This window comes from Gemella haemolysans, assembly GCF_901873445.1.
Taxonomy (GTDB): Bacteria; Bacillota; Bacilli; order Staphylococcales; family Gemellaceae; genus Gemella; species Gemella haemolysans_C.
Genome location: NZ_CABFLN010000011.1, coordinates 1 through 48003 on the forward strand (window position 1 = coordinate 1; position 48003 = coordinate 48003).

Below are 48003 nucleotides of genomic sequence, written 5' to 3' on the forward strand. Positions count from 1 at the left end.
ATATTAGGTAAAATCACCTGACTATTGTTGAAAAAAAACGATAAATTTGGTATAATTAAATTATATAAAATATATTTATATACATATAGTTTCATTTTTTAATACTTAGGAGGTGTAAAATGAAAGAAGTTTTTATTAATAGTGAGTATATTACGTTAGCACAATTTTTAAAAGTAGAAGGATTCATAGGTTCAGGTGGAGAAGCCAAATATTTTTTACAAGAAGTTGAAGTTGAGTTAAACGGAGAACTAGAAAATAGACGAGGGAAAAAATTATATTCAAATGATATTATTAAATTAGAAGGAAATGAATTCATAATTATTAATGAGGATTAAGAGTTTAAAATTACTGTACTTTCGAAATTATTTATCAATGAATATAGATGTACATCCCTCGCTTAATGTTTTAGTAGGAAACAATGCGAATGGAAAAACTAATATAATAGAGTCTATTTTTTGCTTAGCACTTGGACGTAGTTATCGTACTAAGAGTGATAGTGAATGTATAATGTTTGGTGAAACTGCCACAGCGATGTCATGTGTAGTTAACAAAAATGATAAGAATTTAGATATTATGTTAGGTATTAACAATAAAGGAAAAAGTGCAAAAATAGCAGGAGTGAAAAAAACTAAACTAACAGACTTCGTAGGAGAGCTAAATGTAGTATTATTTTCTCCTGAAGATTTGCAACTAGTAAAAGGATCTCCGTCACTTCGTCGAGAGTTTATAAATAGAGAATTTTATCAGTTCTCACGTATTTATCATAAGTATTATTTAATGTACCAACATTTATTGAAACAGAGAAATTCTTATTTAAAAGATATGAGGAAAAATCCAAAGGATGAGATGTCTCTTGCATATTTAGAGACTCTCACTTCTCAATTAGCTAAAGTGGCTATATATATAACAAAAGAAAGAGTATCGTTTGTTCAAGATATTTCAGAATTGACTTATAAAAATATGATGAATATATCTAATGGTCAAGAATCACTAAAAATCAGATACAAGAGTTCAGTACTAGAAGCATTAAATATAAATGATATATCGGATGAAGTATTTAATGAGGAAAGCTTAACTAAAGTTATGATGAAAAAATCATATGACGATATAATGAGAGGAAGTACTAAAATTGGACCACATCAAGATGATTTAGAGTTTTATATAAATGATCTTGATGCGAAGATGTATGCTTCTCAAGGACAACAAAGAAGTATAGTATTATCGTTAAAGTTAGCTGAAATAAATTATTTAAAAACAAAAACTGGAACTTATCCAGTATTACTTTTAGATGATGTCTTAAGTGAATTAGATAAAAATAGACAATTAAAACTGTTAGATGCAATTAATGAAAATGTGCAAACATTCATTACAACACCTTCGATATCAGATATTAAAGAAGATTTATTAAAAAAAGCTAAAGTTTTTAAAATAGAAAATGGAAATATTAGTGAAATAATCTAGAAAATTTATTTATAAATTTACTAAAATGAAAGGAAAAATCATGGTAGAAAAAAAACAAATACAAGAATATAATGCCGATCAGATTCAGGTTCTTGAAGGACTTGAAGCTGTTAGGGTAAGACCAGGTATGTATATCGGTTCTACATCTAGTAAAGGTCTACACCACCTTGTTTGGGAAATTGTAGATAACTCTATAGATGAAGCCTTAGCCGGATATTGTGACACAATAACAGTTGCAATTGAAAAAGGAAATTGGATAAGAGTAGAAGATAATGGACGTGGTATTCCAGTAGATATTCAAGAACAAACAGGGAAACCAGCACTTGAAGTAATCCTTACAGTACTTCACGCCGGAGGTAAATTCGGTGGAGGCGGATATAAAGTATCAGGTGGTCTTCACGGAGTAGGTGCCAGTGTAGTAAATGCCTTATCTACGAATCTAGAAGCTTCTGTTCATCGTGATGGGAAAATCCATATGATGAAGTTTGAACGAGGAGATGTAGTTCAAGGAATTACAGTAGTAGGAGATACTGATAGAACTGGAACAACTATTCGTTTTAAAGCAGATCCAGAAATCTTCCAAGAAACAACAGTATATGAATACGATATTTTAAGAACACGTATTAGAGAACTTGCTTTCTTAAATAAAGGTATAACAATTATCCTTAAAGATGAGAGAGAAGGACAAGAAAAAGAAGAAACTTTCTGCTATGAAGGTGGATTATTAGAGTATGTGGAAATGTTAAATGAAAATAAAGATGCTTTACACGAAGCTATTTATGTGCATGGTGAGATGGATGGGAAAGAAGTTGAAATCTCAATGCAATATAACACAGGATATTCTAATAATGTATTAAGTTATGCTAATAACATTAATACACATGAAGGTGGAACTCATGAGAGTGGATTTAAAACTGCTCTTACAAGAATAATTAACTCTTATGGTAAAAAGAATAAACTTATTAAAGATAAAGAGTCATTAACAGGGGATGATGTTCGTGAAGGACTTGTTGCGATTATTTCAATCAAACACCCAAATCCACAATTTGAAGGACAAACAAAAACTAAATTAGGTAACTCAGAAATGAGTACAATTACTAATAAGTTATTCTCTGAAGAATTAGATAGATTCTTATTAGAAAATCCAAAAACAGCAAAAATAATTGTTGAAAAAGGTCTTCAAGCATCACGTGCAAGAATTGCAGCTAAAAAAGCTCGTGAATCTACACGTCGAAAAAATGCTTTAGAATTCACAAACCTACCAGGGAAATTAGCTGACTGTTCAAGTAAAGATGCAGCTGAATGTGAACTTTTCCTAGTCGAAGGGGACTCTGCGGGAGGAAGTGCAAAACTTGGACGTAATAGTAAATTCCAAGCTATTTTACCGCTTAAAGGTAAAATTCTGAACGTAGAGAAAGTAAGAATTGACAAAGTACTAGCTAATGATGAGGTTCGATCATTGATTACAGCTATTGGTATGGGAATTGGGGAAACATTAAATATTGATAAACTTCGTTATCATAAAATTGTTATCATGACCGATGCCGATGTCGATGGAAGTCACATTAGAACATTGTTATTAACATTCTTCTTCAGATATATGAGAGAACTTATCGACGCAGGATATGTATATATCGCTAGACCACCTCTATACGGTCTAAAAGTAGGTAAAAAAGAATTCTACTGCCATACAGAAGAAGAACTTAAACAAAATATTGAAGAACATGCTGGAGATAAAAAGTACACTGTTCAACGATACAAAGGTCTTGGAGAGATGAATGCGGAGGAATTATGGGATACTACAATGGATCCAGAACATCGTTTAATGTATCAAGTAAGTATTGATGATGCTCAAAGGGCGGATGCAGCATTTGATACGTTAATGGGTGAAAAAGTAGAACCAAGACGTAAATTCATCGAAGATAATGCTCTAAATGTTATAAACTTAGACATTTAGAAAGAAAGGATAGAACATGGAAGACAATAAAAATAATATTACCTTAAGAAACATAACGACTGAAATTGAAAATTCATTTTTAGATTATTCAATGAGTGTTATTGTATCACGTGCCTTACCAGATGTACGTGACGGGTTAAAACCAGTTCATAGAAGAATACTTTATGCTTTTAATGACTTAGGGTTAACATATGATAAACCTTACAAAAAAAGTGCCTTCGTTGTAGGGGAAGTAATGGCGAAGTATCACCCACACGGTGACTCTGCAACATACGGTACAATTGTACGTTTAGCGCAAGATTTCAACAGTAGATATCCTTTAGTAGATGGACAAGGAAACTTTGGTTCTATTGATGGAGATGGAGCTGCTGCGATGCGTTATACAGAAGCAAGAATGAGTAAAATTGCTTCTGAGTTACTTCGTGATATTAACAAAGATACAGTTGATATGCAAGATAACTATGATGGTACTAAACAAGAACCAAAAGTATTACCAGCAAGAATACCTAACTTATTAGTTAACGGAAGCAGTGGTATTGCAGTTGGTATGGCGACTAATATTCCGCCACACAACTTAGGGGAAGTTATCGATGGAGTAATCGCATTAGCAGATAACTCTGAAATAACTATTGCTGAACTTATGTCTAAGATAAAAGGACCAGATTTCCCGACAGGATCATTCTTACTAGGTCGTAGTGGAATAGTTAAAGCCTACACAACAGGACGTGGTTCTGTAATAATGCGTGGTAAAACTGAAATTGAACAGATGAAAAATGGTAAGGAAAGAATTGTTATTACAGAAATTCCTTATCAAGTAAACAAAGCAAAATTAGTTGAAAAAATAGCTGAATTAGCTCGTGATAAAAAAATTGAAGGCGTTACAGACCTTCGTGATGAAAGTAACTTAAAAGGTATTAGAATTGTAATTGAATTACGTCGCGATGTTAATAGTAACGTAATACTAAACAATTTATACAAATTAACACCATTACAAAGTTCGTTCGGTGTTAACATGATTGCTCTTGTAAATGGAGTACCTAAGTTATTAAATCTTAAAGAAGTGCTTTACTACTACTTAGAGCACCAAAAAGAAGTAGTAGTTAGAAGAACTAAATTTGATCTTAAAAAAGCGCAAGCTCGTGCACATATATTAGAGGGATTAAGAATTGCTTTAGATAATATTGATAGAATTATCAGCTTAATTCGTGGATCTCAAACTGCTGAGGAAGCAAAAGCCGGATTAATAGATCAATTCGGTTTAACTGAAATTCAAGCACAAGCTATCCTAGACATGCGTCTTCAAAGACTTACAGGTTTAGAACGCGATAAGATTGAAGAAGAATACAGTAAACTTATGGAACTTATCGCTGACTTAGAAGACATTCTAGCTAAACCGGAACGTGTAATTCAAATAGTTAAAGACGAGTTATTAGAAGTTAAAGAAAAATTTGGAGACAAACGTCGTAGTGTAATAATTGAAGGACAAGTAGATCAAATCGAAAACGAAGATTTAATCGAAAAAGAACAAATCATAATTACTCTATCTCATAACCAATACATTAAACGTCTTGCTGCAAGTACTTATAAATCACAAGGACGTGGTGGACGTGGAGTAAATGGTATGACTACAAACGATGAGGACAATGTAGCTTATATGCTAAGTTGCTCAACACACGATCATATCCTATTCTTTACAGATAAAGGTAAGGTTTATACTCTTAAAGGTTATGAAATTAACCAAATGAGTAGACAATCTAAAGGAATACCTATCATTAACTTATTAGAAATTGAAAAAGAAGAAAAAGTAAATTCTATTATTGCAATTTCTGATCTTCAAGAAGAGGGAACAAGCTTAATCTTCTCAACTAAATATGGTATCATTAAGAAATCTAAATTAGGAGATTACGCAAGTATTCTTAAGAAAGGTAAGATTGCTCTTAAACTTGATGAAGATGACTCACTAATTGATGTTCAAAGAATTACTGATGATCAAGATATTATGATTGTTACAGCAAATGGTCAAGCGATTAGAATTAATGCTGAAAAAGTCCGTACAATGGGACGTGTAAGTCGCGGAGTAAAAGGTATCACCCTTTCTCCAGATGACTATGTAGTAGGTATGGAAGTAGTTGATGAATCTAAGAAAATTTTAACAGTAACAGAAAATGGTATTGGTAAAATTTCTAAATCTATGGAATTCAATGTAATTAACCGTGGAGGAAAAGGTGTTAAAGTAGCTAAAGTTACTAAGAAAACAGGTAAAATTGTAGCGGTTAAATCTATCGCAGGAAATGAAGACTTAATGATAATGACTGATCAAGGAATTATTATTAGAATAGATGTTTCAACAATCAGTACATTAGGAAGAACTGCAACAGGTGTTAAAGTTATTAATCTTGTTGATGATCAAAAAGTAGCAACTGTTACATTAGCAGCAAAAGAAGAAAGCTACGAAGAAGAATAATAAAATATAAAGTCGAGGTTTTGAAAGTAAAACTACTATAGGTTCAACTTTCAAAAAGCCTCGACTTTTTAGGTTGATTCGTTGAAGATGAAAGTAATTTATGATATTTGCAAAATATTAAATAATGTAAAAATTTGGATTTTATAGATTGTTATTCGTATATTATAATATATTGTTCTATTAGGTAAAATAGGAACAATAATATTAAAAATTCAAAAAAAGTTAGCAAAATATCCAATATGATGAAAAAAATGTTAAAATTCATTGTGTTATTTCTAAAAAAGTTTTATAATGGAATATGTAGTTAAAACTGATAAAATAAACTTTATTAGTAAAAATCTTATCAAGGAGTAACTAGATGCAAAAAACAAGACTAGAAAGTAATGTAAATGAAAATATAATACAAGAGGAGATTCAAATTCTTACAGAAATGTTACTGAAAGCTACTCAAAAATTAATTTCTGAAGAAACTTTTCAAAAAATTGTAGAATTAAAAGCATTAGCTGACAAGAAAAATTATGAAAAATTAAATCTTATTATTAAAGATTTAACACAAGAAGAAATGGAAATTGTAGCGAATTTCTTCTCAGTATTACCACTACTTATTAATATAGCTGAAGATGTTGATTTAGCTTATGAGGTCAACTATAAAAACAACTCGGATGAAGCATATATAGGTAAGTTGTCTGAATCAATTAAGAATATTAAAGATAAAAATATTTTAGATAATATTAATGTAGTGCCAGTACTAACAGCACATCCTACGCAAGTGCAGAGAAAAACAATTCTTGATTTAACTGAGAAATTGCACTCTTTATTAAGAAAACACCGTGATGTGAAAAATGGATTGATTAATGAAAGAAAATGGAAAAATGCTATCCAAAAACATATTGAAATATTAATCCAAAGTGATATTATACGTGAGAAAAAACTAAAAGTTGCTAATGAAATTACGAACGTACTAGAATATTACAATTTATCATTTATAAAAGCTATTGGTAAATTAATGACTGAGTACAAATTGTTATTAGAAGAACATAATATAGAGCTTAGAAATGAGACACCAATAACTATGGGAATGTGGATTGGTGGAGACCGTGATGGTAACCCATTTGTAACAGCTGAAACACTGAATTTATCAGCGATGAAACAGTGTGAACTTATAACTAATTACTATTTAGATAAATTAGAAAGTTTATATAGAACGTTCTCAATGTCGACTCAATATATTCAAGAAAGTGAAGAATTAGAAGAATTAGCTAACCGTTCTAATGATTCATCTGTATACAGAGAAAAAGAACCGTATAGAAGAGCTATTTTTTATATTAAAGAGAAATTAGAAAATACTAAAGAATACTTACTTAATGACAAAGAAGTTGGAGAAAAATATTTAACATCATTAGATTTTATTAGTGATCTACAAATTATTGAAAAATCATTATTAGAGAATAAAGGTGAGATGCTAATTACTGGAGAATTTGAAGAATTATTAAATGTTGTGAAAATCTTCGGATTCTATTTAGCAAGTATTGATATGCGCCAAGACTCAAGTGTCTACGAGGCTTCGGTAGCTGAGTTACTAAGTAGTGCTAATATAGAAAAAAATTATAGTTCACTAACTGAAGATGAAAAATGTAAATTATTATTGAAACAATTGAAAGAAGATCCTCGTCCTTTAAGTATTAATGATGAAGAAAAACAATCAGAAGAGTTAAAAAAAGAAATAGCTATATTTAAAACAGCGAGAAAATTAAAAGATAAACTTGGAGATAATGTTATAAAACAAAACATAATTTCACACACAACAAGTGTTTCTGATTTACTAGAGCTTGCAATTATGCTTAAAGAAGTAGGGTTAGTTGGTAGTGATTTTGCCAGACTTCAACTTGTTCCATTATTTGAAACAATAGAAGACTTAGAGAATTCATATGAAGTAATGGATAAATACTTAAGCCTAGATATCGTGAAAAAATGGGTAAGTGATAATAGAAGTTATCAAGAAATTATGTTAGGATATTCAGATAGTAATAAAGATGGTGGATACCTATCATCTGGATGGTCGCTTTATAAAGCGCAACAGGATTTATCATCACTGGGAGAAAAACACAATATTAAGGTTACCTTCTTCCACGGACGTGGTGGTACTGTTGGTCGAGGTGGTGGACCGAGTTATGATGCGATTATTTCTCAACCTCTAGGAAGTGTACAAGATAGAATTCGTCTTACAGAACAAGGTGAAATTATCGCAGCCAAATATGGGAACAGTGATGCTGCATACTATAACTTAGAAGCCTTATTCTCTGCCGTAATTCAAAGAATGAATGCTGATAAAATCAATACAGATATCAGAGATATACCTGAAATCCAAGTTATTATGGATGAAATAGTAGAAGATAGTTACAACAAATATCGAGAACTAGTCTTTGAAAATCCAAACTTCTACAATTATTTCTTTGAAGCAACACCGATTAAAGAAATTTCAAGTTTAAATATCGGTTCTCGACCAGCTTCACGTAAAAAAATTACAGATATTGGTGGTTTAAGAGCTATTCCATGGGTATTCTCATGGTCACAAAGTAGAATTATGCTACCAGGTTGGTATGGAGTAGGAACAGCGTTCTCAAATTTCATCAATAAAGATAAAGATAATATTGAAAAATTACGTAGAATGTATAATCATTGGCCATTTTTCACATCATTACTATCAAATGTTGATATGGTCATGTCGAAGTCAGATATGGATATTGCTAAAGAATATGCTAATCTGTGTAAGGATGAAGAAACTAAAAAAGTATATGAAGAAATATTAAGAGAATGGGAATTAACAAAACAAGTAGTATTAGAAATCTCAGAACATAAAGAGTTCTTAGAGGATAATACTTATCTAACTCGAAGTTTAGAAAATAGGTTACAGTACTTCAATACTCTAAACTTACTACAAGTAGAGTTAATTAAACGTTCAAGAGAAGGTAAGTTACCAGAATCTCAATTAAATACTATTCATATAACAATTAATGGAGTTGCTACTGGACTTAGAAACTCAGGATAAAATAAAAAAGACACTAAAATTGATTTTATAAAATTCAATTTCAGTGTCTTCTTTTTGCAAATTAATACTAAATAAATAATAATTATAGGTTAATACTAAATATCGATAAAAAATGTATTAATATTAAAGTTAATGTAATATAAATATAATGATTTTAGTATCTATTAAAAAAATAGAAGTAACTCAATAAAAAAATTTTAAAATTGAGTTACTTCCATTTCTTTTATTTAATTTTTATAGCAACATAGCTATTAGGTGCTATAACTGTTCCAAATGGTGTTGAATAAATTTCATTGTTTCCAAATACTATTTCACCACAATAATTTTCAATAAAGTGAGCTTTAGAATCAAGATTTACAATACAAAGAATATTATTGCGTTTATAGGCAATACATTTTTCGTTACTGTAAATAAATTCGAAATTTGTGATGAAATTATTTTTGTTTTCATTTCTAAAATTAGATAATTTAATATAATGATTTAGTAAATCTTCATCTTTATTATTATGGGTAAATCCTAGACGATTGTATGGATCTCTAAAACCATACATTCCAATTTCATCACCATAGTAAATACAAGGTACACCAGGAAGAGTAAATTGAATGAAACTAGCAAATTTTAGAAGATTTTTAGCTTTATCATATTGTTCTTTAGACATTTTATAAGTAGGACGTTCATGAACTGGAACATCTTCAGGATTATCAAATGCTAACATCGTTAGGATACGTTCTGTATCATGACTACCAAGTAAGTTCATAACAGCATCAAGAGCTGGACGAGGATAATTTTCAACTAATTTTAAGATTTCAAGAGTAAAATTATCAGCATTTTTATTTTTTACAAAATTAATAATTGCATTTTTCCAAGGATAGTTCATAACACTATCAAGTTGATCCCCTAAGAAATAGCGTCGACGAGTATTGTAAGAAATTTTATTCGTTGCATCTTCCCAAACTTCTCCGATAATTAAAGCATCTTTGTCATAATATTTTGCACTTTCACGGATTCTATCTAAGAATTCATCGGGGAATTCATCAGCAACATCAAGACGCCAACCAGCAATTCCTAATTTTTGCCAGAAATTAACTACACCTGTATCTTTGTTATTGATGAAATCACTATATTCTTTGTTTTCCTTTATAACCGTAGGTAGGTTATCAAATCCCCACCAAGAGTGGTATTCATTAGGAAAATTTTTAAAGTCAAACCAAGGATAATAAGGTGAATTTTGCGAATTATAAGCACCAATACTATCGTAGTTGTTATATCTATTAAAATAAATACTATCTGAACCAGTATGACTAAAGACACCATCTAAAATAATTTTAATATTGTCATTTTTAAAATCTTTACAAAAGTTTTTGAATTGTTCATTTGTTCCAAAGTAAGGGTCGACATTAAAATAATCGGATGTTGAATATCTATGGTTTTCAGGACTCTCAACAATAGGATTTAAATAAATACTTTCAATATTTAATTTTTTAAAATACTCCTTCTCTTCCTCTATTCCAAGAAGATTACCCATTAAGAAATCTTTAGCTCCGTAGTTTTCATGTGTAATTGACGAGTGAGGAATACTATCCCAGTTTTCATGTCTAATTCTAACATTTTCATTTCTTGCAATTGTGGCAGTATATTTATCGCTTCGTTTAAATCTATCAGGGAAGATTTGATACATAATTGAACCTTTGTACCAATCAGGTGTTGTAAAGTTTGAATCATAAACTGTAAGCTGCCAATCAGGAAGTTCATCATTACTATTGACAAGTTTAGCATTTAATCTATCATTTTTTAAATATACGTAAAAACTATCAAAGTGAACTTCGAAATGATAGAAGTATAAACCAATATTAAAAGGTTCAAAAGCTACACAATATTTAGAATAGTTATTTTTAGTCTTCTCTTTGAATGTTAAACTTTTAGAAACTATTTCACCTGTGAATTCATTTTTTATAATAATTTTAAAATCATTAAAATAAAAATCGTCTTTAATTAGTACCTCAAAGTAGAATGATTCTTTATCATTTATCGCACCTTGAGGAAATTTATTTTTTATAGGATTAAATTTAATCATATTTTTCATCTCCGGAATATAAAATTTTCATTATCAATTTGTTTTACAAAACAACCAGTTATATTTTAATATAAAAGTTTTTAAATGTAAATGATTATATTTTAAAAAAACAGAAATTAATTAGTATTAAAGCGATATAATTGACATAATTTTTTATAGCAAAACAGTAAAGAAAACATTTACATAAAGCCTTCTATATGTTATACTATAGATATAAAAAATAAAGAAATAATTAGTAATAATTTTAACTATTTTTTGCTACATCTCTTTATGTTTAAAATTTTTTACTAGTAGAAGTAAGCGTTTACTTTTACTGAAAAGGGGGTTATTAAGTGAGTAATAATATGGCCGAATATTTATTCCATGAAGGAACTAATTACCATAGTCATAAATTTTTAGGATCGTTTTTAGAAGGGGATTCTTGTACTTTTAGAGTATGGGCTCCAAACGCAAAAAGAGTTTTTGTTACAGGTGAGTTTTGTTCTTGGTATCCACATACCTATGAGATGAGAAAAACAAATGATACAGGAATTTATGAAATTCAAATTCAGGGTGTTAGTCAGTTTGATGCTTATAAATATGTAATAGTTACTCAGAGTGGAGTTGAATTATGGAAAGCAGATCCATATGCTAAACATGCGGAGACGAGACCGTTAACGGCCTCTAAAGTATATTCTTTACCAGAATATGCATGGAAAGATAAAAAGTGGATGAAAAATAGAACAGTTCCTTATCATCAACCTATGAATGTTTATGAGGTGCATTTAGGATCTTGGAAACATGGTGAAGAAGGCAAAGAATTAAGTTACAGAGAACTTGCGCATAAATTAGTAGATTATGTAAAGGAAATGAATTATACTCACGTTGAATTATTACCAGTAACAGAGTATCCATACGATAAATCATGGGGGTATCAAGCAACAGGGTATTTTTCACCAACTTCTAGATATGGAACACCAGAAGATTTTATGTATTTTGTTGATACTTGTCACCAAAATAATATTGGAGTAATACTAGATTGGGTTCCAGGACACTTTACAAAAGATGCTCATGGTTTATATGAATTTGATGGAACATGTTGCTATGAGTATTCTGATACGAGAAAAATGGAGCACGAAGGCTGGGGAACTAGAGTGTTTGATTATGGTCGTAATGAAGTTAAGTCGTTTTTAACGTCTAGTGCCGTTTCATGGATTGAAGATTATCATATCGATGGAATTAGAGTAGATGCGGTTAGTTCTATGTTATTTTTAAATTATTGTCGTGATGAAGACAAATGTGCTAGAAATATTTACGGTGGATTTGAAAATTTAGAAGCAATAGATTTTATAAAAAATCTTAACTTATATGTAAAAGAAAACTATCCAGGTGTAATTATGATTGCAGAAGAATCAACGAGTTATCCAAAAGTAACTGCTGCTGTTGAACATGGTGGTTTAGGATTTGACTTCAAATGGAATATGGGATGGATGAATGACAGTCTTGATTATTTAGAAACAGATCCTTTCTTTAGAAAAGGAGTTCACAACAAATTTACATTTTCAATGCATTATGCATTTTCAGAAAACTTTATTCTCCCTATATCACATGACGAAGTAGTCCACGGAAAAAAATCACTTTTAGATAAAAGTCCTGTTCCATATGAAGATAAATTTGCTAATTTCAAAGCATTTTTAGGATATATGTATGCACATCCTGGTAAAAAATTAACTTTCATGGGAATCGATATAGCGCAATTTATCGAATGGGATGAAGAAAGAGAATTAGATTGGTTATTAATGCTATATCCTAAGCATATATTTACACATAGATATGTTAAAGAACTAAACAAATACTATAAATCAACTCCAGCATTATGGGAAAATGATAGTGATTGGGATGGATTTAGATGGCATATTGTAGATGACAATAATAATAATGTATTTGCCTTTTCACGTAGAGATAGATCAGGTAAAGAAGTCTTAGTAGTAAGTAACTTTTCAAATCAAATATTAAAGAACTATGAGATTGGAGTAGATACTTGGGGTAGCTACAAGATTGCATTGAATACTGATGCTAAAAAATATGATGGAATAGCAATTGCAAATAGAAATCTTAAAACAATAAATAAAGAAAAAAATGAATTTAAATATACTTTGGGTGTAAATATTCCACCGTATGCAACAATGTATATAGAAAAGAAATAACAAGTTTAGATGAAGGGGGTCAACTCAATGGCAAGAAAAAAAGAAGTAGTAGCGATGCTGCTAGCAGGAGGACAAGGTACACGATTACAAGTTTTAACAAAAGATATGGCTAAACCAGCTGTACCTTTTGGTGGAAAATATAGAATTATAGATTTTCCACTTTCGAATTGTGCTAACTCTGGAATATCAACTGTAGGGGTATTAACACAATTTATGCCTTTAGAACTTAACTCATACATGGGAAATGGTCAACCATGGGATTTAGATAGAATGGATGGAGGATTGTCTATTCTACCTCCTTATACTGCTGGGAAAACGGGAGAATGGTATAAAGGAACTGCAAATGCTATATATCAAAATATTAAATATATAGAACAATATAATCCAGAATATGTCCTTATTTTATCTGGGGATCACATTTACAAAATGAATTATAAAGAAATGTTAGATTTCCATAAACAAAAAGGTGCAGATTTAACAATTGCACACATTAATGTTCCAATTGAAGAAGCTAGTCGTTTTGGGATTTTAAATACAAATTTTGACCTTAAAGTTACTGAGTTTCTAGAAAAACCAGAAAATCCGGTATCGACTAAAGCATCTATGGGGATATATATTTTCAGTTGGCAACAATTAAGGGAATATTTAATTCGTGATGAAGAAAATCCAGATAGTGAAAAAGACTTCGGTAAAAACATTATTCCAATGATGTTAAATGAAGGTAAAAATATTTATGCATATCCATTTTATGGATATTGGAAAGATGTTGGTACAATTGAAAGCTTATGGGAAGCAAATATGGATTTAATTAAAAATAAAGAAAACTTTAATATAGACGATAGACTTTGGAGAATTTATTATCGACATGAAGGAGCTATGCCACAATATTTAGGACATAGTGCAAATGTGAAAAATTCTATGATTTCTGACGGTACTTCAGTTTATGGAACTATTTCAGAATCTATTATCTCTTCGGGTGTTCGAATTGAAGAAGGGGCAGAAGTAGTAGGAAGTATCATCATGAAAGGTGTGGTAATCGAAAAAGGTGCGAAAGTTTACAATTCAATTATCGCAGAAGGTTCAGTTGTTAAAGAAAACGTAGAAGTTGGGAATAGAGAAATCGTTTTAGGAAAAGAACAAATAACTGTAGTTGGTAGAGATGAAGTTGTAAAAGAGAATAGGAAAGTAGAGGGGAAATAATATGGTAAATGCATTTTGTATATTATTTGCAGATAATTATCGTAACGACGATCTGCAAGGATTAGTAAGAAATAGAACACTGGCATCTTTAGCAGTTGCGTCAAGATATAGAATGGTCGATTTCATGTTATCTTCTTTAGTAAAAGCTGAAATATCTAATATTGCAGTAGTGACAAACCATCACTATAAGTCTCTAATGGATCACTTAAGCTGGGGGAAAGACTGGGATTTAAATAGAAAAAATAGTGGATTGAAGTTTATAACACCGATGTCTAACCATCAATCAAATAGAGTTGCTCAAAACAAAATTGAAGCATTAGGAGATGCAGCTAGATATGCAGACACTTTATTAGAAGAATACTGTATACTTGCTGATGGAAATATAGTCGGAAATATTGATTTTAAGGAAATGGTAAATTACCATAAATCTACAAATGCAGACATAACTTTAGCTTATACGTATAGAAAACCTCAACAACGTGAGTCGCAAATAATTTTTGATGACAAGAATAGAGTATATGATAGTTTATATCATTATGATGGATATGATCAAGTTTGTCCAACACAAGTTAAGATATATATTATGTCTAAAGAAATGTTTAAAGAACTTGTAAAAAAAGGAATGACATATGGATGGCAAGACATTCTATTAGATTTCATTACTAAGAATTTCCATAGATTAAACGTTTATGGATATGAAATTAAAAATTATACAAGAACAATTAATAGTGTTCAAGAGTTTTATAACTTTAATAGAGATTTATTAGACCCTAACAAAATGAATGAAGTATTCTTATCAGGTACTGACATCTTAACTAGGGTTCAAGATAGTGTACCAACTACTTATGGAGAAGGAGCAATCGTAAAAAATTCCATTCTAGGAGATGGTTGTGAAATTAATGGAATTGTTGAGAACAGTATATTATTTAGGGACGTAGTAGTTGAAGAAGGAGCTGTTATTAAAAATACAATAGTATTGTCGAATAGTGTTATTAAGAAATCAGCTTACTTAGACTATGTAATTTTAGACAAAGAAGCAACTGTTTCAGAAAGAGTTGAGTTAAAAGGAACTGAAAATTGCCAAGTTATTGTTGAAAAAAATAAAGTAGTATAATATAAAATATGGGTTAGGATAAAATGTGAGAGATATTTGTAAAATCTTCGATTTTCGAAAGAAAAAAGAGTATAATAAACAGATAGACTACATCTAAAACTAACCCTTTTAGTATGAAATAAATAACGAATAAGGAGAATTATAATGAAAATATTATTCGTGGCAGCCGAAGCGGCACCATTTGTTAAGGTTGGAGGACTAGGCGATGTAATAGGATCATTACCTAAGGCACTTCAAGATGAAAATGTAGAAGCAAGGGTAGTTCTACCATTGTATTCTACTATAGATAGAGAAAAGTACGATTTAAAATATAAACAACATATCTTTGTTAATTTAGGTTGGAGAACTGTTTACTGCGGAATTTTTGAAACACAAGTAAATGGAGTAACATATTATTTTATTGATAATGAACAATATTTTAATAGAGACAGTGTTTATGGACAACAAGATGATGGAGAGCGTTTTGCATTTTTCTCGAAAGCAGTACTAGAAATATTACCACATATAGATTATAAACCAGATGTAGTTAATGCTAATGATTGGCATGCTGCATTATCAATTATCTATTTAGATGATCTTAAAGCAAGAGGAGAAGGTTTCTATCAAAATATTAAAAGTGTAATATCTATCCATAATATAGAATTCCAAGGAAAGTTCAATCCGTATGAAATGGGTAATCTTTTTGGATTAGATAATAAATATTTTGATGCTCTTATATACAAAGGTGATTTAAACTTACTAAAAGGAGCTATCCAATTAGCTGACAGAATTAATACTGTAAGTGAAACATATGCTCACGAAATATTAGACCCATACTTCTCATATGGCTTAGATGATATACTAAGAGTAGAGCAAGGAAAACTTCATGGCATAATTAATGGTTTGGATATTGATAAATTTAATTCAAAAACTGATAAAAACATTTATAAGAACTTTGATGTTAAAACATTAAAAAATAAAGTAGAGAACAAATTAAAATTCCAAGAAGAGTTAGCGTTAGAAGTAAATGAAAATATCCCTATGATTGGAATGGTTACAAGATTAACTCACCAAAAAGGAATTGACTTAGTTCTTCATGTAGCTGATGAAATCTTAAAAACAGGTGCTCAACTTGTGATTTTAGGAACAGGTGATCGTCATTATGAAGATGCACTTCGTTCATTAGAATATCGTCGTCATGATAAAGTAAGAAGTTTAATTATGTTTTCATCAGAAGTATCATCAAAAGTATATAGCTCTTGTGATATGTTCTTGATGCCATCTAAAACTGAACCATGTGGTTTATCTCAACTTATTTCAATGAGATACGCTACTATACCGATTGTTCACAGAGTTGGTGGGTTAAGAGATACAGTTGAACCATTCGATGGAAAAACAGGAACAGGATTTACATTTGAAAGTTTCGATGCATACGATATGTTAGATGCGGTTTATAGAGCAACGTATTGTTATTATCAAGAACGTCATATTTGGAATAAAATTATGAAGAATGCAATTCAACAAGATGTAAGTTGGAAAAAATCAGCACTACAATATATAAATATGTACAGTGAAATCATCTAACGAGATGGATTATAGGAGAGAATAATGAAACAACAAGAGTTAGAACATAGAATAGAAAAATATTTAAAAAGACAATTTGGGATCACAATAAAATCAGCGAGTAAACGTCAAGTTTATGAAGCGTTAATGAGTACTGTTAGAGAAAAATTATCTGAGAAAAAATTTGCGTATGAACAAGAATTAAAGAAAACAAAGCAAAAACGTGCTTACTACATGTCAATGGAGTTTCTTGTAGGTAGAACTTTAAGAAACAATTTATTTAATCTTGGGGTAGAAAAAGAAATCAAAGAATATCTTTCTGACAATAACTTCGATTTAGATGAAATTTATGATATCGAACCAGATCCAGGATTAGGAAATGGTGGTCTTGGACGTCTCGCTTCATGTTATTTAGATGCTTTAACTAGTAGTGACTATCCAGTAACAGGTTTTTCTATTCTTTATGAATATGGAATCTTCAAGCAGGTTATCAACAATGGTTGGCAACAGGAGTTTCCTGATTATTGGCTAGACTTAGGAAAATATGGTCTTGTTTATAGAAATGACGAGGAAATTGAAGTAAGATTTTATGGTCATGTTGAAGAAAAAATGACAGAAAATGGATTCACTGTGGAACACAAAGATTATACTTCAATTCAAGCTGAACCATATGATTTATTAATTTCAGGATATAAAACAAAAACTGTAAATACATTACGTTTATGGGAAGCAAAAGCAAAAACTGGATTTAATATGAAATTGTTTGAACGAGGAGAATATTCAAAATCTTCAGAAGCAGAAGCAATAGCTTCATCAATTTCTAAATTATTATATCCAGCAGATAGCACAAATGAAGGTAAAGAATTACGTATTAAACAACAATACTTCTTTATTAGTGCTTCATTGCAACAATTAGTTAAAAATCATTATAATGAATTCGGAACATTAGAAAACTTAAGTGAACACGTTGCATTACATATTAATGATACACATCCAGCGATGGGAGTTCCAGAATTAATGAGATTATTATTAGATGAATACGGATATTCTTGGGACAAAGCATGGGAAATTACAACTAAAACTTTCGCATACACTAACCATACAATTATGGCAGAAGCACTGGAAAAATGGTCTGTAGATTTATTTAAACCATTACTACCACGTATTTATTCAATTATTGAAGAAATTAATAAACGTTTCTGTCAATGGGTAATCGATCAAGGAAAAGATTATACATTAGCAGAAACAGCAATTATTTATGATAATCAAATAAGAATGGCTAACTTATCAATAGTAGGAAGTCATAATGTTAATGGAGTATCGAAATTACATAGTGACATTCTTGTTGAATCAACGTTTAGAGCATTTAACGAATTGTATCCAACTAAATTCGGAAATGTAACTAATGGTATTGCTCACCGTAGATGGTTAGGACAGGCAAACCCTGAACTAGCATCATATCTGAAAGAATTAATCGGTGATGACTTCGTTAAAGATTTATCTAAAATCAGTAAATTAAATGATTATAAAAATGACAAAAAAGTTGTTGCTAAACTTCTAGAAATTAAAAAAATTAAAAAAGAACAACTTGCTACCTACATTCAAAATACAACAGGTATAACTGTAAATCCAGAATCTATCTTTGATGTACAAGTTAAGAGACTTCATGAATATAAACGTCAATTACTGAATGCATTACACATTGTATACTTATATAGAGAGATTAAATATAATGGATTACGTCCAGTACCAAGAACATTTATTTTTGCTGCAAAAGCATCGTCAGGATACCAAATGGCTAAAAATATTATTAAATTTATCCACTCAATCTCTCAAATGATTGAATGTGATGAATTAGTGCGTGAATACATCAAAGTTGTATTTTTACCAGATTACAAAGTAACACTAGCAGAAAAAATAATTCCAGCGGCTGACATTAGTGAACAAATTTCACAAGCTGGAAAAGAGGCAAGTGGAACAGGAAATATGAAACTAATGCTAAATGGAGCTTTAACATTAGGAACACTTGATGGAGCCAATGTAGAGATTCATGAAGCGGTAGGAGATGATAATATCTTCATCTTCGGTTTAGAAACCCCAGAAGTAGATGCGTTATATGCTCATGGATATAAACCTTGGGAATATTACAATAATTCAGTAAAAATTAAAGAAACATTAGATTTCATTAGAACTATGACTGTAGGTGGTATGAACTTTAATTTCATCGTAGATTACCTATTAACTCAAGATAATTACATGTGTCTAGCAGATTTTGAAAGTTATGTTGCAGCCCAAGAAAAAGTTGCCGAAACTTATCAAGATAAAGAAAAATGGGGACAAATGAGTTTAGTAAATACTGCTAACGCTGGTATCTTCTCTGCAGATAGATCTGTAGCTGAATATGCTAAAGATATTTGGAACATAAAAAAAGTAAAATAGAATATTAATACAAAGGGCGACCTAATAGGAAAATTTTTCTTAGGTTGCTCTTTATTTCTGAACAATGACTAAAATAGAAATGAAATTATACTTAAATTTGTATAAAGTATATATAAACGTACTATTCTCATAGATAAAATACGATTAATATGGTAAAATTAAAAGGAAAGACTGTGTCAATTTTAAAATTAATATTTGTTTTGAAAATGCACACTTAGTAAATAAAAAAGAGGTAACTATGGCGAAAGAAAGAGCAGATGTCCTTTGCGTAAGTCAAGGATTATTTGAATCACGAGAAAAAGCAAAACGAGCTATTATGGCTGGTATTGTATATAATGATAATATTAGAATTGATAAAGCAGGGGAGAAGGTTGAGTCAACTGCAGAACTTAGAATTAAAGGAAAACAGATGCCTTATGTAAGTCGTGGGGGACTTAAATTAGAAAAGGCAATTAATGAATTGAACTTTGATGTTAAAGACAAAGTAATGATCGATATTGGTTCGTCAACTGGAGGATTCACAGACTGTGCGTTACAAAATGGAGCGAAATTTGTATATGCGCTAGATGTTGGTACTAATCAACTTGTGTGGAAACTACGCAATGATGAACGAGTAAAAGTAATGGAACAAACTAACTTCAGACATTCCGTTAAAGAAGATTTTGATGTCTATGAAATTGATATTGCTTCGATTGATGTTTCATTTATATCACTATCATTAATACTCCCAAATCTTGCTGAAATAATAAAAGATGGTGGAGAAGTTTGTGCACTTGTAAAACCACAATTTGAAGCTGGAAAAGATAAGGTAGGAAAAGGTGGAATTGTACGAGATAAAAAAGTCCAATTAGAAGTCGTAGAAAAAGTATTGCTATTAGCAAATAGTGTTGGATTTAGTATGACAAATCTATCATATTCTCCAATAACAGGTGGGGAAGGGAATATTGAATTCTTAATGCTTCTAAAATATAATGCAGATAAAGAAGTGGAAAATAGTAAAATTAATATAGAGCATATTGTAAATAATGCTCATAATCACTTTAAATAGAGGAGGAACAGATGTTAATTCAGTTAAATATTAAGCAATTTGGAATAATTGAAAAAGCTACTATAGAACTTAAAAATGGTTTAACTGTCTTAAGTGGAGAAACTGGTGCAGGGAAATCAATGATTCTAGCGGCAATTTCACAACTGTCTGGTCAAAGAACATCGACGTCTTATATTCGTTACGGTGAAGAGAAGGCGAGTGTTGAAGGTGTATTCGATTTTCCTAAGAGTAAAGAAGTTAAGAAAATTTTTAATGAACTTGATTTAGACCTTGAAGATGAGGTTATTGTAGTTCGTCGTGATATTTATAGCAGTGGAAAGAGTGTATGTAGAATTAACGGAACAATAGTTAATCTATCTACATTAAAAAAAGTAGCTGCTCATTTATTAGATATTCATGAACAACACGATAATCAAGTATTATTAGTAGAAAAAAATCACCTGAACTTGGTAGATTCATTTAATAGAGAGAAAATACAATCTGTTTATATAAAATACAAAGAAAAATATAAACAATACCAAGTTATTACAGAGAAAATTGATAACTTAAAACAACAAGAAAGTGATGTTCTTCAAAAAGTTGATTTCTTGAAATTTCAGTACAAAGAATTAAGTCAGATGAAGCTTAAAAAAGATGAAGATTTAGATCTTGAAAAGGATATTGATTACTTAGAGAATTTTGAAAAAGTAAATACGCTTGCTCATAGTATTACAGACGGTATTGATGGTGAGTATGGAGTATTATCAAAACTTGCAGAAATTAGATCTAATCTAGGAGAGTTAAGCAGGTATAATTCTAACTTTGAAGAAAAATATGAAGAGATTACAAATTTATATTATATTCTTGATGATTTAAAATATGAAGTTTCTAGTTATACAGATGTAATTGAATATGATGAAGAAAAATTAGATCGTTTGATTTTTAGATTAGATAAAATAAAAACATTAGAGAAAAAATACTCTAAGCCACTTAATGATCTTATTACCTTTACAGAAACGATAAAAGAAGAATTAGATGAACTTGAAAACTATGAAGAAAACTTTGAAAATTATCTAGAAGAGAGTAAGAAAATCGAAGAAGAACTGACGGTTCTAGCAGAAGAGTTAAGTTCAATAAGAAAAGAGACAGCTTTAAAACTAGAGAAACTTATACAAGATGAGTTGAAATTCTTATACATGGAAAAAAGTACTATTAAAGTCGATTTCAAAGAAAAAGAATTTTCAACAACAGGAAAAGATGATGTCAAGATTCTAATTAGTGCGAACTTAGGAGAACCTTTAAAATCATTATCTAAAGTTGCTTCAGGAGGGGAACTTTCAAGGGTAATGTTAGCCCTAAAAATAATCTTCTCAAGAAGTATAGAAGCTACTTCGATAATATTCGATGAAATTGATACTGGAGTAAGTGGAAGAGTATCACAAAGGATGGCTGAAAAAATGTACCAACTTGGTGTAGGTTCGCAAGTACTTTGTATTTCGCACTTACCTCAAACTACAGCCTTAGCAGATACAAATTTATTGATCAGTAAAGAAATAATAGATAAGAGAACATTAACTGTAATCAGAGAACTATCAGAAGAAGAGAAGATTGCTGAAGTAGCAAGAATGGTGTCAGGAGACACTATGACAAAACTTTCTGAAGAGCACTCTATTGAAATGTTAAGATTAGCAGAAAAAACTAAAGCAGATATAAAAGCGAAACTAAACAAATAGTTACAAAAAATACCAAAAAGGTATAGGAGGAACATGACAAAAGAAGGAAAAATTTTAAAAGCACTTAGTGGATTTTATTATGTAAATTGTTTTGGAGAAATCGTTACGTGTCGTGCACGAGGGAATTTCAGAAATGAGAATATCACACCATTAGTAGGTGATGATGTAAAAATTCAAATGAGTGATAATAATACAGGATATGTAGTAGAAATTTTAGAAAGAAAAAATGAATTACTAAGACCTAAGGTTGCGAATATAGATTATAGTATTATTGTAGTATCTGTAAAAGATCCTGAGTTTTCAAGTAAGCTACTAAATAAAACAATTTGTTTAAATGAAAATAGTAATGTTGATATCATTATCATTTTTACTAAGTTAGATTTATTAAAAGATGATGAAATGGAAAAGATGAAAGAAATAATGAATTACTATTACGAAATAGGTTATCAGGTATTTACGAATTCTGAAGAAGATATTGATAAATTAAAAGAAGTTATTTCTAATAAGTATGTAGCGATATCTGGTCAATCAGGTGCAGGAAAATCTACGTTCATTAATAAACTAGCAGAGCACCTTGATATCGAAACAGGAGAAATTTCGAAACATTTAGGACGTGGACGACACACGACTAGACATACGGAATTTTATCAAATTGATGATTTTTATATCGCAGATACACCGGGATTTTCTTCACTTGATATTACATTTATTGAAAAAGAAGATTTACAATACTTATTTAGAGAGTTTCATGACTATGATTGTAAATTCAAACCATGTAATCACATGGAGGAAATTCAATGTGGTGTAAAAGAAGCGGTAGAAAGTAAACAAATATTAGAAAGCCGTTATGAAGACTATAAAGTTTTATTTACAGAAAAACAAAATCAAAAAAGAAAATATATAAAGGAGAGATAAGATGAAGAAAATTTTACCTTCAATTTTATCAGCAGATTTTGCTAATTTAGAAAGAGATATTAAAGAATTAGAAAATATAGGAATTGATATGTTTCATATAGATGTAATGGATGGGAATTTCGTTCCTAATATTTCTTTTGGATTTCCAATAATTGAAGCAATCCGACCTAAAACAGACAAAGTTTTTGATTGTCACCTAATGATTGCTAATCCGGAAAATTATGTAGAACAATTTTGTAAAGTTGGCTGCGATATGGTTTCTTTTCATATAGAAGCTACTAACCATGCAGACAGATTAATACAAGTAATCAAGGATAATGGAAAAAAAGCTGGTATAGTATTAAATCCTCAAACACCACTTGAAAGTATTAAATACTTATTACCAAAAGTAGATTATGTTCTAATTATGACTGTTAATCCAGGATTTGGTGGTCAGAAGTTTATTCCAGAAATGCTTGAAAAAATAGAAGAATTAGCTAAGATAAGAGAAGAAAAAAATTATAACTTTTTAATAGAAGTAGATGGTGGAATAAACATAGAAACATCGAAAGCATGTCGAGATAAAGGTGCAGATTTATTAGTATGTGGTTCATTTTTATTTGGTGCAAGCGATAAAGAAAAAACATTAGGTGAGTTGTTAAAATAATGAATATAAAAAAAATAAGCATAATGTTAGGTGGGGTATTTCCAGGAGAATTACCTTCATCAGACTTATGGTGTGGAGTAGATAGAGGCGCATTTTACTTACTTGATAAAGGGATTAATCCATTATTAAGTTGCGGAGATTTTGATTCGATAAATACTGAACAAAGAAAAGAAGTAGAAGAAAAATCTAAGTACTTTAGAGTAAAGGATAGTGAAGATTTAACTGATGCAGACTTTGCTTTAGAAAATATATTAGAATTATTTGATTCTATTGAGGAAATAGATATTTATGGAGCAACAGGAAGAAGATTAGATCACTTTTTTGGTAATATCTTGCTGCTAAATAATGAAAAATATAATAATGTCAAAATAAGTATTATTGACGATAATAATATAATAACGATAGCCCATAGTGGACATAATATTTTTAAAAAAATTGAAGAATACAAGTATTTCTCAATAGTTCCAATATATAAGGATACAAAAATGACTATAAAAAATTCTAAATACGAAGTAGAAAATTTGATCTTGACTCTAAATCGTCCTAATGCAACGAGTAACGAATTTGCTAATGGAAAAGCAATCGAGTTGGAAGTAAGTTCAAATGTATTAGTAATATATTCTAAAGATTAGAAGGAGAATTTATGATTGAGATAATACAATTTATGATAATAGCTGTTCTAGCAGGATTTCTAGGTTCTTTAGTAGGATTAGGTGGAGGAATAATTATTACTCCAGCATTGACAATCTTATTTGGCATAGATATAAAATATGCAATTGGAGCCAGTATCGTTGCAGTAATAGCGACAAGTAGTGGTTCTGCTATAGCATTCGTGAAAGATCATGTTAGTAATATGAGAGTGGGAATGTTACTAGAGGTATTTACAACAGCTGGAGGGGTCGTAGGAGCTCTTATGGCAGGGATTTTTTCATCTAAATTACTGTACATTTTCTTCTCTTTAATATTGTTAAATTCTTTTTATGGAATGTTGAAGAAAACAGGTTTAATAAATAAGGGAAAAAAAGAAGAAGATAAAGTAGAAAATGATAAGTACGCCGATAAATATAAATTAAATTCAACATACTACGATAAGGCTACAGGTGAAACTGTAAAGTATAATGTTACTAATGTCCCTCAAGGATCACTTGTTATGTTTGGTGCTGGGTTTGCTAGTGGATTATTAGGAATTGGTAGCGGTGCGTTTAAGGTCGTAGCTTTAGATACTTATATGAAATTGCCTATAAAGGTAAGTACAGCTACGAGTAACTTTATGATGGGTGTTACTGCAACAGCAAGTGCGTTAATATATTTCTTTAATGGTACTATTAATCCGGCTATTGCAGCTCCAATAGCCTTAGGAACACTAATAGGATCGAGAACAGGTGCAAAAGTAATGCAGAGATTGGATGCTAAATATATAAGATATATTTTCCTACCAATTCTATTATTTACGATAGTTAACATGTTCTTAAAAGGAGTGGGGGTACTTTAATATGGAGAATAAAAGAGACATTAACATTGTTATATCTAATATAATAAAAACAGGAGTTTTTATTAGTTCTTTCTTTATTATAACAGGTATAATATTAAGTTTTATAAATGGAGCTGAAAATATACTAACTACAGATAGATATACATTTTCAGAAATGATAACTGGTCTATTTAGTTTAAATTACTATTCATATCTTATGTTTGGAATATTCCTTTTAATATTAACACCAGTACTTAGAATATTAGGTTTATTATATGTATATATTATGGAGAAGGATAGTAACTTTATAAGAATTTGTATATTAGTGTTAGTCATACTAACTATTAGTTTATTCTTGGGAGTAACGCACGGATAAAATAAGAAGAAAATTTAAAAATATAAAGTTTAACAAGGCGATAATAATGATTTTATTGTAATTTGTGAACAAATTGTGAACGAAAAATGGTAAAAAGTAGGAAAAATCATACTTTTTATCATTTTTGTTTTGCTATAATAAAAACTATGTTATACAATAATATTATAAATATTTGCACTAAATATAATTTAATATTTTTAAAGGAGGTATATCTATGTTGGATCCACTATTACTTGCTAGGATACAATTCGCAGCGACAACAGTGTTCCACTTCTTCTTTGTACCGATTACTATTGGTATGGTGTTCTTAATCGCGATTTTTGAAAGTATTTATGTTAAAACTGGCGATGAACATTACAAAAGAATTACGAAGTTCTTTGGTCACTTATTCCTAATTAACTTCGCTGTTGGGGTTGTTACAGGTATCCTACAAGAGTTCCAATTTGGTATGAACTGGTCTGAATATTCTTCATTCGTAGGGGATGTTTTTGGACCATCACTTGCGGTAGAAGCATTACTTGCATTCTATCTTGAGTCTACATTTATCGGTATTTGGATTTTCTCTTGGGAGAAAATTAACAAAAAATTACACGCAATGTGTATTTGGTTAGTAAGTATTGGAACAATTATGTCAGCGTTCTGGATTTTATCTGCTAACTCATTCATGCAACACCCAGTTGGTGTTAAATATGTTGAAAACAATGTAATTGGTAAAAAAGCAGAAATGATTGATTTCTTTGCAATCATTAAAAATCCTTACTTATGGAATCAATTTCCTCACATTTTAGCAACAGCTTTAACAGTAGGATCATTTACAATTGCTGGTATCGCAGCTTGGAAAATGTTACGTAAACATGAAGTTGCAATGTTTAGAAAAGCATTTAAAGTTTCTATCGTAGCAGCTTTAATTGGTTCACTTGGTTTATTAGCAACTGGACACTCTCAAGCTCAATATTTAGTAAGAGAATATCCAATGAAAATGGCTGCAGCTGAAGCTCTATATGAAGATACAGGAGACTCAGCAGCATTCTCAATTTTAGCTAAAATTGATCAGAAACAACAAAAAGCTGAACATTACTTAGAAATTCCTGGAATGTTAAGTTTCCTTTCTTACGATAAGTTTGAAGGAAGTCTAAAAGGTATGAAAACTCTTCAAAAAGAAATGGATGAGAAATATTACCCAGTTGTAGGAAAACACATTGACTACACACCTCACGTTCCAACAATTTACTACACATTCAGAACAATGGCTGGTTCTGCTGGATTATTATTCTTAGTATCATTAGTTGGTACAATTTTCGCATTCAGAAAACAAGAAACAGAGAAAAAATGGTTCTTACGAATCATGCCTTGGATGTTATTAGTAGCTGAAGTAGCTACTGCTTGTGGATGGATTATGGCTGAAATTGGACGTCAACCATTCTTAATTTTCGGTGTAATGACTACTGAATCAGGAGTTTCTCCAAACTCTGGTGCATCAGTATTATTCTCACTATTAGTATTCTGTGCATTATACACAATCTTAGGTATTGCTCAATTTATCGCATTCAGATATACAATGAACAAAAAAGAAACAACTGTGAAGGAGGTAGCATAGTATGGATTGGTCAGTAGCTTTACCAAATATATGGTTCTTACTTATTACAATACTATTTACAGGATTCTTCGTATTAGAAGGATATGACTTCGGAGTTGGGGTACTAGCTCAAGTACTAGGTAAAACTGATGAAGATAAACGTGTTTACTTCAATACAATTGGTCCTTTCTGGGATGCAAACGAAGTTTGGTTATTAACAGGTGGTGGAGCGATGTTCGCAGCGTTTCCTATCTGGTATGGTAAATTATTCAGTGGATACTATATCGCATTTGTATTAATGCTTGTTGCATTAATCTTACGAGGCGTATCATTTGAATTTAGAGGTAAATTAGGAGATAATAGAGCTTGGATTAAATCATTCGATATAGCAATGTTTGTTGGTAGCTTACTTCCTCCAGTATTATGGGGAGTTGCAGTAGCTAACTTCATGACAGGAGCAAACCTAGACGCTAAGAAAAACTTAGTTGACGGTTTCTTAGGATTATTATCACCATTTACAATTCTAGGTGGAGTAATGATGTTACTTCTTATGTTAGTTCACGGAGCACAATTCTTAGCTCTTAAAACTACAGGGGAATTAAGAAACGCAGCTCGTGCAACATCTGCATTACTATTCCCATTTGCTGCGGTAGTAACATTAGTATTCGCAATTTGGGCTTTATTTAAAACAGATATTTTCATAACAAACTACTACGTTGGTTTAGTACTAGCTTTAATAGCAGTAGCATTCTTCGTGTTATCATTTGTTTTAAACTTCAAAGGTCGTGACTTAGGTGCATTCTTAAGTACATCAGGAACTTTAGCGTTCCTAACTCTAAGTGTCTTCGCTGGTATGTTCCCACGTGCTATTATAAACAGTAATGATGTTAGTCAATCACTATTTATTTATGATGCTGCGAGTGGAGTATACACTCTAAGACTTATGACAATAGTTGCATTATTCCTATTGCCATTCGTATTAGGATATCAAGTTTGGTCATATTCTATTTTTAGAAAACGACTAACTAAAGAAGATGAATTGGAGTATTAGTCAATGAAAAAAAAGGAAGCAAAGTTAAAACTTCCTGTTAAAAAAAGTCTTACATTGACACTATTAATATTATCAATATTCGAAGCAGCTTGTATAATTATACAAGCTGCTTTTTTATCAAAAGCTATAGTAGGGTTATTTGATAAAAATTATGATAATGTTGTTAGAGATAGTGTTCTTTTTTTAATAGGTTTTATATTTAGGATAGTATTTTTACATTTACAACAATATTTCACAGAAAACCATGCAATCGAGTTCGAAAAAGAACTTAGAAAAAAACTTCTAAGAAGTTATTTTGATTTAGGGCCTGATTTTACTTCAAGAGAAGGATCAGGAAAATTAGTAACTTTAGCAATTGATGGTATTGGAAAAGTAAAACAGTATTTTGAATTGAATGTATCTAAACAAATACGTGGAGCAATCATACCAACCTTAGTAGTTATTTTTATATTTTATACAGATTATGTATCTGCATTAATGATTATATCTGTAATCCCAGTTATCGTTATTTTTATGATACTGCTAGGAATTAATGCTAGAGATATGGCAAATAGACAGTATAAAAAATATAGAGCTCTTTCGAATAACTTTATCGATACAATTCGAGGAGTGGAAACACTTAAATTCTTAGGAGTAAGTAAAAATTACTTACCAATAATGGAGAAAAAAAATAGAGAATATCGTCAGAGTACTATGAAAACACTAAGTGTGGCATTTTTAAATAGCTTCGCATTAGATTTCTTAACAACTATAGCAATTGCACTTTTAGCGGTTAGATTAGGGATATTATTATTAGATGGTAGTACAGTACTATTACCATCATTAACGGTTTTATTAATAGCACCTGAATTTTTTCTGCCGATGAAACAAGCTGCAACAGATTATCACGCAACACTCGATGGTCAAATGGCTTATGAAGATATTAATAGAATGATAATTGATAATGAGAAAAATAAATCTGAGAAATCTTCTATTGAGAGTGTGGATAGTATTAAATTAAAAAATATAGGTTTAATAAAAGACGAGAAGAAAATTCTTAATAATATAACTTTATCTATAAACAAAGGTGAAAAAATTTGTCTTGTCGGACAAAGTGGGAGTGGTAAAACTTCATTAATTTCAATATTATCTGGATTTAATGAACAAAGTGAAGGTGAAATATTAATTAATAACGAAGTTACAAATCTAAAAAATGTACACTGGTCAAATAATATTTCGTATATTTCACAGTTTCCATATATATTCCCTGATACAATTCGTAATAACATTTTATTCTATACTGATGAAAATGTTAGTGAAGAGTACTTAAAAGAAATTAGTAAATTAGTAGGATTAGATAAATTTATTTCAACTCTTCCACAAGGATTCGATACTAACATTGGTGAAGGTGGACAAGAGCTAAGTGGTGGACAAGCACAACGTATAGCAATTGCTAGAGCTTTAATAAGTAATAGAGAAATAATTATTCTAGATGAACCAACTAGTCACCTGGATATTGAAACAGAGTTCGAAATTAAAGAAAAACTGCTAGAGTTATTTAAAGGTAGAACAGTTATTATAGCTACACATAGACTACACTGGTTAAATAATGTAGATTATGTGTTAAATCTAGAACAAGGAAGGGTTAGTGATTTCGAGAAAGTCGTAGAATTTAAAAATTCACCTCGATTTGATCAGTTAAAAGCTAATCTAGTAGGAGGTAGCTATAGTGAAAAATAATTCAATAGTAAGAAAAGAACTTAAAAAGAATAAAGTTGTCATGAGTGGAATAATTTTCTTAGGATTAATGTCAGTTATTAGTGGAGCAGCGTTAATGTATGTATCAGGATTCTTAATTAGTAAAGCTTCATTACGTATAGGAAATATCCTTATGTTACAAGTTCCAACTGTATTAACTAGAACTTTCTCACTAGCGCAATCAACATTTGCTTATATCCAAAGACTAGTAAGTCATAACTTAGTTTTAGGAATAATTGAAAAAATGCGTAGTAGAGTGTACAGAATTTTAGAACCTAAAGCATTAAAACTTAAGAAAGAATATAAATCTGGAGATTTACTAGGTATTATTTCAGAAGATATTGAAAATATGCAAAATATTTACTTAAAAACAATCTTCCCAAGTATAATCTCATTAGTATTGTATGTAATATTTATTACAGTTATGTTTGGGTATGATATGAATTATGCAATCTTAGCCTCTCTATTTGGTTTATTTATAATATTTGTAGTTCCATTTGTGTCATTAACAATCACAAGAAAAAACTTCCAAATTATGAAAGAAGCTAAATATAATTTATATCGTGATTTTACAAGTGCCATTTTCGGATTAAGCGATTGGATTTCTTCTAATAAAGTAGATAAATTTATGGATGATTATCAAGAAAAAGAGGAAAAACTTTTAAAACGAGAAAGAAAAATTAAAACATTCGTTCACTTAAGAGAAAATTTTGTAAACCTACTTGCTGGAGCTACAGCATTTTTAATGATTTATAGCTGTTGGAGTATGACAGTAAATAACGTAATTGAGAATGTTTATATTGCATCATTTTGTATGATGGTATTATCAGTTCTTAGTGTAGCTGTAATGACTAGTGAAGCAGTTGCTCACATACCAGGATATGAAGTATCAATCAATCGTGTTAAAGAATTTTATTCTCAAGAAGATAATGAGCAAATTGAAATCACTGATGCGAAAAACTCTGATGGTAATATTATTGATGTCAAAAATTTATCTTTTGAATATGAAGAGGGTAAAACAATATTAAACAACTTATCACTTTCAATTAAGAAAGGTGAGAAAGTAGCAATATTGGGAAGAAGTGGTGTTGGAAAATCTACATTAGTAAAATTACTAACAGGTACATATACAGACTATGAAGGAGAAATAGTTGTACTAGATAAAAAACCAACAGAAAAAATGTTAGGTACAGAAATTTCACTATTAAACCAGAAACCATATTTATTTGATATGACTATTAGAGAAAATTTAAAACTTGCTCTTTTAGATTCAGGTATTGAAGAATCTGAAATTGAAAGTAAGATTAATGATAGTTTAGAAAAAGCACAACTAACTAAATTGCTTCAAAGTTTACCAGATGGAATAGATACAAATGTATTCGAAACAGGAAGTAGGTTCTCTGGAGGAGAGCGTCAACGTATCGCTTTTGCTAGAAGTATAATTCAAAATAATGAATTACTATTATTAGATGAGCCAACTGTAGGGTTAGATCCAAAAACTGAACATGAACTATTAACTACAATTTTTGAATCTAGTAAAGATAAAACAATCGTATGGATTACCCATCATTTAAACTCTATCGAATATATGGATAGAATAATCTTCATTAAAGATGGAGAAATAGAAATGGATGGAACTTATAGTGAGCTATACGCAACAAATGATAAGTATAGAAAACTGTATGATATGGACAATATAGCGTAACATTATTTGAAAATTTTACAAATACTAAGAAATAAGATAAAAGCTATGCTCTTTTTAGGGGGATAGCTTTTTTCTTAATATTTAATAAAAGTTTAAAATATGTATATATACAGATTAGAATGTATGTTAGAATAAAATGTAAAAGGAATTATATAAATATTGAAAGGATAATAAAATGGTAGTATTTGATAAACTTTGGCTAGAATTTACTAAATTCCCTGAGGTAACAGCAATAGTATTAGGGGGCTCTAGAAGTGGTAATAACTTTGATAAAAGTTCCGATTATGACCTCTATATTTATTGTACAAGTATACCTGATAAAGATGCTAGGAAACTAATTTTAGATAAATATTGTTCTTATATTGAATTAAATAATCAATTTTGGGAAGTTGAAGATGATTGTACTTTATCTGATGGGATAGATATAGATATCATTTATAGAAATATAAATGATTTTGAGAATAATATAGAAAATGTTGTGGAAAAACATCATACAGGTAATGGATATACAACATGTTTTTGGCATAATTTGAAAAATAGTAAAGTTCTTTATGATCCACATAAAGAATTTCATAAAATACAAGAAAGATTTAAAGTTCCATTTCCTAATGAGTTAAAAGAAAATATTATTTCAAAAAATTTTCGTTTATTAACAGGGAATTTACCTTCTTATGATAAACAGATTATAAAGGCATTTAATCGCGGAGATTTTGTGAGTGTAAATCATCGAATTGCAGCATTTATAGAATCTTACTTTGATATTATTTTTGCAGTAAATGAACTTACTCATCCAGGAGAAAAGAGAATGATATCGTACGCTAAAGAACATGCTAAAATTCTCCCTAAGGATTTTGAAGAGAACATGAATAAATTATTAAATAGTATGGGAAGTACTTTAAGGGATGTAGAAAATAATTTGAAAAATATCATTGAAAATTTAAAAGAAATTATATAGCTATATATTAAAAGATGTTAAATTTAACTATAGATTAAAACTAATAATTAAGTTATGAATATCGCTTACTAGAAAGGGAGTGAATGCTATACATATCATTTTTTGTTCTTAATTAATAATATAGGTATGTCTCACAAAGTAAAAATACTCAAAACAGAATTTTTTTGTATGTAGAAAAATTTAATATTATAATTTAGAATGTTCAGAGTTTAGTACTCTAAACTTTCTTTTTTAATATTCATTTATATTTATGTTATAATAATAGAGTTAATGTAAAATTGAATGTGTCTTTTAAAGAACTAGGACAAAAAATTAGTTTTACAATGAATAATAAAATTTAATTGTATAGGAACATTGAGGTAATATATGCAAAAGAAAAATAAAATAGTAATACAAGGAGCAAGGGAAAATAATTTAAAAAATATAGATTTGGAAATTCCTCGTGACAAGTTTGTTGTTATTACTGGACTAAGTGGTAGTGGTAAAAGTTCACTAGCTTTTGACACGATCTATGCAGAAGGACAACGTCGTTATGTAGAAAGTCTTAGCGCTTATGCGAGACAGTTTCTTGGAAATTTAGAAAAGCCAGACGTTGATCTTATAGAAGGTTTATCACCAGCTATATCAATAAATCAAAAAACAACATCGAAAAATCCAAGGTCGACAGTTGCGACTGTAACAGAAATCTACGATTACTTACGTTTGCTTTATGCAAGAATAGGAGAAATTTATTGTCCAAATCATCATGAGAAGATAGAAAGTAGTTCAATAAGTCAAATCGTAGATGCGATTATGCAGATGCCAGAACGTAGCAGAATACAAATTGTAGCACCTATCGTAAAAGATAAAAAAGGTACACACAAAAAATTAATAGATAAATTAATTAAAGACGGATACATTCGATTCAAAATAGATGGTGAGCTATATGAAGTGGGTGATCTTCCAGAATTAGATAAAAATAAAAAACACTCTATTAGCGTAATTATTGATAGAATAGTAATCAAAGAAGGAATTGAAACTCGTTTAGCAGATTCGTTAGAAACATCATTAAATCTATCTAACAATGATTTAGTAGAAGTAGATGATGTTAAAGAAGAAACTACACAATTATTCTCAACTAAGTATAGTTGTAAACATTGTGATTTTACATTAGGAGATTTAGAGCCTCGTATCTTCTCATTTAATAATCCTCAAGGAGCATGTCCAGAATGTGATGGTTTAGGAATGCATGAGACGGTTGATATTAATAAAATAATTGATAAAGATTTATCAATAAATGAAGGTGCAATTTTAGTTTATAATAATGCAACATCTACATATTATCCAAGTCTAATAAAATGTACATGTGAACACTTTGGAATAGATATGGATACTCCATTTAAAGATTTGAAAAATGAACAGCAACAAATTATTTTATATGGAAATGATCAAGAAGAAATTACTCATAAATATATTAATGATGAAGGTATTATGCGTTCGCGTATAGTATATTTTGAAGGTGTAGCGAATAACATTCTTAGACGTTATAAATCAGGAATGACTAGAGCGACGAGAGAAGCGATGGCTAAGTATATTAAGGAAGACTCATGTCGCAGCTGTAAAGGACAACGTTTAAAACCGGAGATATTATCGGTTTACGTTTCTGGAAAAAATATCGCAGAAATTTGTGAGATGTCTATTAAAGATAGTTATAAATTTTTCCAAGGTATAAAATTAAGTGAAAAAGATTATGCAATAGCCAAACTAGTACTTAAAGAAATTAAAGCTAGATTACAATTTTTAAATGATGTTGGACTAGATTATTTAACATTAGATAGATCATCAGGAACATTATCAGGAGGAGAAGCTCAGCGTATTCGTTTAGCAACTCAAATTGGTTCGAAGCTTATGGGGGTTACTTACATACTCGATGAGCCATCAATTGGTTTACACCAAAGAGATAATGAAAAACTAATTAATACTATGTTATCTATGAGAGATTTAGGGAATACAGTATTAGTAGTTGAACACGATGAAGATACGATGATGGCTTGTGACTATATTGTTGACATTGGTCCTAAAGCTGGTGAACACGGTGGACAAGTAGTAGCGGTTGGAACACCAGAAGAGATTATGGCTAATGAAAATTCTATCACTGGAGCATATTTATCTGGTCGTAAAAAAATACCAGTGCCGACTGAAAGAAGAGAAGGTAATGGAGAAAATATTGTAATTAAAAAAGCTAGAAAAAATAATCTTAAAGACATTAGTGTGAAATTTCCACTTGGAAAATTTATAGGAGTTACTGGAGTTTCAGGTAGTGGGAAATCAACACTTGTTAATGAGATACTATTTAATTCAGTGAAGAATGTTCTTAATAAAGAGGAAATCGATACAACTGTAGTCAAATCTGTAGAGGGTATTGATGGTAATATCGATAAAATTATTGACATCGATCAAAGTCCAATCGGAAGAACTCCACGAAGTAATCCAGCCACATACACAGGAGTGTTTGATGATATAAGAGATCTATACGCAAGTACAAATGAGGCAAAATTACGAGGATATAAAAAAGGACGATTTAGCTTTAACGTTAAAGGTGGTCGTTGTGAAGCTTGTAGTGGAGACGGAATATTAAAAATAGAAATGCATTTCTTACCAGATGTTTATGTACCATGTGAAGTATGTAAAGGAAAACGATACAATAGAGAAACATTAGAAGTTAAATATAAAGGTAAGAGTATAAGTGATGTACTCGATATGACGATAAAAGAAGCATATGAGTTTTTCGAAAATATTCCAAAGATTAAAAATAAATTGGAAACCCTTGTTCATGTCGGTTTAGATTATATACGATTAGGACAAAGTGCGACAACATTATCAGGTGGAGAAGCTCAAAGGGTAAAACTAGCGAGTGAACTTTACAAGAAATCAACTGGAAAAACATTATATATTCTAGATGAACCGACAACAGGTTTACATATTGATGATATTAGTCGATTAATTAAAATAATTGATAAGTTAGTTGATGGTGGTAATACTGTAGTAGTGATTGAACACAATCTAGATGTTATTAAGTGTTGTGATCATCTAATTGATTTAGGTCCAGAAGGTGGAGTTGGAGGAGGCACAATTCTTGCGGAATGTACCCCAGAAAAATTAATAGAAAATAATGAAAGTTACACAGGACAGTTTCTGAAAAAACTTTTAAAATAAAATAAATACATTAAATAAAATAAGTCTAAAATAAATTAATATTAGAAAAATATTTTAAATATTTTTATCTTATGGAAACCTTTTACTAATAAGGTTTTAAATTAAAATACACAAAACAAACACATGATTATACAAATTTTGAGGTTGTTTTACGAGTTTAACTGTGGTAAAATATAAATATACAACTAAAGCGCTTGTAAGACTTACCATACATTCGGGCCTAACACTTTTTGAACGGGAACGAAAATCGCTTATCAGTATAAAATGCTTCCTCTGAGAAGACTTTAGAAAATAAGGCTATCGTACCCACCTGATTATATCAGGACCAATTTAGGTAAGAATCTACGGCGTTTTGGTTTTTTTAGACTGGTTATAAGTGTTACCAGTCTTTTTATTATTTGATTTTTAGAAGAATATGGAGAAAAAAATGTTACATCAATTTTCAAGAAATGAATTAGTAATAGGTACTGAAGGTTTAGAATTATTAAAAAATAAAAGAGTAGGAATACTAGGTGTAGGAGGCGTAGGATCTTTTGCTGCTGAATCATTAGCTCGTTCAGGGGTTGGTTCATTAGTTTTAATGGATAAAGATGATATTGATATTACGAATGTAAATAGACAAATTCACGCTACAACTGAAACTGTTGGATGTAGTAAAGTAAAAGAGATGAGAAAACGAATTTTGGCTATTAATCCTGAATGTGAAGTAATAGCTATTCAAGATTTCTATACAGAAGATACTTATCCAATATTTTATGAGAAACCATTAGATTTCGTTATTGATGCTTGTGATACGGTAACTTTTAAAATACATTTAATAAAATATTGTTTAGCTAACAATATACCAGTAATCAGTGTAATGGGTTCTGCGAATAAAATAGATCCAACTAAATTCCAAATTACAGATATTAGTAAAACTACTGTTTGTCCTTTAGCAAAAGTAATAAGAACGAAACTGAAAAAAGAGAGAGTTCGTGGAAAAGTACCTGTAGTATTTTCTACAGAAAGTCCAACAATTGCTAACAAAGAATACTTAGAAAAAATTGGAAAACAAGATTCGGAAATACGTAAAGCTAAGATACCACCTGCTTCTAACGCATTTTGCCCATCAGTAGCTGGTCTTATAGCAGCCAATTATGTTTATACAACTTTATTAAAAAATATAAAAATATTAACTGTTGAAAAACCTATTTAAAGAATGAAAACAACGCTAGTTATAGCGTTGTTTTATTTTTTATTAAGGTTGACATATCAGAGTTTATGCTAATTTTTCTGTAAAAATTACACATAATTTGAAAACAGTATTTTATATTAGTATAAAAAAAAGGTTCGAAAATTTATAATTTAATTTGATTTTTTATAAAAAAAAAGGTATAATAGTTATAGATGAGAAAGGAGGATTACTTTGAAGAATAAAGGAACATTACTGGCACAAAACTTAAAAAAACTTCGAAAAATGAACAATTACTCTATGTCAACTGTGGCGGATAAACTAGAGTTATCATCTCATGGTGTTTACGCTAACTGGGAATACGGTCGAAACGAACCTAATGTAGCGACACTTGTATCTATTGCGAAACTTTATAACGTTTCAATAGATGAACTTGTGGGGTATAAAACAGAAAAAGGGGAACCAGATGAGTTGGCAGACACTCACTTTGAAGTAATTGATATGATTAAGTCACTTGATAGTGAAGATTGCAAATTAGTAGAAGAAGTTTTAAGAAGATTTAGGGGATATTCTTTTTCTAGAAATATAAATCTATAACAAACTCAAATACTTAGGCTATAGAGTTATAATGTAGTAATTTTAAATTAATAGTTTTTAGGTATAGGCTAAGTAGTAATACTTAGCCTATATTTTCCTTTTCTTTAGGAAATGGGGTGATAACTATTGATGTAAAGATTTTGATGAATCGTATAATTAACGAATCAATAGAAAAAAGAGCCAGTGATATCCATATATACCCGCATATATCCGGAAATTCCTTTATACAGCTCAGAGTGAACGGACACCTGAGTAAATATGAAAAATTTTCTAATAGGGAGTTAGAACAAATAATATCTTTGTTGAAATTTAATGCAAACATAGATATATCAAGAAATAAAGAACCTCAAAGTGGACGTTTCGTTTATAATTATAACGAAAAAGATTATTTTTTACGCGTTTCTACATTACCTTTAAGTGAACTTAACGAAGGATGTGTAGTGAGGATTTTTATTAATGAATTAGAAGATGTTGATTATAGTATCTTTGAAGAGGATAATCAATATATTAATAATCTTTCAAAAAGAGCCTATGGTCTAATATTATTTTCTGGACCAACAGGTAGTGGGAAATCAACATCAATGTATAAACTAGCGAATGAACTTGCTAGTAGGGATAAACAGGTTATAACTGTAGAAGATCCTGTAGAAAAGAATATACCTACTTTAATACAAATGCAGGTAAATGAAAAAGCTGGAATAAATTATGACAATGCATTAAAATCAATTTTACGATGCGATCCAGATGCTATGGTTATCGGTGAAATCAGAGATTTTAAAACAGCAAGTCAAGTAATTACTTCATCATTTTCAGGTCATTTAGTATTAAGTACAATTCACGCGGAGAATTCTATCGGTGTAATTAATCGATTAAAAGATTTGAACCTGTCATTAGAAGATGTTAAACAAACTGTTCTTTGTATTATTTCTCAAAGATTGGTGAACTTAACAAATGGAAAAAGAGGATTAGTAACTGAAATATTGAAGAAAGAAGATATTCATGATTATATAGATAAAAATAAGATAATAGAACATTCTTTAGAGCATAAATTTCAATTAGCATGTGAGAAGGGGTTCATCACTACTGATGAAAAAGAAAAATGGGGATATTAAAAAAGCTCTAGACAAAGAGAATAAAATATATTTTATAAAACGTCTATATGAATTAATTAATCATGGATATATGCTAGAGGATTCTTTAGAATTTTTACTTATTCAATATGAAGTTACTGATGACGAAATTAAAAAGATTAAAGAAAAACTCTCTAACGGAAGTAAATTATCCGATATATTGGGATATCTTGGTTATTCACAACTAATTGTTAGTAAAATAAAATTTGCTGAAGATTATGGTCGAATAGAAGATATGTTATTAGAAGTTGAAACATATCTAAAAATAAAAAAAATACAACAAGAAAAGGTAATAAAAACTTTACGATATCCACTATTTTTAATACTTACATTAATCTGCCTTATTATGGTATTTAATGTGCTAGTAATTCCACAATTTGAGAACATCTATACTTCATCTAATATTAAGATGGATCTCCAAACACTTATATTAATCAAATCATTATATTATATTCCAAAATTCATTTCAATTATTTTTTTACTTACCCTTATAGGGATAGGTTACATTTCTTATACAATTAAATATAAACAAAATCTATTTTTAAAATCTCTTATATATATTCCTAAAGTAAGGAACTATTTTAAGCTATACTTTTCTTACAGATTTTCTATGGAATTAAGTTTATTTCTTATGAGTGGATTTTCATTAAAAACAGCTTTAGAAGTCATGGTTGAAGAAGACTATGATTATTATTTAACGCTCTTTTCTAAAGAAATTTTATATGAATTAGATAAGGGTATTAGCTTCGAAGATTCAATTGGAAAAATTAAATACTTTGATAATTCTATGAGAAAATTTGTAAACCATGGGAAAAATAATGGTCTGATTGATAAAGAACTAAAGCTATTTAGTGAAATCATGTTAGATACTTTTCTAACATCGTTAGATAAAAACTTGAAAAAATTACAACCTATATTATTTGGTATCTTAGCCGTAGTTATAGTTGGATTATATATGGTTATACTTCTACCTATATTTAATATGGCTAGCTCGCTTAAATAAGGAGGAGCATATGAAAAATATTATGAAAAAGTTCAAAAACAAAGATGGATTCACGCTTATAGAGATGTTAATCGTTTTGTTTATAATTGCAATACTTCTAATTCTTATAATTCCTAATATTACTAAGAATATAGATACTGCAAAAGATAAAAGTTCAGAAGCGTATGAAAAAACAGTTCAATCCCAAGTAACAGCCTATGAAATTAATGAAAAAGATAAAGATGTTACTTTCGAAAAACTTGTAGAAAAACATTATTTAGATGGCCCAGCAGATAAAGCTAGTACAGCACCAAATGGTAAAAAAATAGTAATAGCCAATGGTAAAGCAACATTACAAAAATAACGGGGCGTTTTCTTTAGTAGAGATGTTAGCGGTACTTTTAATAGTAAGCATTATAGTAATCATATTATCTAGAATATCTATAAATACCTATGCAAAATACCAGGAAAGGTTAGCTGTTAATGAACTTGTTTCCGAAATATACAACGTCCAAACAAGGAGTTTAAATGAAAGAAAAACATTCATTTGCTTTTATATGAATGATGAGGAGTATGATACTTTTTATGATAATCACGAGCATTGGAAAAAAATAAAAAGAGTAGGGAAGCCAAAATTAGGATCAGGATCAGTGATCTTAGAATATAGGAAAGGAAATTTAGTGTCTAAAGCAAATACTGTAGATGTACAGTTTGATAATAGTAAGTATAGAATAATTGTTCATTTAGATACTGGATATATAACACTCTATGAAATTTAATAAGAAAGGTTTTACTTTTGTAGAAATGATAGGGGCATTACTAATTTGCTCATTATTATTTGTGTTTTTGATTCCAAATATGGTTCGCCAATACTCAAATTTAAATAAAATTGAAAAAGAACTAGAAATGAAAGAAATATTATATGAAGAAATATGTAGTCACTATAAAGAACATGTTTTCACGACGACACGAGGAGATTATTACATAAGTGTAGATGAAAAATCAGCAAAAATAGAGGATGAATATACGGGTGAAAAAGTTAGCTATAGTTAAGGATAAAAAAGCATTTACCTTACTAGAATTGACAGTATCCTTATTTCTATTAATTATTTTAACTCTACTACTTATGTTGATTATACAAACTACAATGACTACTTCAAAGAGATTTCTAGATTATTCAAATTATGAATATGCTCTAGCTCATAAAAAGATTTTAGAAACGTATAATAATAGCGCTAAAGTTTATCAAGAAAGTAATTACATCTTAATGAAGAGTAAAGATGATGTCGAAGACGTAAGGATTAACTTTAGAGGTGGAAGGATATATATAGATAAATTTAAAGATTCTAATAATTTTGCCGGATACATTCTTGTTTTGAAAAATATGAAAGGCTACTCTTTATCGCAAGAAAATGATATTATACATGTCTCAATTGTTGATAAAAGTGATCATAAACGAGAGATGTTCTTGCGTGTTAAAGATGAGAAAACCGATAAAGAGAAAGAAAAAGAAAAGAAAGAAAAAGAGGAAAAGGCAAAAGAGGAGAAAGAGAAAAAAGATAAAGAAGAACATGATGAACACAATAAGGAAGGTGAGTAAATTATGAATTCAAAAAAGAAATATAAGAGAGCGAATGCTATAGTTGCCTCACTACTTGTAACATTGTTAGTAATAACAGTTTTGTTCAGCATAATAGGAATATACATAAATAAAATGTATAGTTTGAAAAATTTGAATGATTATTATGATAAGAAAATAGTACAGCAACTTCAAGAAAACAGTAAATCTAAATAATATGTAGGCATCCTAATCTCAAATGATGAGGTTAGGATGTTTTATATTTAAGCTTGATAAAGTCGGAAGTACAGTCTAAGCTATTAATAGCATACATATAATTAGTAATATAGAAAAATAAGTTATTTGTTGCTTTGTTTAAGTAAATGGTTTAAAATATTATTATGTTGTCAAAAATTAAAAAAAAATTTCAAGGAGATTTTAATGAGTAAAAAATTATTGTTAGGACTTGTAGGTGCTGGAGTACTAGCAACTGCTGTATTTCACAAAAAAGAAAATTTTAGTTCAGAAGAACGTACAAAAGTAGAAGAAGCTAAAAAGTATTTAGAGGAAAAAGGATATGTCGTAACGGGAAAATCTAAATTTCCTGTAGGAGGTTTAAACATACTTTCAGTATCTTCATTACCAATGTATTATAAAGCTGCAAAGACTGTAGCTAAATTTATTTTATAAGATTATGTTTATACCAGAAAAAAATTATTCATTTTATGATGATAATCCAAAAGGTAAATTAACAATAAAAAAATTTGTAAAAGAAATGTATTATCGTCTTATGTATGATGAAATATCATTACTATCTGCAAATTTAAGTTATTATTTTATTTTATCATTATTCCCTATGTTAATTGTTGCGTTAGCTTTAACACCATACTTTAAAATTGACCAACAATTTCTATTAGAGAAAATTCATAGCTTTGCACCTGGTGATTTGGGTGACTCTCTTTTTGATATGATTTCTGAAGTATTAAATAATAAGAACAATACGATTATCACAGTGGGGATTGTATTCACCTTATGGTCAGCTTCTAGTGGTATTTATGGAATCATTATTGCCTTTAATAATGCCTTTAGAGTTCGAGATGGAAGAATATGGATAGTAACAAAATTCATAAGTGTTGTTATAACAGCATTATTTTTAGTAGGAATGTTCGTAGTTCTTGCGCTAGTCGTATTTGGAAAACAACTTACATACTTACTGTTCCATAAATTTAATCTAGACGAAGGTTTTTATAATCTATGGTCAGTTTTAAATTACAGTTTTCCGATATTATTTATATTTATAGTATTTGTATTTTTATATATAATGGGACCAAACTTAAAACTAAAAGCTATTAGCATTATACCAGGAGCAATTTTTTCTACAATTTCTTGGACTTTAGTAAGTAGATTATTTGGATACTATATAGATCATTTTTCTAGCTATATTAAAACATATGGAACAATCGGGGCTTTTATGGCATTCATTATTTGGTTATATATTACAGGATATATACTAATTATCGGAGCAGAAATAAATGCGATATTCCATAATTATAGAGTTGAACATAGAGTATTTGAAGAGACACATACTACAGAATAGAAAATAAATAGATAAAATTCATTTAATAGACAAGTACAATTTTTTAATATGTACTTGTCTTTATTTATGTAAGTTTTATAAAAATAGTTTAATTATGAAATATAAGTTGCAATTAGTGAAGAATGTAAGTGCATAATTATATTAAAAGTTAACGTTATATAGTATAATAATAGTTAACAAATTTTGAATTTTGATTATAGATTGTGAGGAACTAAACCATGAAAAAAGAAATATATTTAGCGGGTGGATGTTTCTGGGGAGTAGAAGGTTACTTTGCACAACTTGATGGGGTTTTATCTACAACAGTTGGATATAGTAACGGTCAGACTGCAGAAACAACTTATCAAAAGATAAAATCAACAGATCATGCAGAAGTAATTTACTTAACATATGATAATTCAGTATTACCGTTAAATGATGTGCTTCGTCATTACTTTAGAATTATTGATCCAGTAAGTGTTAATAAACAAGGTGGAGACAGAGGTCGTCAATATAGAACGGGTATTTACTACGTAGATGAAGAAACAAGAGACGAAGCTGTTAAGTTTATAGAAGAACTTCAAAAAAATTATACTAAGAAAATTGCTGTAGAAGTAGAAGCGGTAAATAACTATATTGATGCTGAAGAATATCACCAAAAATACTTAGAAAAAAATCCGACAGGATACTGTCATGTAGACTTAAGTTTAGCAAAAAAAAGCTTATAATTTATTAAAATAGGTTTGAAATAATTACTAAAAAAAGGTAAAATATAAGTAAGTATAAATAAAAAATAAGGAGTTAGAAAATGACAAATATTTTAATTTTTGGACACAAAAACCCAGATACTGATACAATTTGTTCAAGTATCGTATATAATAACTTAAAAAGAATTCAAGGAATGGATACAGAAGCTGTAAGACTTGGAGAAATTAATGATGAAACAAAATATGCTCTTGAGTATTTCAACGTACGTTTACCACGTTTAGTAGAAGAAGTAGTGGAAGGGCAACATGTTATTTTAGTTGACCACAATGAATTCCAACAATCAGCTAATGGAATTGAAAAAGCAGTTATTCGTGAAGTAATCGATCACCACCGTATCGCAAACTTTGAAACTGCTGGACCATTATATTATCGTGCTGAACCACTAGGATGTACAGCTACAATCTTGAAAAAAATCTATGAGGAACAAAGTGTTCACATTGATAAACAAATGGCAGGATTAATGCTATCAGCAATTATTTCTGACTCATTATTATTCAAATCACCAACATGTACTTTACGTGATAAAATAGCAGCAGAAGAATTAGCAGCTATCGCTGAAGTAAACATTGAAGAATATGGTTTAGCAATGCTTAAAGCCGGAGCTTCAACAACTGACAAAACTGCTGAAACATTAATCTCATTAGATGCTAAAGAGTTTGTTTTAGGTGCTGATAAACTAGTAGTAGCTCAAATCAACACAGTAGATGCGAACGAAGTAGCAGTAAGAAAAGCAGAATTAGAAACAGCTATTAAAGCAGAATTAGATTCTAAAGGATTAGCAGCATACGTATTTGTAATCACAAATATCTTAACTTCAGATTCAGAAGTATTAGTATTAGGAGATAAACAAAATAAAGTTGCTGCTGCATTTGGAAAAACTCTTGAAAATGACTTTATGACACTAGAAGGTGTTGTATCTCGTAAAAAACAAGTAGTTCCTCAAATTACAGAAGAGTTTTCAAAATAATTATTAAAAATATAAATTTAAGAAAGTGAGGACATTGCTTCTCACTTTCTACTTTATATAAATAACAAGAAGAAGGAAAAATATGTATACATTTAAAAAATTATATTGGCCTATAATAAAAAAGGTCATATTAAATACATTTATTGTAATTGCCTTTTCTGGTTTGACTAAAGGAAGTTTGCGAGTCGATCATCCAGTATACGGATTTTTAGGAGCATTACTTATTACTATTTTATTTATATTAGTTCGACCTATATTATTGATAACTATAATGATATCAATATTTAGTTTGGGATTATTTTCGTTATTAGTTAGGACGTCATTAGTATATTTAGTTTCTTATATATTATCGCCACATTTTGAGATAATGTCATTTTGGACTGCTTTTGGCTTAGTGATAATTATAATGCTATTTAATTTTATATTAAATACAAATGATAGAAAGATAGTAATTAAAACATTCAAAAATAAATAAAAGGAAATAAAAATTATGCCAAAAATTACAACAAGAGATCTTGTAGAAAAATTAAATCTAGAAATTGTTAGTGGTGAAAAAGGATTAGATAGGGAGATAACAACAGAAGAGTTATCTCGTCCAGCCTTGCAACTTGCAGGATATTTCTCTCATTATTCACCACAGAGAGTACAAATTCTAGGAACTAGTGAATTATCATTTTTTAAACTAATTCCAGAAATTGAAAAAAAATCAAGAATGCGTATGCTTTGCACAAGAATAACTCCATGTATTATTATATCAAGAGATTTAGAAGTTCCTGAAGAATTAAAGGAAGCTGCAGATCGATATGATACACCAGTTTTAAGGTGTCACCAAGATACTACAAAACTTATGGGTAATATTACTAATTATCTTCAAAAGGTTTTTGCACCTACGACTTCAGTTCATGGTGTATTTATCGAAGTTTATGGTATTGGAGTATTAATAACAGGAGAAAGTGGAATAGGTAAGAGTGAAATAGCTCTAGAACTTATAAAACGTGGTCATAGATTAGTGGCTGATGATAGAGTTGATATAAAAGAGATAGAACAAGGTTTCTTAATAGGAAGCTGTGAATCAACACTAATAAAACACTTATTAGAAATTCGTGGTTTAGGTATTATAAATGTAATGACTTTATTCGGTACAGGTGCGGTACGAAGTGATAAAAGATTACAACTTAATATTCACTTAGAAACATGGAATGATCAAAAACAATATGATCGTATTGGATTAGGAGATGAACGTAGAGAAATCCTTAATTCACAAATAGAAAAGAAAACAATCCCTGTAAGACCAGGACGAAATGTAGCTATCATTATTGAATCAGCTGCCATGAACTACAGATTAAATCAAATGGGAATTAACACTGCTAAAGAGTTTACCTCAAAATTAGCAGAAGAAATAAAACAAAATAATAAGAATAATGGGGTGAACTAAAATGACATTAGGATTCTTAGATCCAGTTGCATTTCATCTATTTTCAAAGCCCGTATATTGGTATGGAATAATAATTGCAACAACAGTATTTTTTGCATACTTGCTTGCAGATAGAGAAGCTACTAAACGTGGCTTAAAACAAGATACAATGTTAGATTTATTGCTAATAGCATTGCCGATAGCATTCATCTTTGCACGTGCATACTATGTAATATTTAGATGGGAGTATTATGCAGGTGACTTTAGTAGTATGATAGCTATTTGGGATGGTGGAATAGCTATCTATGGAGGATTAATTGGAGGATTTATAGTTCTTTACTGCTTTGCAAGAAGAAGAGGTGTTAAGATTATAAAATTATTAGATATTATAGCTCCAAGTTTATTAGTAGGACAAATGTTAGGGCGTTGGGGGAACTTCTTCAATCATGAAGCATATGGTGAGATAGTTACTAAACAATATTTAGAAAACAGATTTATACCGAATTTCATTATTGAAAATATGTATATTGATGGAGCTTATCGCCAACCAACATTCTTATATGAAAGTTTATGGTGTTTAATAGCACTAGTAATACTATTATTAATACGTAATAAACTAGCTCAAAGTGAAGTATTTGCTGCATATTTAATTTTATATGGAGTAGAGAGGTTTATCGTAGAAGGAATGAGAACAGACTCACTTTATATCGGAAGTCTGAGAGTATCTCAAGTCCTTTCGCTAGTATTTGTGGTAGGAAGTTTGATATACTTAATAGTGCTTAATACAAAATATCGAAACAAAAAGATTTTGTATAGAGAATCATAAAAAAGAAGGTGGAAAATATGTCAGAAAAAATTTATGACTTAATTATCGTTGGAGCAGGTCCAGCAGGTATGACAGCTTCAATCTACGCATCACGTGCCAATATGTCAGTGTTGATGTTAGAAAGAAAATATCCAGGTGGTCAAATGTTATCAACAGAAGAGATTGAAAACTACACAGGATATGAAATGGTAACTGGTCCTGAACTATCAGAAAAAATGTTCGAACACTCTAAGAAATTCGGAACAGAATTTGCTTTTGGAAATATTACAAAAGTAGGTGTAAGAGATAATCTTAAATATGTAGTGGCAGGAGAAAAAGAATATGTTGCTAAATCACTAATTATCGCAACAGGTTCAGAACACAGAAATCTTGATGTTCCTGGCGAAGAACAGTTCTCAGGAAAAGGTGTAAGTTACTGTGCAGTATGTGATGGTGCATTCTTTAGAAATAAAGAAGTAGTAGTTATCGGTGGAGGAGATTCAGCGGTAGAAGAAGCTTTATATCTATCTAATTTAGCAGCGAAAGTTACGATTGTTCACAGACGTGATGAACTTCGTGCACAAAAAATTCTTCAAGATAGAGCATTTGCTAAAGAAAATATCGAATTCGTATGGGATAGTGTTGCATATGAAATTAAAGGTGAAAGAAAAGTTTCATCAATTGAAATTAGAAATGTAAAAACTGGAGAAGAAAGTTCAATTCCAGCTGATGGTGTGTTTATCTATGTAGGTATGTTACCACAAACACAAGACTTCAGAGATTTAGGAATTACTGATGAAGCTGGTTATATTCCAACTAACGAAAGATTAGAATCAGCAGTACCAGGAATCTTTGCAGCTGGTGATGTTCGAGTAAAAGAAATTCGCCAAGTAATTACAGCAGCATCTGATGGTGCTATTGCAGCTCAAAGCGCATATAGCTATGTAGAAGGTTTAGAATAATAGTTAAAGAAGAGAGGTTCAGATTAGAGCCCCTCTTCTTTTATTGGTCTATAATAAATACGGTTGATAATAAATATCAGCCGTATTTAAATTTATAAAAAAATAGAAAAGAATGTAAAATTCCTTTATAATTTAAGTATGAGCAAAAAATCAAGAAAGGAAATTTACATTCATATGTGTAATTATAGCAAATCTCTTAA

Annotated in this window: 41 protein-coding genes and 1 other RNA gene; 41 read left to right on the plus strand and 1 reads right to left on the minus strand. The window is 29.9% G+C overall.

The annotated features are described in order from the left end of the window. Positions 1 to 119 precede the first annotated feature (119 nt). From yaaA to ppc, 5 genes are all read left to right on the plus strand, one after another. The gene (gene yaaA, locus JX287_RS01455) at positions 120 to 335 is read left to right on the plus strand and encodes a S4 domain-containing protein YaaA (RefSeq protein WP_048803010.1); all 216 of its coding nucleotides are present in this window, start codon (positions 120 to 122) and stop codon (positions 333 to 335) included. A gap of 37 nt (positions 336 to 372) precedes the next feature. Further along, complete coding sequence (gene recF / locus JX287_RS01460; protein ID WP_239650303.1) at positions 373 to 1461, plus strand: DNA replication/repair protein RecF; 1089 nt, start codon at positions 373 to 375, stop codon at positions 1459 to 1461. A gap of 40 nt (positions 1462 to 1501) precedes the next feature. Further along, entirely contained in the window at positions 1502 to 3418 is a 1917-nt protein-coding gene (gene gyrB / locus JX287_RS01465; RefSeq protein ID WP_204641493.1) for a DNA topoisomerase (ATP-hydrolyzing) subunit B, read from the plus strand. 16 nt (positions 3419 to 3434) lie between these two features. After that, complete coding sequence (gyrA, locus tag JX287_RS01470) at positions 3435 to 5882, plus strand: DNA gyrase subunit A (protein WP_204641459.1); 2448 nt, start codon at positions 3435 to 3437, stop codon at positions 5880 to 5882. Positions 5883 to 6240: 358 nt separating this feature from the next. Then, positions 6241 to 8931 carry a phosphoenolpyruvate carboxylase gene (ppc, locus tag JX287_RS01475; RefSeq protein WP_204641460.1) on the plus strand — a complete coding sequence of 897 codons (2691 nt, stop codon included), beginning with the start codon at positions 6241 to 6243 and terminating at the stop codon, positions 8929 to 8931. Positions 8932 to 9154: 223 nt separating this feature from the next. On the opposite strand, the gene JX287_RS01480 is transcribed toward ppc, so the two are convergent. Further along, positions 9155 to 11005: a glycoside hydrolase family 13 protein gene (locus tag JX287_RS01480; protein WP_204641461.1), complete on the minus strand. Its 1851-nt coding sequence runs from the start codon at positions 11003 to 11005 to the stop codon at positions 9155 to 9157. A 332-nt stretch (positions 11006 to 11337) separates the two neighbouring features. Here JX287_RS01480 and glgB point away from each other — a divergent pair, with 332 nt between their 5' ends. From glgB to trxB, 36 genes are all read left to right on the plus strand, one after another. Then, positions 11338 to 13191, plus strand: coding sequence for a 1,4-alpha-glucan branching protein GlgB (glgB, locus tag JX287_RS01485; RefSeq protein WP_204641462.1), 1854 nt, complete (start codon positions 11338 to 11340; stop codon positions 13189 to 13191). Between the two features lie 27 nt (positions 13192 to 13218). Next, positions 13219 to 14391 carry a glucose-1-phosphate adenylyltransferase gene (locus JX287_RS01490; RefSeq protein WP_204641463.1) on the plus strand — a complete coding sequence of 391 codons (1173 nt, stop codon included), beginning with the start codon at positions 13219 to 13221 and terminating at the stop codon, positions 14389 to 14391. A 1-nt stretch (position 14392) separates the two neighbouring features. After that, on the plus strand, positions 14393 to 15505 hold the full coding sequence (glgD, locus tag JX287_RS01495; RefSeq protein WP_204641464.1) for a glucose-1-phosphate adenylyltransferase subunit GlgD: 1113 nt from the start codon (positions 14393 to 14395) through the stop codon (positions 15503 to 15505). A gap of 144 nt (positions 15506 to 15649) precedes the next feature. Beyond that, a complete protein-coding gene (gene glgA / locus JX287_RS01500) occupies positions 15650 to 17068 on the plus strand; it encodes a glycogen synthase GlgA (protein WP_204641465.1) in 1419 nt (472 codons plus the stop codon). A 24-nt stretch (positions 17069 to 17092) separates the two neighbouring features. Continuing rightward, positions 17093 to 19486, plus strand: a complete 2394-nt coding sequence (locus JX287_RS01505) for a glycogen/starch/alpha-glucan phosphorylase (protein ID WP_204641466.1) — start codon at positions 17093 to 17095, stop codon at positions 19484 to 19486. 238 nt (positions 19487 to 19724) lie between these two features. Next, positions 19725 to 20534: a TlyA family RNA methyltransferase gene (locus JX287_RS01510; protein WP_102169630.1), complete on the plus strand. Its 810-nt coding sequence runs from the start codon at positions 19725 to 19727 to the stop codon at positions 20532 to 20534. Positions 20535 to 20545: 11 nt separating this feature from the next. Beyond that, entirely contained in the window at positions 20546 to 22246 is a 1701-nt protein-coding gene (gene recN, locus JX287_RS01515) for a DNA repair protein RecN (RefSeq protein WP_204641467.1), read from the plus strand. Between the two features lie 33 nt (positions 22247 to 22279). Then, a complete protein-coding gene (rsgA, locus tag JX287_RS01520; protein ID WP_204641468.1) occupies positions 22280 to 23161 on the plus strand; it encodes a ribosome small subunit-dependent GTPase A in 882 nt (293 codons plus the stop codon). A gap of 1 nt (position 23162) precedes the next feature. Continuing rightward, positions 23163 to 23807, plus strand: coding sequence for a ribulose-phosphate 3-epimerase (gene rpe / locus JX287_RS01525; protein WP_204641469.1), 645 nt, complete (start codon positions 23163 to 23165; stop codon positions 23805 to 23807). Beyond that, entirely contained in the window at positions 23807 to 24439 is a 633-nt protein-coding gene (locus JX287_RS01530) for a thiamine diphosphokinase (protein ID WP_204641470.1), read from the plus strand. The genes rpe and JX287_RS01530 overlap by 1 nt, the downstream gene beginning before the upstream one ends. Positions 24440 to 24450: 11 nt before the next feature. Next, a complete protein-coding gene (locus JX287_RS01535) occupies positions 24451 to 25299 on the plus strand; it encodes a sulfite exporter TauE/SafE family protein (protein WP_204641471.1) in 849 nt (282 codons plus the stop codon). Position 25300: 1 nt separating this feature from the next. Further along, positions 25301 to 25654, plus strand: a complete 354-nt coding sequence (locus JX287_RS01540; RefSeq protein WP_102169636.1) for a DUF1634 domain-containing protein — start codon at positions 25301 to 25303, stop codon at positions 25652 to 25654. Positions 25655 to 25868: 214 nt separating this feature from the next. Then, complete coding sequence (locus JX287_RS01545; RefSeq protein ID WP_204641472.1) at positions 25869 to 27251, plus strand: cytochrome ubiquinol oxidase subunit I; 1383 nt, start codon at positions 25869 to 25871, stop codon at positions 27249 to 27251. A 1-nt stretch (position 27252) separates the two neighbouring features. Then, on the plus strand, positions 27253 to 28281 hold the full coding sequence (gene cydB / locus JX287_RS01550) for a cytochrome d ubiquinol oxidase subunit II (protein ID WP_204641473.1): 1029 nt from the start codon (positions 27253 to 27255) through the stop codon (positions 28279 to 28281). 3 nt (positions 28282 to 28284) lie between these two features. Beyond that, on the plus strand, positions 28285 to 30000 hold the full coding sequence (gene cydD, locus JX287_RS01555; protein WP_204641474.1) for a thiol reductant ABC exporter subunit CydD: 1716 nt from the start codon (positions 28285 to 28287) through the stop codon (positions 29998 to 30000). Next, entirely contained in the window at positions 29990 to 31723 is a 1734-nt protein-coding gene (gene cydC, locus JX287_RS01560; RefSeq protein ID WP_204641475.1) for a thiol reductant ABC exporter subunit CydC, read from the plus strand. The genes cydD and cydC overlap by 11 nt, the downstream gene beginning before the upstream one ends. 175 nt (positions 31724 to 31898) lie before the next feature. Then, on the plus strand, positions 31899 to 32678 hold the full coding sequence (locus tag JX287_RS01565) for a nucleotidyltransferase domain-containing protein (RefSeq protein WP_204641476.1): 780 nt from the start codon (positions 31899 to 31901) through the stop codon (positions 32676 to 32678). A 366-nt stretch (positions 32679 to 33044) separates the two neighbouring features. Next, on the plus strand, positions 33045 to 35873 hold the full coding sequence (uvrA, locus tag JX287_RS01570; protein ID WP_204641477.1) for an excinuclease ABC subunit UvrA: 2829 nt from the start codon (positions 33045 to 33047) through the stop codon (positions 35871 to 35873). Positions 35874 to 36052: 179 nt separating this feature from the next. Further along, positions 36053 to 36236, plus strand: a non-coding RNA gene (gene ssrS, locus JX287_RS01575) — 6S RNA. A gap of 64 nt (positions 36237 to 36300) precedes the next feature. Next, entirely contained in the window at positions 36301 to 37068 is a 768-nt protein-coding gene (locus JX287_RS01580; RefSeq protein WP_204641478.1) for a tRNA threonylcarbamoyladenosine dehydratase, read from the plus strand. A gap of 210 nt (positions 37069 to 37278) precedes the next feature. After that, positions 37279 to 37641 (plus strand): helix-turn-helix domain-containing protein, encoded by a 363-nt coding sequence (locus JX287_RS01585; RefSeq protein WP_048802987.1) that lies wholly within the window; start codon positions 37279 to 37281, stop codon positions 37639 to 37641. Positions 37642 to 37784: 143 nt separating this feature from the next. Continuing rightward, positions 37785 to 38753 carry a competence type IV pilus ATPase ComGA gene (gene comGA, locus JX287_RS01590; RefSeq protein WP_239650304.1) on the plus strand — a complete coding sequence of 323 codons (969 nt, stop codon included), beginning with the start codon at positions 37785 to 37787 and terminating at the stop codon, positions 38751 to 38753. Beyond that, positions 38728 to 39774, plus strand: a complete 1047-nt coding sequence (gene comGB / locus JX287_RS01595; RefSeq protein WP_204641480.1) for a competence type IV pilus assembly protein ComGB — start codon at positions 38728 to 38730, stop codon at positions 39772 to 39774. The genes comGA and comGB overlap by 26 nt, the downstream gene beginning before the upstream one ends. 10 nt (positions 39775 to 39784) lie before the next feature. Beyond that, the gene (comGC, locus tag JX287_RS01600) at positions 39785 to 40117 is read left to right on the plus strand and encodes a competence type IV pilus major pilin ComGC (RefSeq protein WP_048802984.1); all 333 of its coding nucleotides are present in this window, start codon (positions 39785 to 39787) and stop codon (positions 40115 to 40117) included. After that, on the plus strand, positions 40092 to 40532 hold the full coding sequence (locus JX287_RS01605) for a prepilin-type N-terminal cleavage/methylation domain-containing protein (protein ID WP_204641481.1): 441 nt from the start codon (positions 40092 to 40094) through the stop codon (positions 40530 to 40532). Before comGC ends, JX287_RS01605 begins: the two co-directional genes overlap by 26 nt. Next, entirely contained in the window at positions 40522 to 40806 is a 285-nt protein-coding gene (locus JX287_RS01610; RefSeq protein ID WP_204641482.1) for a prepilin-type N-terminal cleavage/methylation domain-containing protein, read from the plus strand. The genes JX287_RS01605 and JX287_RS01610 overlap by 11 nt, the downstream gene beginning before the upstream one ends. Then, positions 40784 to 41353 carry a prepilin-type cleavage/methylation domain-containing protein gene (locus tag JX287_RS01615; protein ID WP_204641483.1) on the plus strand — a complete coding sequence of 190 codons (570 nt, stop codon included), beginning with the start codon at positions 40784 to 40786 and terminating at the stop codon, positions 41351 to 41353. The genes JX287_RS01610 and JX287_RS01615 overlap by 23 nt, the downstream gene beginning before the upstream one ends. Positions 41354 to 41356: 3 nt before the next feature. Beyond that, positions 41357 to 41548, plus strand: a complete 192-nt coding sequence (locus tag JX287_RS01620; protein ID WP_204641484.1) for a hypothetical protein — start codon at positions 41357 to 41359, stop codon at positions 41546 to 41548. A gap of 204 nt (positions 41549 to 41752) precedes the next feature. After that, positions 41753 to 42001 carry a hypothetical protein gene (locus JX287_RS01625; RefSeq protein ID WP_204641485.1) on the plus strand — a complete coding sequence of 83 codons (249 nt, stop codon included), beginning with the start codon at positions 41753 to 41755 and terminating at the stop codon, positions 41999 to 42001. Positions 42002 to 42005: 4 nt separating this feature from the next. Continuing rightward, positions 42006 to 42908 carry a YihY/virulence factor BrkB family protein gene (locus tag JX287_RS01630; protein ID WP_204641486.1) on the plus strand — a complete coding sequence of 301 codons (903 nt, stop codon included), beginning with the start codon at positions 42006 to 42008 and terminating at the stop codon, positions 42906 to 42908. 218 nt (positions 42909 to 43126) lie between these two features. Beyond that, positions 43127 to 43615, plus strand: a complete 489-nt coding sequence (gene msrA, locus JX287_RS01635) for a peptide-methionine (S)-S-oxide reductase MsrA (protein WP_204641487.1) — start codon at positions 43127 to 43129, stop codon at positions 43613 to 43615. An 80-nt stretch (positions 43616 to 43695) separates the two neighbouring features. Then, positions 43696 to 44622 carry a manganese-dependent inorganic pyrophosphatase gene (locus JX287_RS01640; RefSeq protein WP_204641488.1) on the plus strand — a complete coding sequence of 309 codons (927 nt, stop codon included), beginning with the start codon at positions 43696 to 43698 and terminating at the stop codon, positions 44620 to 44622. Positions 44623 to 44704: 82 nt separating this feature from the next. After that, positions 44705 to 45097, plus strand: coding sequence for a phage holin family protein (locus JX287_RS01645; RefSeq protein WP_204641489.1), 393 nt, complete (start codon positions 44705 to 44707; stop codon positions 45095 to 45097). A gap of 15 nt (positions 45098 to 45112) precedes the next feature. Continuing rightward, the gene (hprK, locus tag JX287_RS01650; RefSeq protein ID WP_204641490.1) at positions 45113 to 46057 is read left to right on the plus strand and encodes an HPr(Ser) kinase/phosphatase; all 945 of its coding nucleotides are present in this window, start codon (positions 45113 to 45115) and stop codon (positions 46055 to 46057) included. A gap of 1 nt (position 46058) precedes the next feature. Then, complete coding sequence (gene lgt, locus JX287_RS01655; protein WP_204641491.1) at positions 46059 to 46862, plus strand: prolipoprotein diacylglyceryl transferase; 804 nt, start codon at positions 46059 to 46061, stop codon at positions 46860 to 46862. 17 nt (positions 46863 to 46879) lie between these two features. After that, positions 46880 to 47803, plus strand: coding sequence for a thioredoxin-disulfide reductase (trxB, locus tag JX287_RS01660; RefSeq protein WP_204641492.1), 924 nt, complete (start codon positions 46880 to 46882; stop codon positions 47801 to 47803). Positions 47804 to 48003 lie beyond the last annotated feature (200 nt).

Excerpts from the sequence above, each read along its gene's own strand:
- rpe (WP_204641469.1), top strand. The coding sequence starts at position 23,163 with ATGAAGAAAATTTTACCTTCAATTTTATCAGCAGATTTTGCTAATTTA.
- yaaA (WP_048803010.1), top strand. The coding sequence starts at position 120 with ATGAAAGAAGTTTTTATTAATAGTGAGTATATTACGTTAGCACAATTT.
- hprK (WP_204641490.1), top strand. The coding sequence starts at position 45,113 with ATGCCAAAAATTACAACAAGAGATCTTGTAGAAAAATTAAATCTAGAA.
- JX287_RS01630 (WP_204641486.1), top strand. The coding sequence starts at position 42,006 with ATGTTTATACCAGAAAAAAATTATTCATTTTATGATGATAATCCAAAA.
- JX287_RS01530 (WP_204641470.1), top strand. The coding sequence starts at position 23,807 with ATGAATATAAAAAAAATAAGCATAATGTTAGGTGGGGTATTTCCAGGA.
- comGC (WP_048802984.1), top strand. The coding sequence starts at position 39,785 with ATGAAAAATATTATGAAAAAGTTCAAAAACAAAGATGGATTCACGCTT.
- JX287_RS01605 (WP_204641481.1), top strand. The coding sequence starts at position 40,092 with ATGGTAAAGCAACATTACAAAAATAACGGGGCGTTTTCTTTAGTAGAG.
- JX287_RS01620 (WP_204641484.1), top strand. The coding sequence starts at position 41,357 with ATGAATTCAAAAAAGAAATATAAGAGAGCGAATGCTATAGTTGCCTCA.
- JX287_RS01610 (WP_204641482.1), top strand. The coding sequence starts at position 40,522 with ATGAAATTTAATAAGAAAGGTTTTACTTTTGTAGAAATGATAGGGGCA.
- JX287_RS01490 (WP_204641463.1), top strand. The coding sequence starts at position 13,219 with ATGGCAAGAAAAAAAGAAGTAGTAGCGATGCTGCTAGCAGGAGGACAA.
- JX287_RS01565 (WP_204641476.1), top strand. The coding sequence starts at position 31,899 with ATGGTAGTATTTGATAAACTTTGGCTAGAATTTACTAAATTCCCTGAG.
- glgA (WP_204641465.1), top strand. The coding sequence starts at position 15,650 with ATGAAAATATTATTCGTGGCAGCCGAAGCGGCACCATTTGTTAAGGTT.
- uvrA (WP_204641477.1), top strand. The coding sequence starts at position 33,045 with ATGCAAAAGAAAAATAAAATAGTAATACAAGGAGCAAGGGAAAATAAT.
- cydB (WP_204641473.1), top strand. The coding sequence starts at position 27,253 with ATGGATTGGTCAGTAGCTTTACCAAATATATGGTTCTTACTTATTACA.
- lgt (WP_204641491.1), top strand. The coding sequence starts at position 46,059 with ATGACATTAGGATTCTTAGATCCAGTTGCATTTCATCTATTTTCAAAG.
- trxB (WP_204641492.1), top strand. The coding sequence starts at position 46,880 with ATGTCAGAAAAAATTTATGACTTAATTATCGTTGGAGCAGGTCCAGCA.
- rsgA (WP_204641468.1), top strand. The coding sequence starts at position 22,280 with ATGACAAAAGAAGGAAAAATTTTAAAAGCACTTAGTGGATTTTATTAT.
- comGB (WP_204641480.1), top strand. The coding sequence starts at position 38,728 with ATGAAAAAGAAAAATGGGGATATTAAAAAAGCTCTAGACAAAGAGAAT.
- recN (WP_204641467.1), top strand. The coding sequence starts at position 20,546 with ATGTTAATTCAGTTAAATATTAAGCAATTTGGAATAATTGAAAAAGCT.
- JX287_RS01545 (WP_204641472.1), top strand. The coding sequence starts at position 25,869 with ATGTTGGATCCACTATTACTTGCTAGGATACAATTCGCAGCGACAACA.
- recF (WP_239650303.1), top strand. The coding sequence starts at position 373 with ATGAATATAGATGTACATCCCTCGCTTAATGTTTTAGTAGGAAACAAT.
- gyrA (WP_204641459.1), top strand. The coding sequence starts at position 3,435 with ATGGAAGACAATAAAAATAATATTACCTTAAGAAACATAACGACTGAA.
- JX287_RS01640 (WP_204641488.1), top strand. The coding sequence starts at position 43,696 with ATGACAAATATTTTAATTTTTGGACACAAAAACCCAGATACTGATACA.
- JX287_RS01505 (WP_204641466.1), top strand. The coding sequence starts at position 17,093 with ATGAAACAACAAGAGTTAGAACATAGAATAGAAAAATATTTAAAAAGA.
- cydD (WP_204641474.1), top strand. The coding sequence starts at position 28,285 with ATGAAAAAAAAGGAAGCAAAGTTAAAACTTCCTGTTAAAAAAAGTCTT.
- JX287_RS01480 (WP_204641461.1), bottom strand. The coding sequence starts at position 11,005 with ATGATTAAATTTAATCCTATAAAAAATAAATTTCCTCAAGGTGCGATA.
- gyrB (WP_204641493.1), top strand. The coding sequence starts at position 1,502 with ATGGTAGAAAAAAAACAAATACAAGAATATAATGCCGATCAGATTCAG.
- ppc (WP_204641460.1), top strand. The coding sequence starts at position 6,241 with ATGCAAAAAACAAGACTAGAAAGTAATGTAAATGAAAATATAATACAA.
- msrA (WP_204641487.1), top strand. The coding sequence starts at position 43,127 with ATGAAAAAAGAAATATATTTAGCGGGTGGATGTTTCTGGGGAGTAGAA.
- JX287_RS01580 (WP_204641478.1), top strand. The coding sequence starts at position 36,301 with ATGTTACATCAATTTTCAAGAAATGAATTAGTAATAGGTACTGAAGGT.
- comGA (WP_239650304.1), top strand. The coding sequence starts at position 37,785 with ATGAATCGTATAATTAACGAATCAATAGAAAAAAGAGCCAGTGATATC.
- JX287_RS01535 (WP_204641471.1), top strand. The coding sequence starts at position 24,451 with ATGATTGAGATAATACAATTTATGATAATAGCTGTTCTAGCAGGATTT.
- JX287_RS01540 (WP_102169636.1), top strand. The coding sequence starts at position 25,301 with ATGGAGAATAAAAGAGACATTAACATTGTTATATCTAATATAATAAAA.
- JX287_RS01625 (WP_204641485.1), top strand. The coding sequence starts at position 41,753 with ATGAGTAAAAAATTATTGTTAGGACTTGTAGGTGCTGGAGTACTAGCA.
- JX287_RS01510 (WP_102169630.1), top strand. The coding sequence starts at position 19,725 with ATGGCGAAAGAAAGAGCAGATGTCCTTTGCGTAAGTCAAGGATTATTT.
- JX287_RS01645 (WP_204641489.1), top strand. The coding sequence starts at position 44,705 with ATGTATACATTTAAAAAATTATATTGGCCTATAATAAAAAAGGTCATA.
- glgD (WP_204641464.1), top strand. The coding sequence starts at position 14,393 with ATGGTAAATGCATTTTGTATATTATTTGCAGATAATTATCGTAACGAC.